This window comes from Aeromonas sp. MdU4, assembly GCF_041929505.1.
In the GTDB taxonomy this organism is placed as follows: Bacteria; Pseudomonadota; Gammaproteobacteria; order Enterobacterales; family Aeromonadaceae; genus Aeromonas.
In genome coordinates, this window is sequence record NZ_JBHFMW010000006.1 from 55,809 (window position 1) to 111,935 (window position 56,127).

59 protein-coding genes (2 of these 59 running past the window's edge) are annotated in these 56,127 nt (G+C 56.4%); 11 read left to right on the forward strand and 48 right to left on the reverse strand.

All coding sequences use genetic code 11. The features are described 5' to 3' along the window. Positions 1 to 716 carry the final stretch of a PilZ domain-containing protein gene (locus tag ACE1BR_RS03905; RefSeq protein ID WP_374867790.1) on the forward strand. Its footprint begins 1,663 nt before the window's first position, so the window shows 716 of its 2,379 coding nt (coding positions 1,664–2,379); its start codon lies off the left edge, out of view; its stop codon occupies positions 714 to 716. A 46-nt stretch (positions 717 to 762) separates the two neighbouring features. On the opposite strand, the gene ACE1BR_RS03910 is transcribed toward ACE1BR_RS03905, so the two are convergent. After that, the gene (locus tag ACE1BR_RS03910; protein WP_374867792.1) at positions 763 to 1,668 is read right to left on the reverse strand and encodes an alpha/beta fold hydrolase; all 906 of its coding nucleotides are present in this window, start codon (positions 1,666 to 1,668) and stop codon (positions 763 to 765) included. 28 nt (positions 1,669 to 1,696) lie between these two features. Beyond that, positions 1,697 to 2,707, reverse strand: a complete 1,011-nt coding sequence (serB, locus tag ACE1BR_RS03915; protein WP_374867794.1) for a phosphoserine phosphatase SerB — start codon at positions 2,705 to 2,707, stop codon at positions 1,697 to 1,699. A gap of 120 nt (positions 2,708 to 2,827) precedes the next feature. On the opposite strand from serB, the gene ACE1BR_RS03920 reads away from it, so the two are divergent. Beyond that, positions 2,828 to 3,439 carry an AhpA/YtjB family protein gene (locus ACE1BR_RS03920; protein ID WP_374867796.1) on the forward strand — a complete coding sequence of 204 codons (612 nt, stop codon included), beginning with the start codon at positions 2,828 to 2,830 and terminating at the stop codon, positions 3,437 to 3,439. A gap of 241 nt (positions 3,440 to 3,680) precedes the next feature. On the opposite strand, the gene deoD is transcribed toward ACE1BR_RS03920, so the two are convergent. From deoD to ACE1BR_RS03955, 7 genes are all read right to left on the reverse strand, one after another. Further along, positions 3,681 to 4,397, reverse strand: a complete 717-nt coding sequence (gene deoD, locus ACE1BR_RS03925; protein WP_374867800.1) for a purine-nucleoside phosphorylase — start codon at positions 4,395 to 4,397, stop codon at positions 3,681 to 3,683. Between the two features lie 76 nt (positions 4,398 to 4,473). Next, a complete protein-coding gene (locus ACE1BR_RS03930; protein ID WP_374867802.1) occupies positions 4,474 to 5,682 on the reverse strand; it encodes a phosphopentomutase in 1,209 nt (402 codons plus the stop codon). Between the two features lie 14 nt (positions 5,683 to 5,696). After that, positions 5,697 to 7,028 (reverse strand): thymidine phosphorylase, encoded by a 1,332-nt coding sequence (deoA, locus tag ACE1BR_RS03935; protein ID WP_374867804.1) that lies wholly within the window; start codon positions 7,026 to 7,028, stop codon positions 5,697 to 5,699. 115 nt (positions 7,029 to 7,143) lie between these two features. After that, entirely contained in the window at positions 7,144 to 7,917 is a 774-nt protein-coding gene (gene deoC / locus ACE1BR_RS03940; protein ID WP_374867806.1) for a deoxyribose-phosphate aldolase, read from the reverse strand. 426 nt (positions 7,918 to 8,343) lie between these two features. Then, positions 8,344 to 8,514 (reverse strand): XapX domain-containing protein, encoded by a 171-nt coding sequence (locus ACE1BR_RS03945; RefSeq protein ID WP_374867808.1) that lies wholly within the window; start codon positions 8,512 to 8,514, stop codon positions 8,344 to 8,346. 125 nt (positions 8,515 to 8,639) lie between these two features. Beyond that, positions 8,640 to 9,914 carry a NupC/NupG family nucleoside CNT transporter gene (locus ACE1BR_RS03950; protein WP_374867810.1) on the reverse strand — a complete coding sequence of 425 codons (1,275 nt, stop codon included), beginning with the start codon at positions 9,912 to 9,914 and terminating at the stop codon, positions 8,640 to 8,642. 226 nt (positions 9,915 to 10,140) lie between these two features. Continuing rightward, entirely contained in the window at positions 10,141 to 10,914 is a 774-nt protein-coding gene (locus ACE1BR_RS03955) for a TatD family hydrolase (RefSeq protein WP_374867812.1), read from the reverse strand. A gap of 41 nt (positions 10,915 to 10,955) precedes the next feature. Between ACE1BR_RS03955 and ACE1BR_RS03960 the strand changes: the two genes are divergently transcribed. Beyond that, positions 10,956 to 11,576, forward strand: a complete 621-nt coding sequence (locus ACE1BR_RS03960) for a type II secretion system protein (protein WP_374867814.1) — start codon at positions 10,956 to 10,958, stop codon at positions 11,574 to 11,576. A gap of 313 nt (positions 11,577 to 11,889) precedes the next feature. On the opposite strand, the gene luxS is transcribed toward ACE1BR_RS03960, so the two are convergent. The 4 genes from luxS to ACE1BR_RS03980 are packed head-to-tail and all read right to left on the reverse strand — an operon-like array spanning position 11,890 to position 15,041. After that, positions 11,890 to 12,399, reverse strand: coding sequence for an S-ribosylhomocysteine lyase (luxS, locus tag ACE1BR_RS03965; protein WP_033112946.1), 510 nt, complete (start codon positions 12,397 to 12,399; stop codon positions 11,890 to 11,892). An 18-nt stretch (positions 12,400 to 12,417) separates the two neighbouring features. Then, positions 12,418 to 13,020: a transglycosylase SLT domain-containing protein gene (locus ACE1BR_RS03970; protein ID WP_069554436.1), complete on the reverse strand. Its 603-nt coding sequence runs from the start codon at positions 13,018 to 13,020 to the stop codon at positions 12,418 to 12,420. A gap of 50 nt (positions 13,021 to 13,070) precedes the next feature. Then, complete coding sequence (gene glnB / locus ACE1BR_RS03975; RefSeq protein WP_005308848.1) at positions 13,071 to 13,409, reverse strand: nitrogen regulatory protein P-II; 339 nt, start codon at positions 13,407 to 13,409, stop codon at positions 13,071 to 13,073. Positions 13,410 to 13,418: 9 nt separating this feature from the next. After that, the gene (locus tag ACE1BR_RS03980; protein WP_374867816.1) at positions 13,419 to 15,041 is read right to left on the reverse strand and encodes an NAD+ synthase; all 1,623 of its coding nucleotides are present in this window, start codon (positions 15,039 to 15,041) and stop codon (positions 13,419 to 13,421) included. 147 nt (positions 15,042 to 15,188) lie between these two features. Here ACE1BR_RS03980 and ACE1BR_RS03985 point away from each other — a divergent pair, with 147 nt between their 5' ends. Next, the gene (locus ACE1BR_RS03985) at positions 15,189 to 15,686 is read left to right on the forward strand and encodes a GspH/FimT family pseudopilin (protein WP_374867818.1); all 498 of its coding nucleotides are present in this window, start codon (positions 15,189 to 15,191) and stop codon (positions 15,684 to 15,686) included. A gap of 21 nt (positions 15,687 to 15,707) precedes the next feature. Here ACE1BR_RS03985 and tapY2 read toward each other — a convergent pair whose 3' ends face one another. The 12 genes from tapY2 to murJ form a co-directional block, all read right to left on the reverse strand. Next, positions 15,708 to 15,968, reverse strand: a complete 261-nt coding sequence (tapY2, locus tag ACE1BR_RS03990) for a type IVa secretion system protein TapY2 (protein ID WP_374867820.1) — start codon at positions 15,966 to 15,968, stop codon at positions 15,708 to 15,710. 8 nt (positions 15,969 to 15,976) lie between these two features. Beyond that, on the reverse strand, positions 15,977 to 19,582 hold the full coding sequence (locus tag ACE1BR_RS03995; protein ID WP_374867822.1) for a pilus assembly protein: 3,606 nt from the start codon (positions 19,580 to 19,582) through the stop codon (positions 15,977 to 15,979). 11 nt (positions 19,583 to 19,593) lie between these two features. Then, positions 19,594 to 20,016 carry a PilX N-terminal domain-containing pilus assembly protein gene (locus tag ACE1BR_RS04000; RefSeq protein ID WP_374867824.1) on the reverse strand — a complete coding sequence of 141 codons (423 nt, stop codon included), beginning with the start codon at positions 20,014 to 20,016 and terminating at the stop codon, positions 19,594 to 19,596. After that, positions 20,013 to 21,011, reverse strand: a complete 999-nt coding sequence (locus tag ACE1BR_RS04005) for a PilW family protein (protein ID WP_374867826.1) — start codon at positions 21,009 to 21,011, stop codon at positions 20,013 to 20,015. Before ACE1BR_RS04005 ends, ACE1BR_RS04000 begins: the two co-directional genes overlap by 4 nt. Continuing rightward, positions 21,008 to 21,577, reverse strand: a complete 570-nt coding sequence (gene pilV, locus ACE1BR_RS04010) for a type IV pilus modification protein PilV (protein WP_374867828.1) — start codon at positions 21,575 to 21,577, stop codon at positions 21,008 to 21,010. Before pilV ends, ACE1BR_RS04005 begins: the two co-directional genes overlap by 4 nt. A 3-nt stretch (positions 21,578 to 21,580) precedes the next feature. Beyond that, positions 21,581 to 21,988, reverse strand: coding sequence for a type IVa pilus pseudopilin TppA (gene tppA, locus ACE1BR_RS04015; protein ID WP_374867830.1), 408 nt, complete (start codon positions 21,986 to 21,988; stop codon positions 21,581 to 21,583). 110 nt (positions 21,989 to 22,098) lie between these two features. Further along, positions 22,099 to 23,034: a 4-hydroxy-3-methylbut-2-enyl diphosphate reductase gene (ispH, locus tag ACE1BR_RS04020; protein WP_374867832.1), complete on the reverse strand. Its 936-nt coding sequence runs from the start codon at positions 23,032 to 23,034 to the stop codon at positions 22,099 to 22,101. Continuing rightward, complete coding sequence (gene fkpB, locus ACE1BR_RS04025) at positions 23,034 to 23,486, reverse strand: FKBP-type peptidyl-prolyl cis-trans isomerase (protein ID WP_139707732.1); 453 nt, start codon at positions 23,484 to 23,486, stop codon at positions 23,034 to 23,036. The genes ispH and fkpB overlap by 1 nt, the downstream gene beginning before the upstream one ends. After that, positions 23,483 to 23,980 carry a signal peptidase II gene (gene lspA / locus ACE1BR_RS04030; protein ID WP_042059689.1) on the reverse strand — a complete coding sequence of 166 codons (498 nt, stop codon included), beginning with the start codon at positions 23,978 to 23,980 and terminating at the stop codon, positions 23,483 to 23,485. Before lspA ends, fkpB begins: the two co-directional genes overlap by 4 nt. After that, positions 23,980 to 26,841, reverse strand: a complete 2,862-nt coding sequence (gene ileS / locus ACE1BR_RS04035) for an isoleucine--tRNA ligase (RefSeq protein ID WP_374867834.1) — start codon at positions 26,839 to 26,841, stop codon at positions 23,980 to 23,982. The genes lspA and ileS overlap by 1 nt, the downstream gene beginning before the upstream one ends. Next, positions 26,841 to 27,815 carry a bifunctional riboflavin kinase/FAD synthetase gene (ribF, locus tag ACE1BR_RS04040; RefSeq protein WP_374868061.1) on the reverse strand — a complete coding sequence of 325 codons (975 nt, stop codon included), beginning with the start codon at positions 27,813 to 27,815 and terminating at the stop codon, positions 26,841 to 26,843. The genes ileS and ribF overlap by 1 nt, the downstream gene beginning before the upstream one ends. 143 nt (positions 27,816 to 27,958) lie before the next feature. Continuing rightward, complete coding sequence (gene murJ, locus ACE1BR_RS04045) at positions 27,959 to 29,524, reverse strand: murein biosynthesis integral membrane protein MurJ (protein WP_374867836.1); 1,566 nt, start codon at positions 29,522 to 29,524, stop codon at positions 27,959 to 27,961. 191 nt (positions 29,525 to 29,715) lie between these two features. On the opposite strand from murJ, the gene rpsT reads away from it, so the two are divergent. Further along, positions 29,716 to 29,979, forward strand: a complete 264-nt coding sequence (gene rpsT / locus ACE1BR_RS04050; RefSeq protein ID WP_005308808.1) for a 30S ribosomal protein S20 — start codon at positions 29,716 to 29,718, stop codon at positions 29,977 to 29,979. Between the two features lie 49 nt (positions 29,980 to 30,028). Here the strand turns inward: rpsT and ACE1BR_RS04055 are convergent, their stop codons facing one another. The 8 genes from ACE1BR_RS04055 to rppH form a co-directional block, all read right to left on the reverse strand. Continuing rightward, a complete protein-coding gene (locus ACE1BR_RS04055) occupies positions 30,029 to 30,331 on the reverse strand; it encodes an ArsR/SmtB family transcription factor (protein WP_374867838.1) in 303 nt (100 codons plus the stop codon). 50 nt (positions 30,332 to 30,381) lie between these two features. After that, positions 30,382 to 31,314, reverse strand: a complete 933-nt coding sequence (gene nhaR / locus ACE1BR_RS04060; RefSeq protein WP_374867840.1) for a transcriptional activator NhaR — start codon at positions 31,312 to 31,314, stop codon at positions 30,382 to 30,384. After that, positions 31,301 to 31,708 carry a hypothetical protein gene (locus tag ACE1BR_RS04065; RefSeq protein ID WP_374867842.1) on the reverse strand — a complete coding sequence of 136 codons (408 nt, stop codon included), beginning with the start codon at positions 31,706 to 31,708 and terminating at the stop codon, positions 31,301 to 31,303. The genes nhaR and ACE1BR_RS04065 overlap by 14 nt, the downstream gene beginning before the upstream one ends. Continuing rightward, positions 31,705 to 32,895 (reverse strand): Na+/H+ antiporter NhaA, encoded by a 1,191-nt coding sequence (gene nhaA, locus ACE1BR_RS04070; RefSeq protein ID WP_374867844.1) that lies wholly within the window; start codon positions 32,893 to 32,895, stop codon positions 31,705 to 31,707. Before nhaA ends, ACE1BR_RS04065 begins: the two co-directional genes overlap by 4 nt. A gap of 224 nt (positions 32,896 to 33,119) precedes the next feature. Then, positions 33,120 to 33,914, reverse strand: coding sequence for a thymidylate synthase (gene thyA, locus ACE1BR_RS04075; protein WP_374867846.1), 795 nt, complete (start codon positions 33,912 to 33,914; stop codon positions 33,120 to 33,122). Beyond that, positions 33,914 to 34,738, reverse strand: a complete 825-nt coding sequence (lgt, locus tag ACE1BR_RS04080) for a prolipoprotein diacylglyceryl transferase (protein ID WP_374867848.1) — start codon at positions 34,736 to 34,738, stop codon at positions 33,914 to 33,916. Before lgt ends, thyA begins: the two co-directional genes overlap by 1 nt. 67 nt (positions 34,739 to 34,805) lie before the next feature. Beyond that, a complete protein-coding gene (gene ptsP, locus ACE1BR_RS04085) occupies positions 34,806 to 37,085 on the reverse strand; it encodes a phosphoenolpyruvate--protein phosphotransferase (protein WP_374867850.1) in 2,280 nt (759 codons plus the stop codon). Between the two features lie 14 nt (positions 37,086 to 37,099). Further along, a complete protein-coding gene (rppH, locus tag ACE1BR_RS04090) occupies positions 37,100 to 37,627 on the reverse strand; it encodes an RNA pyrophosphohydrolase (RefSeq protein WP_033135511.1) in 528 nt (175 codons plus the stop codon). 733 nt (positions 37,628 to 38,360) lie between these two features. Here rppH and mutH point away from each other — a divergent pair. Beyond that, positions 38,361 to 39,035: a DNA mismatch repair endonuclease MutH gene (gene mutH, locus ACE1BR_RS04095; RefSeq protein WP_374867852.1), complete on the forward strand. Its 675-nt coding sequence runs from the start codon at positions 38,361 to 38,363 to the stop codon at positions 39,033 to 39,035. Positions 39,036 to 39,115: 80 nt separating this feature from the next. Beyond that, positions 39,116 to 39,439, forward strand: coding sequence for an isoamylase early set domain-containing protein (locus ACE1BR_RS04100; protein WP_374867854.1), 324 nt, complete (start codon positions 39,116 to 39,118; stop codon positions 39,437 to 39,439). Positions 39,440 to 39,545: 106 nt separating this feature from the next. On the opposite strand, the gene rplS is transcribed toward ACE1BR_RS04100, so the two are convergent. From rplS to ffh, 5 genes are all read right to left on the reverse strand, one after another. Next, positions 39,546 to 39,893, reverse strand: a complete 348-nt coding sequence (gene rplS, locus ACE1BR_RS04105; protein ID WP_005313505.1) for a 50S ribosomal protein L19 — start codon at positions 39,891 to 39,893, stop codon at positions 39,546 to 39,548. 32 nt (positions 39,894 to 39,925) lie between these two features. Further along, positions 39,926 to 40,675: a tRNA (guanosine(37)-N1)-methyltransferase TrmD gene (gene trmD / locus ACE1BR_RS04110; protein WP_374867856.1), complete on the reverse strand. Its 750-nt coding sequence runs from the start codon at positions 40,673 to 40,675 to the stop codon at positions 39,926 to 39,928. 34 nt (positions 40,676 to 40,709) lie between these two features. Beyond that, positions 40,710 to 41,231: a ribosome maturation factor RimM gene (rimM, locus tag ACE1BR_RS04115; RefSeq protein WP_042059665.1), complete on the reverse strand. Its 522-nt coding sequence runs from the start codon at positions 41,229 to 41,231 to the stop codon at positions 40,710 to 40,712. A 24-nt stretch (positions 41,232 to 41,255) separates the two neighbouring features. Continuing rightward, positions 41,256 to 41,504: a 30S ribosomal protein S16 gene (gene rpsP / locus ACE1BR_RS04120; protein WP_042059663.1), complete on the reverse strand. Its 249-nt coding sequence runs from the start codon at positions 41,502 to 41,504 to the stop codon at positions 41,256 to 41,258. Positions 41,505 to 41,681: 177 nt separating this feature from the next. After that, the gene (gene ffh, locus ACE1BR_RS04125; RefSeq protein WP_236365011.1) at positions 41,682 to 43,058 is read right to left on the reverse strand and encodes a signal recognition particle protein; all 1,377 of its coding nucleotides are present in this window, start codon (positions 43,056 to 43,058) and stop codon (positions 41,682 to 41,684) included. A gap of 202 nt (positions 43,059 to 43,260) precedes the next feature. On the opposite strand from ffh, the gene ACE1BR_RS04130 reads away from it, so the two are divergent. Further along, complete coding sequence (locus ACE1BR_RS04130) at positions 43,261 to 44,049, forward strand: inner membrane protein YpjD (protein ID WP_374867858.1); 789 nt, start codon at positions 43,261 to 43,263, stop codon at positions 44,047 to 44,049. Positions 44,050 to 44,089: 40 nt separating this feature from the next. Further along, positions 44,090 to 45,370 (forward strand): HlyC/CorC family transporter, encoded by a 1,281-nt coding sequence (locus tag ACE1BR_RS04135; protein ID WP_374867860.1) that lies wholly within the window; start codon positions 44,090 to 44,092, stop codon positions 45,368 to 45,370. 31 nt (positions 45,371 to 45,401) lie between these two features. On the opposite strand, the gene ACE1BR_RS04140 is transcribed toward ACE1BR_RS04135, so the two are convergent. Continuing rightward, entirely contained in the window at positions 45,402 to 45,869 is a 468-nt protein-coding gene (locus tag ACE1BR_RS04140) for an Rrf2 family transcriptional regulator (protein WP_374867862.1), read from the reverse strand. Between the two features lie 110 nt (positions 45,870 to 45,979). On the opposite strand from ACE1BR_RS04140, the gene hmpA reads away from it, so the two are divergent. Continuing rightward, on the forward strand, positions 45,980 to 47,173 hold the full coding sequence (gene hmpA, locus ACE1BR_RS04145; RefSeq protein ID WP_374867864.1) for an NO-inducible flavohemoprotein: 1,194 nt from the start codon (positions 45,980 to 45,982) through the stop codon (positions 47,171 to 47,173). A gap of 99 nt (positions 47,174 to 47,272) precedes the next feature. Here hmpA and ACE1BR_RS04150 read toward each other — a convergent pair whose 3' ends face one another. From ACE1BR_RS04150 to ACE1BR_RS04175, 6 genes are all read right to left on the reverse strand, one after another. Next, a complete protein-coding gene (locus ACE1BR_RS04150; RefSeq protein ID WP_374868063.1) occupies positions 47,273 to 47,920 on the reverse strand; it encodes a tetratricopeptide repeat protein in 648 nt (215 codons plus the stop codon). A gap of 337 nt (positions 47,921 to 48,257) precedes the next feature. Further along, positions 48,258 to 49,193, reverse strand: coding sequence for a malate dehydrogenase (mdh, locus tag ACE1BR_RS04155; RefSeq protein ID WP_374867866.1), 936 nt, complete (start codon positions 49,191 to 49,193; stop codon positions 48,258 to 48,260). Positions 49,194 to 49,414: 221 nt separating this feature from the next. Then, positions 49,415 to 50,077 (reverse strand): arginine ABC transporter permease ArtM, encoded by a 663-nt coding sequence (gene artM, locus ACE1BR_RS04160; protein ID WP_374867868.1) that lies wholly within the window; start codon positions 50,075 to 50,077, stop codon positions 49,415 to 49,417. A 3-nt stretch (positions 50,078 to 50,080) separates the two neighbouring features. Then, positions 50,081 to 50,731, reverse strand: a complete 651-nt coding sequence (artQ, locus tag ACE1BR_RS04165; protein ID WP_374867870.1) for an arginine ABC transporter permease ArtQ — start codon at positions 50,729 to 50,731, stop codon at positions 50,081 to 50,083. A 3-nt stretch (positions 50,732 to 50,734) separates the two neighbouring features. Next, positions 50,735 to 51,472, reverse strand: coding sequence for a transporter substrate-binding domain-containing protein (locus tag ACE1BR_RS04170; protein ID WP_374867872.1), 738 nt, complete (start codon positions 51,470 to 51,472; stop codon positions 50,735 to 50,737). A 24-nt stretch (positions 51,473 to 51,496) separates the two neighbouring features. Further along, the gene (locus ACE1BR_RS04175; RefSeq protein ID WP_033135523.1) at positions 51,497 to 52,237 is read right to left on the reverse strand and encodes an ATP-binding cassette domain-containing protein; all 741 of its coding nucleotides are present in this window, start codon (positions 52,235 to 52,237) and stop codon (positions 51,497 to 51,499) included. 201 nt (positions 52,238 to 52,438) lie between these two features. Here ACE1BR_RS04175 and argR point away from each other — a divergent pair, with 201 nt between their 5' ends. Continuing rightward, positions 52,439 to 52,909, forward strand: coding sequence for a transcriptional regulator ArgR (gene argR, locus ACE1BR_RS04180; RefSeq protein ID WP_005340378.1), 471 nt, complete (start codon positions 52,439 to 52,441; stop codon positions 52,907 to 52,909). Between the two features lie 320 nt (positions 52,910 to 53,229). Here the strand turns inward: argR and ACE1BR_RS04185 are convergent, their stop codons facing one another. The 3 genes from ACE1BR_RS04185 to ACE1BR_RS04195 form a co-directional block, all read right to left on the reverse strand. Further along, positions 53,230 to 54,135 (reverse strand): Dyp-type peroxidase, encoded by a 906-nt coding sequence (locus tag ACE1BR_RS04185; protein WP_374867874.1) that lies wholly within the window; start codon positions 54,133 to 54,135, stop codon positions 53,230 to 53,232. A 103-nt stretch (positions 54,136 to 54,238) separates the two neighbouring features. Continuing rightward, on the reverse strand, positions 54,239 to 55,273 hold the full coding sequence (locus ACE1BR_RS04190; RefSeq protein ID WP_374867876.1) for an ABC transporter ATP-binding protein: 1,035 nt from the start codon (positions 55,271 to 55,273) through the stop codon (positions 54,239 to 54,241). 82 nt (positions 55,274 to 55,355) lie between these two features. Next, positions 55,356 to 56,127, reverse strand: the 3' end of a protein-coding gene (locus ACE1BR_RS04195) for an ABC transporter permease (protein ID WP_374867878.1). 854 nt of this gene lie beyond the right edge of the window; the window shows 772 of its 1,626 coding nt (coding positions 855–1,626); its start codon lies off the right edge, out of view; it ends in the stop codon at positions 55,356 to 55,358.

The following is a 56,127-nucleotide window of genomic DNA, read 5'->3' on the forward strand; positions in this document are numbered from 1 at the left end:
CCGTGCTGCATCTCTGTATCGAGGGGGATTCGGATCGCCACACTGGCCGTCAGTTCTTCAGCCTGCTGATCGAGAGCAACCAGAACAAGCTCAAGGCGGCGCAGGAGCAGCGTCGCTATCGCGGGCTGGCACGGGCGCTGCGCAACATCTACACCCATCACCTGTTCAACTCGCCGGTCTATATCAACAAACTGAAAGGGGCGCCCAAACCGGCCTCTATTGGTAAATCGCTCAAACCGCGCAGCCTGCAACGGCTGCTCACCGCCTGCGCCGAACAGCCAGAGCAGGAGAATCTCTACCCGCTGTTTCAGGGGGAGTTGCTCAAAGAGCTGCTGATGACACCGCTGCGGGCCATCGAACGGGAGGACAAGCCGAAGGAGGAGGAGGTCTACATCGCCAGCATCCAGACCAAGGCTGGCTTGCCGATCTTCACCAGCCGCCTTGCCAGCAGCTTCAGCAACGTGAAGGAGAAGCGCCAGTTCATCGAGCTGGCACAGCAGCAGGGCGAGTTTCACTCGGTACTGGTCGGCATCTCCCGCACCGGGCGACCCGACACCAACTTCATCGCCAACGAGCTGGACTACATCGCCAAGTTTGCCATTCACAAAGCCAAGAAGCTGGAGGAGGAGCTGTGGAGCGTAGTGGGGGTCGGCGAGCTGACCGACACCACCCAGGCGACCCTGTTCCGCCTCGGCATCACGCCGCCGCTCAACTGATCCTTGCCATAGCAAAACAGGGCGCATCATGCGCCCTGTTCCTTTATCACGCCGCCTGTGGATCCAGCAACCAGTCGAGGATCCTGGGGAAGTGATCCTCCTGCGCCTGCGGGGCGGTCAGCATGTTGATATGGTCGTAATCGAGCCGGTTGCCGTTATCCCGGCCAAGACGGGTGTGACGGGTCATCGAACCCATCTCGTCACTGAAACGACGCACATCGATGGGGTGACCCAGCACCTTGTCCGCCTTGGCCGAGATCATCCAGAGCGGCGGCCAGTTGACTCGAGCAGCAGCTTCGTCATAGGCAAAACCGTCGTGGGGATCTCGCCAGGGGCCGCACTTGACCCAGGGGATAGTCTCCTGCAGATAGCGCAACGGCTCATCGTCGGCACCGATCTTCAAGTTGCGGGCGGCCAGAAAACCGCGGCGGCGAGCCAACCAGGGGGCCAGCCGGTTCCAGATCAGATCCACCTTCAGCCAGCGCTCCGGATTCTGCACCGAGACCCCGCGCTTGGTTCCAAAGAAGAGCAGACTGGCCACCTGATCCGCCAACTCGGGAAAGCGCACCAACGTCGAGGCCATGATGACCCCCCCCCATGAGTGGGCCACCCAGTGCACCTTGAAATCACTATGCCGCTCGGCAATCCAGCGCTGCAGGGCAGGCAGATCCTCGGTGATGAGTTCGTGCTGGCCATGTTCGGCCTGCTCGGCAATGGCTGGGGTACTGAGCCCGCGTCCCCGCAGATCGGCGACATAAACCTGAAAACCGTGGCGGGCCAGAAAACAGGCCAGCCCTTTGCCCGATTCGGTGTAGAAGATCCGGCCATTCTCAATGGCGCCATGCACCATCAGGATCGGCTCGCCATGCACGGCGACCCCCGGCTTGATATGACGAACATGCAGTTGATGCTCGCCACAAGGGACAAAGAGGGATTGTTGCAACAATTCCATTTCGATTAGTCTCCTCCATGAAACAATCTTAGGGGCGATCCCAACGCCTTTCGCTACAGGCACCTGCTGAAAGCAGGCAAAGTACCCCCTCCAGATCGTGATGATTGAGGGTTGCTGCCGCCTGCGCCCGTACCAACGGTTTGGCATGAATGGCGATGCCAAGGCCCGCCACCGCCATCATTTTGAGGTCGTTGGCACCATCACCGACAGCGACGGTCTGGGCTGGCGCGATGGCATACTCAGCCGCCAGCAGCTGCAACACCTCAGCCTTGACGCTGGCATCGACGATGCGCCCGCTCACCTTGCCGGTCAGCCGCCCCCCCTCTACCGCCAGCTCGTTGGCGAAGATGGCGTCTAGCCCCAATGCCTGCTGCAACGGGCCAGCAAAACGGGTAAATCCCCCTGAGGCGATGGCTACCTTCCAACCCGCCTGCTTGAGGGTATCAACCATCAACTGCAAACCCGGCATCCAGGGCATGTTGGCCACCACCTCATCGAGAATGGTGACAGGCGCCCCCTCAAGCAGCGCCACCCGGTTACGCAGACTGGTAGAAAATTCCAGCTTGCCCTGCATGGCGGCAGCAGTCACCGCCGCCACCTGCTCGCCCACACCTGCGAGCCGGGCAATCTCGTCGATACACTCGATACGGATCGCGGTGGAGTCCATATCCATCACCAGCAATCCCGGTTCGCTCAGAGTGGGCAGCGCGGGCAGATGGCAGAGATCAAACGCCCACTCCTCTGCCTTGAGTTCGGCGACCAGCTCGGGGGAAAAGCGGTCGGTGCCAAGCAGCAGCAGCGGTATACCCACCACCTCGGTCGCCGGATAGAGGGTCGCCGCCACGCCATGCCCGGCTAGCCGGGAGGCCAACACCGTCAGCGAGGCAGGCTCCAGCGCCTTGCCAAACAGTACCAGCCAACCAGCCAGTAGCGGGGTGTCGGTCGGCTGCAGGGCATCCGTGGTTAGCTGCCACCAGGGGGCACCAGAGAGATGTGTAGGCCAATCGGATATCAACGGGGGGAGCCGGGACAACAACATAGGGGATACGCCTTCCTTGGTGATCAGGGGGTTAACAATGCTGGCCCAGAGTAGCGTATTGCTTTTTGTACAGGCAAGCGCCAAGATCCCGCCACACCTTGTCACCATGAGGCCTCGCGTTTGCAGCGTCATCTTCCCATTAAACGTCTTCTCAGTCTGGCAGCCGGTATTCTGCTGGGCTGCTGGGTTCTCGGTCTGCTGCTCCATATGCAGAGTGAAAGCCAGGCAGCACTGCACAGTGAGGCGCGCAGCCGTGCCCAGGCGCTGGTGGCTTATGCCGCCCGCGACATGAAGCGCTGGATCAAGGAAGACAAGGGCAGCGAGCTGGAGCGACTGGCACGGGATCTGGCGGCAGAGCCGGAGATCCTCGATGTCACGCTCTACGACGGGCGCGGCATTCCCCTCGCCCAGTCAGATGGTGCCGTCCCGCTGGAGAGCCTGCTCCCCATTGGCAGCGACAACAAATCGATTCCTGAGCAGGGCAAGGGACGGATCCAGTTCGTGCAAGAAATTCAGGATGGCACTCAGGCAATCGGCTACCTGCGCATCACCCTGGAGGAGCGGCAGATGCTGGCAGACAAGGACACCGGGCTCAAGGTGACACAGGAGAAGCAACGCCTGATGCTGCTGGTCGCGCTACTGGCTGGCGTCCTGCTCTCCTACGGCATCCGCCGTAACTACATGCGGGTACGCAAGCACAAGAAAAAGAGCAAACCGACTGATCAGCCATAATTCGGGGTTGCCCCCTGCCACCTTGTGTCTCAGGGTGATGAAACAACCAGCAGGAGCGCAGCATGACTGTCCCCCGATGCTTGTTAACTAAGAGGATCGGTTGACGCGGCTATGGAGCCTTGGACTGCACGTCCGCGAACCGCGCGAACATCTGGCTCGGCAGCTCCACCTCATCCGCAATCATCTCTGAAATGCAAAACGGCGGCCCGCAGGCCGCCGTTTTCATTCAAATACCGGGAGATTACTTGTCGCCCAGCAGGACGGAGTCCAGCGCGATCTCGATCATGTCGTTGAAGGTCAGCTGACGCTCTTCGGCAGTGGTCTGCTCACCGGTACGGATATGGTCGGAAACGGTGCAGATAGTCAGTGCCTTGGCACCGTACTCTGCAGCCACGCCGTAGATACCGGCGGCTTCCATCTCGACACCCAGGATGCCGTATTTTTCCATGACGTCGAACATGGAGGGGTCCGGGGTGTAGAACAGGTCGGCGGAGAAGATGTTACCGACGCGGACAGCAACGCCCTTGTTCTTGGCAGCCTGCACAGCATTGGCAACCAGGTCAAAGTCGGCGATGGCGGAGAAGTCGTGATCCTTGAAGCGCAGACGGTTTACTTTGGAATCGGTGCAAGCACCCATACCGATCACCACGTCACGCAGTTTCACGTCTTCACGCACGGCGCCACAGGAGCCCACGCGGATCAGAGTCTTCACACCGTAATCGGTGATCAGCTCTTTTGCGTAGATGGAGCAGGAGGGGATACCCATGCCGTGGCCCATGACGGAGATACGACGGCCCTTGTAGGTGCCGGTAAAACCGAACATGTTGCGCACGTCGCAGATCTGCTCGACGTTCTCCAGGAAAGTCTCGGCGATGTACTTGGCGCGCAGGGGGTCGCCCGGCATCAGCACGGTATCAGCAAAGGCGCCATCTTTCGCATTGATATGAGGAGTTGCCATTCTCTTGATTCCTTCACACTAGGTTGAGTTTTATTGTTTTATAAATTGCCCGCCGCCGAAGTGGCGGGCGGGTAAATTACAGGAAGCTGGTACCGTATGCCAGTTTGGGCAGACCGTGGTACGCCGCAATGCTCTGGCCGATATCGGCAAAGGTCTCGCGACGACCGACGGAGCCAGCCTTGACCGGCTTGCCGTAGAACAGCACCGGGATGTACTCGCGGGTATGGTCGGTACCGCTCCAGGTCGGATCGCAACCATGGTCAGCGGTCAGCACCACCACATCGCCATCCTGCAGCAGATCGAACAGCTCCGGCAGGCGGGAGTCGAAATACTCCAGCGCATCGGCGTAGCCCTTCACGTCACGACGGTGACCGTAAGAGGAGTCGAAGTCAACGAAGTTGGTGAAGACGATGGTGTTGTCACCGGCCGCTTGCACCTCTTCCAGGGTGCGATCCCACAGCTCAACCAGACCAGTTCCCTTCACCTTCTTGGTGATGCCCTGCTCGGCATAGATGTCGGCGATCTTGCCGATGGAAACCACCTGGCCACCCGCGTCCTTCATGTAGTCCAGCACGGTCGGTGCTGGCGGCAGCACGGAGTAGTCGTGACGGTTGCCGGTACGCTTGAAGTTGCCCTTGCCGCTGCCCACAAACGGACGCGCGATGACGCGACCAATGTTGTAGGGCTCCAGCAACTCACGCACGATGTGGCACAGCTCATAGAGCTTCTCGAGGCCATAGGTCTCTTCGTGGCAGGCGATCTGGAACACCGAATCGGCAGAGGTGTAGAGGATCGGCTTGCCGGTACGCATGTGCTCTTCGCCCAGATCGTCCAGCACCTGGGTACCGGAGGCGTGGCAGTTGCCCAGATAACCCGGCAGACCCGCCTTCTCGACGATGGCGTCCAGCAGCTCCTGCGGGAAGCTGTTGGTGTGCTCCTTGAAGTAGCCCCACTCGAACAGTACGGGCACCCCGGCGATCTCCCAGTGACCGGACGGAGTATCCTTGCCGGAGGAGAGCTCCTGAGCAAAGCCGTAGGCACCGACGACGTCGATATCTTTGTTCAACCCAGCCGGAAAAGTGCCGGATGCCAGTTCACCGGCATGGCCCAATCCCAGTTTGCTCAGGTTTGGCAAGTTAAGGGCACCGCGGCCCTGTGCTTCACCAGCCGCACACGCCTTGGCGATATGACCAAGGGTGTTGGCCCCCACATCTCCGAACTTGTCAGCATCGGCAGCAGCGCCAATACCGAAAGAGTCCATCATCAGAATAAAGGTACGTTTCATGGGAGTTCCCCTTGTTACAAATCAGCCAGGGTGATACGGCGGTACACTTCAGGCAGTGCTTCCGGCCGCTCGCCACCAATCTGGACCGCCGCCTGCACCATGCTGGCAGCCTGTGCATATTGCTCTTCGGTCTGAGCGTGGATCATGGCGATCGGCTTGTCAGCATCGACGCTCTGACCCAGGCGGATAAAGTCGGTCAGACCAACCGCATAATCAAGTTTGTCACCGGCAGCGCGGCGACCGCCGCCCATGGCGACCACGGCCAAGCCCACTTCACGGGTATTCATGGCGGTCACAAAACCGCTATTGGCCGCGAAGACCGGGCGCACGATGGCAGCCTTCGGCAGGTAGTGATCATAACGTTCCATGAAGTCGGACGGACCACCGAGGCCGGTCACCATACGACCGAAGATCTCGGCCGCCTTGCCGTTGTCCAGTACCGCCTGCAGCTTGGCGCGGGCATCACGCTCATCGCTGGCCAGACCGGCGGAGATCAGCATCTCGCAAGCCAGCGCCATGGTCACAGCGTGGATGCGCGGGTTGCGGTATTCACCGGTCAGGTAGCGCACCGCTTCCCGTACTTCCACCGAGTTACCGGCACTGGATGCCAGCACCTGATTCATGTCGGTCAGCAGGACAGAGGTGCGGCAGCCGGCACCGTTGGCCACGGCCACAATGCTCTTGGCCAGGTCTACGGAGGCCTCGAAGGTCGGCATAAAGGCGCCGGAGCCCACTTTCACGTCCATCACCAATGCTTCCAACCCGGAGGCAAGCTTCTTGGAGAGGATGGAGCCGGTGATCATGGCGACAGATTCGACGGTGGCAGTGATATCACGTACTGCATAGATACGCTTGTCGGCCGGGGCGAGATCGCCGGTCTGACCGATGATGGCGACACCCGCCTCTTTCACCACTTTCAGGAAACGATCGTTGTCGACCGACGTCTGATAGCCGGGAATGGCATCCAGCTTGTCCAGAGTACCGCCAGTGTGGCCCAAGCCACGGCCGGAGATCATCGGCACGAAACCGCCACAGGCGGCGACCATCGGGCCAAGCATCAGGGAGACCACATCACCCACACCACCGGTGGAGTGTTTGTCGACAATCGGGCCACCCAGGTTCAGGTGATCCCAGCTCAGCACCATGCCGGAGTCACGCATGGCGCAGGTCAGGGCAACCCGCTCATCCATGGTCATGTCTTTGAAGTAGACCGCCATCGCCAGCGCTGCGATCTGCGCCTCACCGATGGTGTTGTTGGTAATGCCCTGAACGAAGAATTGAATCTCTTGGGTACTGAGCGCTTCACCGTTGCGCTTCTTGCGAATAATTTCTTGAGGCAAAAACATCTTTCATTCCCTCCGCCATCGCTGGCGTCAAACAAGCCTGGTTCCTTGCCCGCACACCGCATGGTGGGGGCTTAACAGGGCGGGGAATGCCCGCCCTCTCATCAACTTATTGGAATTAGTAACCGCTGGTGTTGGCTGGCTTGTCGCCATGTCCCAGGGTAGCCAGCAGGCTGGCCAGCAGGCTGGAAGCGCCAAAACGGAAAGTGCGAGCAGAGACCCAGCCGTTGCCGAGGATCTCTTCAGCCATAGCCAGGTACTGACCAGCAACGGCGGCATCTTTCACGCCACCGGCAGGCTTGAAGCCGACTTTCGGATTCTTGGCCTTGATCACTTCCATCATGATGCGAGCCGCTTCCGGGGTCGCATTGACCGGCACCTTGCCAGTGGAGGTCTTGATGAAGTCGGCACCGGCATCGATACAGATTTCGGAAGCGCGACGGATCAGCGCCTCTTCTTTCAGTTCACCGGTCTCGATGATCACTTTCAGCAGCACGTTGGCGCCACAGGCTTCCTTACAAGCTTTGACCAGATCAAAACCGATCTGTTCATTGCCCGCCATGAAGGCACGATACGGGAAGACCACGTCCACTTCATCGGCACCATAGGCAACGGCAGCGCGAGTTTCGGCCACGGCGATCTCGATGTCGTCGTTACCGTGAGGGAAGTTGGTTACGGTCGCAATGCGCACATCGGCAGCGCCGATTTCACGCAGGGTTTTGCGAGCGATGGGAATGAAACGGGGGTAGATACAAACGGCGGCAGTCAGGCCAGCCGGTGACTTGGCCTTGCGGCACAGGTCGATCACCTTCTGATCGGTGTCGTCATCGTTCAGGGTGGTCAGGTCCATCAGGTTCAGGGCGCGCTGAGCGGCCACTTTCAGATCAGTCATTCTATTCTCCAAAGTCTCGATTAAATCCAGATAACCGGGCACCACCACAACATCCAGTAAAAAGGATAGATAGGCGAAGATCCCCAGCTATACGGGAATGGAATTACAGTGCGCAGGCAACGGCAATATCCAGATGCGATTGAACGCACCATGCAGGCACTACGACTGTAAATAAGGCAAGAGCCCTGTCACTTTCTTACAAAAGTGCGGACTTGGTTCCATGAAGACTTGAGAAAGGCCGACCACTGCTGACCCAACTTCCCAATCAATTCCATTTGACCGCCAACACCCGATTTCATCGGGCATTAGTCATTGCCAGCACCCTGCTGGCAACGCCTATTTCAGCCGAGATACCCCCTGTTTGCAAGCCGGATTTGCCAATTTCAGAGGTACCTCACATCTGGCAAATCTCTGTATAAAAAAGCCTTACGAAAAGAAGCGAGTCAGGATCCAGGAGTAAGCCAGCCCCCCAAGATAGACGCCAATGACCCCCATCACCCCGGACAAAACCGGAGGCGCCGGGATCGGCAACTTGAGGAAAGAAAACAACAAACCGACTATAAAGCCGGCCACCATCGCCAGTACCACTTCATTCATATAACCTCCGATTTGACTCCTTTTATTATTAGTTTAGATAGGAAAACGGTTGTAACCGCCCCATACACAAACGCCACGGCAGATGCCGTGGCGTTTGTCTTTATACCCTGTCAGTCAGGCAGCTATTACATGCCGGACAAAGCCAGGAAGAAGCCTGCGATGGTGGCAGACATCAGGTTGGACAGAGAACCAGCCAATACGGCTTTCAGGCCAAAACGGGCGATAGTGCCGCGACGATTTGGCGCCATGGAACCCAGCCCCCCCAACAGGATGGCAACAGAGGAGAGGTTGGCAAAACCACACAAAGCAAAGGAGATGATTGCCTTGGTGTGCTCAGACATGGCCACGCCGTTGATCAGAACCTCATTTTTGATATACGGTGCGAAGTTCATGTACGCAACAAACTCGTTCACCACCACTTTCTGACCAATGAAGGAACCGGCAACAATCGCCTCATTCCATGGTACACCGATCAGGAAGGCCAGCGGGGAGAACATCCAACCCAGGATCAGCTCCAGAGAGAGCTGCGGATAACCGAACCAGCCACCCACACCGGAGAAGATGCCGTTGATCATGGCGATGAGGGCAACGAATGCCAGTAACATTGCGCCAACATTCAATGCTAATTGCATACCTGCAGCAGCACCTGCAGCAGCCGCATCGATCACGTTGGCTGGTTTGTCGTCCAGCTCGCTATCACTGGAACTAATATCATTGTTAGGAATGTCAGTCTCAGGAACCAACAACTTGGCAAACAGCAGACCACCCGGTGCTGCCATAAAGGAGGCTGCAATCAGGTACTCCATCTTGACACCCATGCCAGCGTAGCCAACCATTACCGCACCAGCAACAGACGCCAAACCACCACACATAACAGCAAACAATTCTGAATCTGTCATCGTGGCGATATAGGGACGAACCACCAACGGCGCTTCTGTCTGACCAACAAAAATATTTGCAGTGGCTGAGAGAGACTCGGTACGAGAAGTACCTAGCATCTTCTGCATCGCGCCACCCAGCAAATTAATGATAAACTGCATAATGCCAAGGTAGTAGAGTACAGCAATCACAGAAGAGAAAAAGACGATGGTTGGCAGAATTCTGATGGCAAAGACCATTCCGCCGCCACCAAAAATTTCAAACATCTTATCACTGGCCAAGCCACCAAATAAGAAGTCAATACCAAACTTACCATACGAAAATACTTCAGACACACCACTGGATATTGCATATAAAATGTCACGGCCAACCGGCACATACAATACAAATGCCCCCAGACCAAGCTGAAGAACAAACGCACCAATAACGGTACGTAGATTTATTGCCTTACGGTTGTTGGAGAACAGTACGGCGATAAGGAGGAGCGTGACCATCCCTACCAGACTCATTATTATACTCATTATTATCTTATCCTCTTATGTAGCACCTATGCCTGTTAGCGAAATGTAAACAGAGACCGCTAATCAAGGGTGCGCATTATACTAATTAAAGGCCGATAAAATAGAATACTGGTCACACTTTATCGTCATCAAAATGTCCAAGTGTCACAAAATTAGACAGCAAACGATTTTTACGCTCATTTTTTTTCCTGACAACCCAACAGTATGTTATCTAAATGTTTAATCGTCATGTTCCGTGATGGAAAAGATTACGCGCATTGCAAAGCAACATGTCGGCAACAAGGCGAGCCGGTTCGTCCCGTAAATCCATCAAGATAGCTGCTATTTTTGGCAAAGATTCCGGGGTATTTCTTGCCCCTTGTTCACTCTGCAACGGCATGTCAGGGGAATCCGTTTCCAGCACCAACGCCTCCAGTGGCATTACCTTAAATACATCGCGAGTTTTATTCGCTCGCTCAAAGCTGATCACCCCGCCAACACCGAGCCGAAAACCCAGTTGCCAGAATGCCTCCGCCTGCTGAAGTGAGCCGCTGAAAGCGTGGATCACTCCGCCACGTGGCGGCTTGAAGCGGCGCAAGACCTTGGCCACTGTGTCATTGGCTCGCACCGAGTGCACCATCAGCGGAAGATCAGCATCAGATGCCAGCCGGATTTGCGCCTCAAAGAGCGCAAGCTGCCCCTCCTGCGGCACATGAGAGCGCAGGTCCAACCCACACTCGCCGATTGCCACCAGCCCGGCAGGCTGACTCATCACCAGCGCCCTCAGCCGATCCATCACCCCCTCACGCTGCTCACCGGCATACCAGGGGTGAACTCCCAGGCCATAAAAAAAGTCAATATGCTGATCTGCCAGTGCTATCACACGAGTCCAGTTATTCTCGGCGATGGCAGGAATGATATACTCCGTCACCCCCAATGCCCGGCAACGGTCCAGCAACGCCTCCCGGTCCTGGTCGAACACCGGAAAGTCGAGATGGCAATGGGTATCTATCAGCTGCATATCACTCACACCTGTTTGCGGTATTTAATGGGTCATGGAACATGATGAACAACAGAAACAACGGCTTTACCCTGATTGAACTGGTACTGGTGATCATAGTGCTGGGGATCCTGGCCGTCACCGCGCTACCCCGCTTTATCAATATCAAGGATGATGCCCTGCAAAGTACGGTCTCGGCGACCGCTGGCAGTTTTGCCAGTGCGGTACAGCTGGCTCATGCGGGCTGGGCAGTGAAAGTTCAGGGGCAAGACCTCGCACTGTATAACTTCAGTGGGATGGGTAACAAAGACCTTGATATCAACCACTATGGCTGGCCTGTGGGCACGGAAGAAGGTGGTCAAGGAATAGATGAACCCTCAACTGGTGGAGGCAACGACGAGATATCTGTGAATAGTAGGGATGACTGCTCTCTTCTTTTCGCCGCAATACTTGATACTGATCAGTCTGTGGCTGATGAGGACAAGAAAGATAAAAACACAGTTTATATCTCAAAGCTAATTCCTGCAGATGACCAAACCGAACCAAGTGGCCTGGAACACTCTAATTGCCGTTATATTCTGCAAAAATCAGTGGGCCGCTTCCAGACAGGTTCAGAGTATGAAAACGGCCTGGGCTTTGAATACAACAGCGTTACCGGTGCCGTGACCCGCAATTTTGATTGAGTTCTGCCTCTTCTGCGCAAGCTCGCTCTTTGGTTGAATCGGCATCATAACGAACCGGCGTACAGCAGCGCCGGTTCTCCTGAGTGAGCCCCCACTCCTCGCACCACGCGTCGTAACGGGCCAGCCAACGTAGCAATACGCCTTTCATCGTCACACCTCCGCCAACAGGTTCAGGTCAAGAAACCATCCTAATCAGTGTCGACAAGGTGAGCAAGTCATCCCCATTATTGCCATCGGACGAGATAAAAAAGAGCCGGTCAGCATGGCTGACCGGCTCTTTTATGATGACTCGCAGAGCACAATGCTCATCGTCTCACAGGCTTTTCAGCTTCTCTTCCGGCAGCGCCAGCTCGTCGTTGTGGTTGACGCCGATGCCGCGCTCCAGCACGTGACGAGCGATGGCATGAGCCTCTTCCAGCGAGTGCATGCTGTAAGTTCCGCACTGGTATTCGTTCAATTCGGGGATCTTGCCTTGCTCCTGCACGGTCAGCACGTCGCTCATGGCGGCCTGCCAGGCGGCGCCGACCCGGGCTTCATCTGGTGCACCGATCAGGCTCATGTAGAAACCGGTACGGCAACCCATGGGAGAGATATCGATGATCTCCACCCCGTTGCCGTTCAGGTGGTCACGCATGAACCCAGCGAACAGGTGCTCCAGCGTATGGATGCCGCGCTCGGAGAGGATCTCTTTGTTCGGTACGCAGAAACGCAGGTCGAACACGGTAATGGTATCTTTGTTCGGGGTCTGCATGGTTTTGGCCACACGCACCGCTGGCGCTTCCATACGGGTGTGGTCAACGGTAAAACTGTCCAATAACGGCATTTCTGACTCCTGATTGGGTTACCAGAACCAGCCCCCGCGGGAGAGCTGATCCTTGCATTGTCGATACTGGGCGCCGTAGCGCTGGGCACGAGCCTCTACCTTGCGGGATGTCTTCATCAGCCATCCCTTGCTACGGTAGCTGCCACGCCGGTAGCCACCCCACCCTTCGTGATAATTGAGATACTGGCCATAGGCATCCCACTTGGAGGTACCATTGAGCCGCTGAGCCTTGTTAGTGTACCAGCCCATAAAATCGATGGCGTCGGCAAAGTCATCGCGATCGCTCCAGCTATTGCCGGTCTCTCGCTGGTAATCAGCCCAGGTCTCGTCTTTCACCTGGGCATAGCCATAAGCCGAACTGGCCCGCCCGGTCGGAATAAAGAGGAAATACTCCATCGGCGGCTGGGCGTCGTGTACGAAGGAGGACTCCTGATACATCATGGCCATCACCACATGGATCGGCGTCCCCCACTTCTCGTTCATCTTGAGCGCCGCCTTGTGCCACTCCGGTTTCTCGCGAAAGATCTGGCACAGGTTTTCCGGCTCGGCCGGTGGACGGGTACTACAGGCGGTAAGAAGAGTCAGCAGACCAGCTGCCGCCACGAGGCGTTTCCGGGACATCAGAGCAGAATTTGTTTTGCTCTCCTGAACATAACGAGGCAAAAACAACATCAGATAGCGTCTTCGTTCTCTTCGCCAGTACGGATACGAATAACACGCTCCACCTCGCAAACGAAGATCTTGCCGTCACCAATCTTGCCGGTGCGGGCGGTGTTCTGGATCGCTTCCAGACAGGCATCGAGATCCTCGTCCTGCACCACCAGCTCCACTTTCACTTTCGGCAGAAAGTCGACCATGTACTCGGCGCCGCGATAGAGCTCGGTGTGACCTTTCTGACGACCGAAGCCTTTGACTTCGGAGACGGTCATGCCGTTGATGCCGATCTCGGCCAGGGCCTCGCGCACATCGTCCAGCTTGAACGGTTTGATGATGGCTTCAATCTTCTTCATGGTGACTCCTTACCAGTTCTGTTTGCCGAACCCGGATGTAATGGGGTAACGGCGATCCTTACCAAAGTTGCGAGCCGTAATACGGGGCCCGACCGCCGCCTGACGGCGCTTGTATTCGTTGAGATCCACCAGGCGGATCACCTTGCGCACCACCGTTTCCTCGAAGCCCTCCGCCACCATATCAGCTACAGACGCATCCTCCTCGACGTAGCGCTTGAGGATGGCATCGAGGATGTCGTACGGCGGCAGACTGTCCTGATCCACTTGATCCGGCGCCAATTCTGCCGAAGGCGGGCGGTCGATAACCCGTTGCGGGATCACGTAGTCGACTGAGTTGCGATATTCGCACAGCTTGAAGACCAGCGTCTTGGGCACATCTTTCAGCACATCGAAGCCACCGGCCATATCGCCATAAAGAGTGGCATAGCCAACCGCCATCTCGCTCTTGTTGCCGGTGGTCAGCACGATGCGACGACGCTTGTTGGAAAGTGCCATCAGCAGCACGCCGCGGCAACGTGCCTGCAGGTTCTCTTCGGTGGTGTCGCGGGCGGTGCCTTCAAACAGCGGCGCAAGTTGGGCCATAAACCCTTCAAACATCGGCTCGATGGAGATGATGTTGAACTCCACCCCCATCCGCTCGGCCTGCTCCTTGGCATCTTCCACGCTCATCTGGGCGGTGTAACGGAACGGCATCATCACCGCCTGTACCTTGTCAGCGCCGATGGCATCGGCCGCGATAGCCAGCGTAAGCGCCGAATCGATGCCGCCGGACAGCCCCAGCACCGCGCCCTGGAAACCGTTCTTGGTGACGTAGTCGCGTACCGCTAACACCAGGGCCTGATAGGTCTCGGCCAACGGCTCCAGTGGAGCAGCGGGTTCCAGCTCTTTAACTGGCTGGCCATCAGCAAAGCGCACCAGCGCCAGCTCTTCGGCAAACGGAGCCAACTTGTGGGTTAGCTCGCCCTGGCTGTTGAACACCTTGGAGCAGCCATCGAAAATCAGCTCATCCTGACCGCACACCTGATTGAGGTAGACCAGCGGCAAGCCGGTCTGATCGCAGCGCTCCACCATCAACTCACGGCGGATCCAAGGTTTTTCCTGATCGTAAGGCGAGGCATTAATAGTAAGCAGCAACTCGGCTCCCGCAGCCTTAGCAGCCAGTGCAGGCCCCGGCTGCCAGAGGTCTTCGCAGATGAGCAGCCCCAGCTGATAGCCACGGAACGGCACCACGCAGGTCCCTGTGGCCGCAGTGAAGTAACGCTTTTCGTCAAACACACCGTAGTTGGGCAAGTCCTGCTTGAAGTAGCGTGCGACCAGTTTCCCCTGTTCATAGAGAGAGGCGGCGTTGTAGAGCTCCTTACCATCGCGCCAGGGGTGACCCACCAGGATCGCGCAAGCCCCCTGCCATGCTGCGATGCGGGCCAGAGCAGTCTCCACCCGGATCATCAGGTCCGCGCGCAGCAGCAGGTCTTCCGGTGGATAACCGGTCAGGGCCAACTCGGAACAGACCAGTAGATCGGCACCTTGCTGTTCGGCTTGAGCAGCCGCAGCGAGCACCTTGTCACAGTTTTCTTCGATGGCGCCTACCGTAAGATTCATCTGGGCAAGCATCAGAGAGAGGGCTTTTGCCATGGCAATGGGTCTTAAAATCAGAAATGATGGGGAATAATAAAGAAAAGGTGGGCAATCTGCCAGTTCAAGACTGGCTTAACCATGTGACAGCAATCAGTGGGAGGGATAAGCTGTAAGTAGTCACGGAACGACACACCTCAGGCCACCATGAAACAACACGGATTTACCTTGCTGGAGCTGATGATAGCCATTGCATTGGGGGTCATACTGCTCGCCATTGGCATCCCAGCCCTCAGCGATCTGCTCAAAGAAAACACAGCTAACTATGAAAGTGAGCGGCTGATAAAGCACTTGCGCTTCGCTCGTAACGAGGCAATCAGCGAGCAACAAACCGTATCTGCATGTCTCATCAACAACGCAAGCCAGTGCGTTTCCAGTAATTCAACACAGTTATTGGTATTTGTTGATACCAACAACAACTCACAACTTGATAATGGTGAAACCGAGTTGGCACGTACGCCAACCTTCTCATCCAGCGCCACGATCACTTCGACAAGAACACGAATCCTCTTTGCTCCTGACGGCACCAGTCTGGGCACCAATATGACGATCAAAGTGTGTGTGAGCCAAGAACCGGAGATTGATCTGGTTATTGCTGTCTCCGGCCGCAGCAGCAGGACAGATACAACCACAATCTGTCCTTGAGTCAACCATATTGCACTACTGCTATCTTGGCTGTTCTTTCTCTTGTTTACGTGCAGATTCAAGAGTGAATGGTCGGTCAACAGGCTGACATTCCAGTACTTTGCTAACCATCAATACCTGCCCATCCACCTCAAAACCTTTCTCTTTAAAAACAATTTCAGGCTTTTGGTTATCCGGGATCGCCCCCTGCAGCACAACATTTACACCATTTTCCAGCTCGACATAACACTTCCGGTCTACCGCGGCATAGGCGCAACCCATGCCCAGCAGAGTCAATAACATAATTACTCTCATTGGGGTTCATCCTCGTAGAGGTATATTTTCTTAGGAGTCATATCCATTTCTGCCTCATCGGCCCCCTCGGAACATTCCCCCGCCCCGGTACAACGAGTTGGCTGATTATTCCCATCATTTTTCAGGATAACCTCCTCACCCGGAGCCCCACCGATAATACGGATCTTGGCATCATCACCAGCATGTACAACAAGATCATCGGCAACTTTATTATTTACCTCAACATATCGTTCCGGGGACTGATTACCCGCCTGATCGACCGTATAGCGGAATGAGGTGCCATAGTGCATATCGACCATGTATTGACGCATGGCCCCTATCGATTGGATGGTACACTCCTGGAAAGACTGTACTTGTGGCAAGAACGAGGTGAAATAGAGCTTACCCTGCAGCACAACCCCTGCTCCCATCGACTTCTCTCCTGTTGCATCCAACCAATATTTCCACCCCATCTTGCTGGTTAGTGTTTTCTTGAACGTCAATATCTCCGTATCAGTTTTACCAAGGAAGGGGTCTGTTGTTACATCGTAGAGTTGATCAATAGTGATCGCCGATGGCGGGGTAACTGCGCGATAAGATTTGGGAACAACCTGATAGTCCCGCAGCATAAAGTAGGCATTATTGACTGTCGATTCTGATGATGGACGGTTACGGTCTCCAGAGCCAATCAAGAGCGCATCAAAGGGGCGCTCGCTATAAACATACTGGCTATTTTTTACCTCCCATCCCTTATTGATTGTTCTTACCAATACGGGTTGAGTGAAGAAACGCCGATCCTCACTTTGTTGTGTATCTGAACCCAGGCTGGCAAATTTGAATACACTCCAATCTGTTTTAGTGGCATTCGGCAAATCCATTCGCCATATATTCCCGCCGGTATCCCCTGCATAAATGCGATCTATCTTACCATCGCCATCACTATCCAGTGTTGCCACTGAGCCTGGCATGCTGTCCAGCATAGTACTGACTTGTAAATTAGTCGGACTATTAGCTGCAGGCGTTGCACTGTAGACAAGGGCCCCTGTATTGGCATTCACTATGTAAATACCTGCTCCGCTACTATCAGAACTGCCCAGTCCGAGGGGGCTTTTATTCAAATCATAACCCCCGGCAAAAATCACCACCGGTTCGGTAACCCCAGGAACAAAAGCTACCTCAGGAACTGACCAGGTCTGCCCCAGCTGGGAAAAACCACTCGAATCAGGGGTAATCGACCATTTCAGGGTTGGAGCATTAGGATTTGTGATATCAAAGGCATAATAGTTTTTACCGCCACCACGCAACCCGACAAACATCCAGACATAATCGCTCTCTGATGCTTTTATTACACCATTCTGGTTGGCATCCTTGATGAGTGCAACGGGAGATGAGTCCACACCAAATACGTGAGCAGATGACTCATCATTTTGTCGTAACGCTTTTTGAGTGGCTAAAAGTGGATAAGGCATCATGGCCCAGGTTTCATCAACAGATGATCCAAGATCCTTGAACATATGCAGAAAACCGGCATTGGTTCCCATGACAATACGCAAGTCAGGAGTACAACTAGTCTGTCCTTGTCCAACAGTACAACCGTAGTTGATGACCAAAGGTCTGGAGTGCAGGGGATCACCTAATATATATTTCCTGATTGTAGTGCTGCTGTCGTTATCTTCATTGTCGACATCACTACCAGTGATCCAACTGAACATATTATCCAGTTCAGATACGTCAGATAGCTGCATCAGGGAGCGTAGCACCTCGGCACTGCCAGCCATTGTTTGGGCATTGCTGCGGGTAAAACTATCCAGACGTTTTGGTGATGCCTTGTCATTAATTAGATAAATATTGCGGTTGCTTTTATCTGCAAGCATCTCCTGCACACCACCTTTTGCAACCTGATTACCGTCGTCTTCTGATGACCAAAAAGTTCTGGCATTCTCCAGAATTGTGCCATCACTTTTTATCGCAGGTAACGTTGTTGTATCAACAACATATCCTTTATCTGATAGAATCAGCTTTTTAAGATTGCCTTTCCATCGCGGGCCAGTATCAGGCTCAAACATTGCGTAGTATATATTATTCAAGCTTCGCGTACGGTCAAAATTATTTGTTGCGATGGCGGGAGAGACCAGAGATGTATTTATGCGAAGTATGGCAAGTAAAGATGACTTTAGTGCCTGACTGAGTGCTTCGGCACTGGTCGCAGGATAATAGAGCCCTCCCCCACGGCGAGCAGTTTCAGCTAACAAGTTGCCCGCACCAGTAACTGCATCATCACCAAATCCAACAGTAAATGTCGTAACGGTCTGTACTCCGGGTGATCCGGGATTTATATCCTTGTTTTTCATATAACCAGCCAAAGCAGCAATATAACTGGTGCTGCCGCTGCTACCATATCCAACGGTTGTACCATATGCAGCCTTTTCAGTTGCATTAAGATTACTTAACAATCCCTGCACTAATGTGTTTGCGTTGGTATCCTGAGTTGGCTCACCATCGGTTATATAGATAACATAGCCATTATTTGAGCATTTATCATAAGGGGCTTTATATGTACCGACAGGATTTTCCGCCAGAGTATCTCGAGTCGGTGTGCGTGAACTGTCGTCATCTCCATAATATATCGAAAGGCCGCCAAATAGACGATATGCTTCATATAGTGTTTCACATAGCGGCGTATTGGTTTCTGCCCCCAAGCTATCTATAGTTGACAATATATTTTTCTCTGCAGTAACACCGTTCCCCATATCAGTATCATTGCTGAGAATACGGCGAACGATACGCCCACCATTTTTTGTTCCATTACTATCATTGTAATTATAAACTGCTAATCCAAAATCAACTCCCGGTGTTGAAGAGATAAGCCCCTTTACCGCATCTTTGGCGACCTGAAGTCGTGATGGAGTACTATGCCCGGTTGGGCCATAATACCATCTGATGTAGTTTGCACTATACAATGTAACAGCAGTATTGCTCCCCGCAGCAGCATTGCTAATATTTGTTGTGTAATACCATAAGCCACTACTATTTGATGTTTTATTAACAGGATAACCATTAGATATACTACCAACAACCAAGCTCGGCCCTGAATAAGGATTGCTGTTATTACTAGCAAGAATATCTTGCTTGCAATCAACCAATACAATATTAGATTCGGTACGGCCAGAGACAGTACCCCATGTCCCCTGTCTCGGTGTACTACCTGAATAGCTGGAGTAATTGTAACTCCATACTTGAGACTGAAAATAACCGACTGTAGACAATGGTGCTTTGGAGGATGCGCAGGCATTTATACTATCTTTAAATCGCTGGGTGTTGGTGATTGAGGGAACTGTGCCATCCGTGGAAAAGTAGATGTATTTTTTACTATTTCCAGTGTCTGGATCATTGCTGAGCGCTGGATATACAGTGTTTGGGTCATAAGCCTCTCTAACCACATCCATGGTAGAGCTCATACTCCCCGAATTATCGAAAATAATCAGTATTTTTGGTCTGAAGTCGCCAGCTTTGGAAAAATCGTAGATGAACAGCTCCGTATCATCAGAATAACTACTGCTTGCCAAGACCGGCATGGCCGCCATTACCGTGCAAAGCAGCAAGGCTCGTCCATATTCGCGCATATCCTATGCTCCTATTCCGCCTTTAGCAGGGGCTGCTCTACCCCAGCTGTCCAATTCATTGCACGACTATTCTTGCCATAGGTCGCCGCTGCCTGTAGCTCAACATAACGACAAGAGGGAATAACATTCTGGCTACTGGCATCCACTTTTCGCTTGCAGACACTTTCACCACGGCGCTCCATATTCATGGTGTTGCCATTAACCGAGATTGCAGAGCTGACTCCCATAGTCGCAATCTTGCTCGACAAGCCAGCTTGCGATAATGCACTCTCTATCATCCCTTCAATCCGATGCTCAGCTTGCTGCAAACTGGCCGCAGCCCCCGCCATTTTGAGATCAACGCCACTGGACTGCATCATCACAACAGCAATCAAAGTAAGTGGCACCAGAATGACCAAGGCTACAATCAACGCAACACCTCTGGTTCGTCTCATTTGCCACCTCCTGCAATCGCTGCCGGGTTTCGCAGTGCGATGGATGTCTCCAGAAGCAATCGTCTAAAACCATCACCGCTACCCGCCACCTGAATATTGCCAACCTGATATGTATTGTTATTTATATATTTTGATGATGCTTGCAGAGAGCGAACAAGAATAAATAGACGGGCAGCTATGACACGTCCTTCATTCCACTCGTCACTCGCTACAGTGTTAATATCAACATATTTGTCTATTCGTCCATCTGGAACAGCACTGGTATCTATACCGTATAGCAATGTTATTCTTTCTATACCTTGCGCAAGCGCACCGGAAATATCCCATGAACCATCATTGGCAGTAAGCATTCGCTTATGCAGCTCAGGGACGCCACTATTATCAACAATATGGTAGATATAGTGCTGATACTCCCATAACTGCCTGTTTGGCATAGCTGTACTGTCAGGTGGGGCTTCATTTCCGCGAAATATAACAGCCGACTGGGGAGTCGTTGCCATATAGAATCTGTTTGCAGAGAGTGCGCTGTCTGCCAAGGGGAAACCGATCAATCGTTTAATACTAATGATATCTGAATTCGCAACCCTGTTGACCGATGTAATACAGCCGAATGCATTGCCTGTGGTCAACTTGTTAGCATCAATATGTGTCGCCCATATACTACGTACAGGAGCTGATGCTGAGGGGAAACTTCCTTCACTACGCTCATCCAAACAATCTTTGCTAGAGGTAACAGCTGCCCCTGAAGTGATGGTTACCCCGGAGTTCAACTGCATCGGCATACCGGTATAATCACCCCAGAAACCTGCCCACTTAAGGTCTTGGGCTATCAGACGCATCGCCAGACGGCCATTTTCCTGTAACTCGCTCTGATCAAATGCGTCTTCGGAGGTCGTACGGGAAGCAACAAACACACTAAGCACACCACCCAGCAGAAACACGCCGATCACCATAGCAATCAGCCATTCAACCAAGGTAAAACCGCGGCTGTTCATAAGGTGGTCGTCAATACGTATTGACGCCTCGTCAAGTCGACCCCGGATATGCCGCATGCATTGGTCGTGGCTAATGCGAGAGCACTCGAGCCATCATGGGAGGCCTTGCGCCCCGCCCAAAAAATGGCAACAGTCAGTGAATTGCTCGCCCCTTTAATGATGCAGCCAACAGGATTATTCAGCGTAGACCCGGCCCCCGATGCGGCACTGCCTATTAGTGACTGACGCCAATAGTAGAGGTCGAGCGCCAGCATATTTGCATCGCTGCAGTTGCTCATGGTGCCATTGGCATTGGCACAGGATGGCAGCGACGATGTACTCGAGCTGACGATCCAGGTATTACTGGCCTGTACCTCCCAGATAGCCCGATTGACCTTGATCCGCTCAACCATGTCGTTTGCCAGCCAACTGGCAATGGTGCGTTGTCTCGCCTCGTATCCTGAGAATTTGGATTGTGCCTGCATGGCGACCAGTCCCAGCAAGCCAAAAGAGAGCACGACGGCAGCAATCATCACTTCAAGCAGGCTGAAACCGGTGGGAATACCATCAAAACCGCTGTGTTTCATGGCCTAGTTCCAACAACTATTGTTGGTTGCATTGCTGATATTTTTTGCGCTTTTGGTGCCATTTTGATCGACGGAGAAAATGATGCAGTCTTGGTCAGAGCCCTGCGCACCAGAAGCCGTCGCTGTCAGCGTATAAGTGCTAGCAGCAGCAGAAATAACCAGATGGTAAAAGCCGGAGTCTGAATTTTCGGAGATATTGAGTGCCGCTGCCGATGACGCGTACTGATTGAAGTCCATAAAATAGCTCTCTTGCCGATTGGCAGCATCAAGTAGCATCTTTTTGGCATCAACACGATGACTGGTCAGCAGGTATTGCTGATAAGAGGGGTAAGCGATGGTGCCAAGAATCGCCACAATGGCGACGACAATCATCAGCTCAATAAGGGAAAAGCCACGAAAGTATCCAATCATATCCCATCCTTGGTGACAGACTGCTTCATAAGTTTAACGCCGAGCCTGTCACTAGAACAAACCCGGCGTCAATATCATTGCACTTTATTCTTAAGCCTTGCTGGCATCACTCAAATGATTCTAAGTTCGGGAGGAACCTCAAAGACGACGTTCTCTTCGCGGCCAGGGTGCTCAGCAACCACCTTGCCACCCAGCTCGCGCAGACGAGTGATGACGGATTGCACCAGTACCTCGGGGGCGGAGGCGCCAGCAGTCACGCCGATCGCCGTTACCCCTTCCAACCAGCTGGCATCAATCATGGAGGCATCGTCGATGAGGTAGGCCTTGGCGCCCACCTTCTCGGCCAGCTCCCGCAGGCGGTTGGAGTTGGAGGAGTTGCGCGACCCCACCACCAGCATGGCCTGCACCAGCCCCGCCATCTCCCGTACCGCATCCTGACGGTTCTGGGTGGCGTAGCAGATGTCATCCTTGCGCGGCCCCTGGATCTTGGGGAAGTGCTTGCGCAGCGCATCGATCACGTCAGAAGTCTCGTCCACGCTCAGGGTGGTCTGGGTGACGAAGCAGAGATCATCCGGATTCTTCACCTTGAGCCTGGCCACATCTTCCGGTGTCTCCACCAGATACATGCCGCCTTCGCGATTCTCGTACTGCCCCATGGTCCCGATCACTTCGGGGTGGCCAGCGTGACCGATCAGCACAGCTTCAGAGCCCTTGCGGCTGGCACGATGAACCTCCATGTGCACCTTGGTCACCAGCGGACAGGTGGCATCGAATACCTTGAGGGCGCGGGACTTGGCCATCTCGCGCACCGTCTTGGCCACGCCGTGGGCGGAGAAGATGACGATGCTGTCATCCGGCACCTCATCAAGCTCCTCGACGAATACAGCGCCCGCCTCTTTCAGCTTGTTTACCACATAGCGGTTATGCACCACCTCGTGGCGGACATAGATCGGGGCCCCGAACTTCTCCAGCGCGCTCTCGACAATGCTGATGGCGCGATCAACACCGGCGCAAAAACCGCGAGGGTTAGCGAGCAGAATATCCATTAGTGCACCTTCTCCTCATCATCAACGCCCAGGATCTCCACCTCGAAGGTGACGGTATGACCGGCCAGCGGATGGTTGAAATCGACCGTCACCGACATCCCGGCCACTGCCCGGATGATGCCCGGCAACTCGCTGCCATTGGGCTGATCGAACAGGATGATGGTGCCGACTTTTGGCTCCACATCGGCGCCAAACTTGGCACGGTCGAGATGGTAGATGTTGTCGGGATTGGAGAGGCCAAATGCCTGCTCCGGCGCCAGCGTGAAGCTCTTGCTCTCCCCTTCGCACAGGCCCAGCAGGCACTGCTCGAAGGTCGGGGTCAGGCTGCCATCGCCCATCCGCAGGCGAGCCGGTTTGCCGTGCAGCGTAGTGCTGTCGGCAACCGAACCATCTTCCAGCTTGATGGAGAAGTGGAACAACACGCTGCTGTTAGCGGTGATCTGCTGGCTCATGCCTGCTCCTTTTTCTCACCACGGAAACCGTCCAGCACAATCATGGCGGCCCCGATAAAGATAAAGCTGTCAGCCAGGTTAAATGCCGGCCAGTGCGCACGCTGCCAGTAGAAGTCGAGGAAGTCGACCACATGGCCCAACACCAGTCGATCAAAGACGTTGCCAAGGGCACCACCGATGATGAGTGAATAGGCGATACCGCTCCAACGCTGGGTCACCGACTGCTTGCGCAGCCAGTGGATCAGCAATCCACAAATGGCAAAGGCGAGCAGTGCGAAGAACCAGCGCTGCCAGCCCCCCTGATCAGCCAGAAAGCTGAACGCAGCACCCTTGTTGTAGACGTGAACCAGATTGAAGAAGGGGGTGATCTCCACCCCCGGGTAACCAAATGGCAGCAACTTGACCACGGCGAGCTTGCTCGCCTGGTCCAGTACAAAGGCCAGTACTGCCAGCCACAGCCAACGCAGGCCACTTTTATGTTGAGTCATGTTCATCAGGCAAATTGACGCGTTTCGCCGTCACCCTCAACGTTGGTCACACAGCGACCACAGATCTCTTCATGACCCGCGATGGTGCCCACGTCTTCCACATGGTGCCAGCAGCGGTCGCACTTGGCGGCAGCAGACTGGGCCACGCTCAGCCACAGGTCATCACGTTCGGTCGCCACAGAACCTTCCGGTGCAGTGTCAGCCACCACCACCTTGGCTTTGGAAGTGAGCAGCACGAAGCGCAGCTCATCGGCCAGGGCATTCAGGCGCGCAGCCAGTTCCGGCTTGGCGAACAGGGTCAGCTCAGCCTGCAGGGAACCGCCGATGCGCTTCTCGCCACGGGCTACTTCCAGCGCCTTGTTCACTTCACCGCGCACGGTGAGGATCTCGGCCCAGAAGTTGTCGTTGAGGGTTTCACCGGCTTCCAGCCCGAACAGGCCGTCGTACCACTCTTCGGTGAACACGAACTCACCGCGCTCACCCGGCAGCAGAGCCCAGATTTCATCGGCGGTGAAGCTCATGATCGGCGCCATCCAGCGCACCATGGCCTCGGCGATGTGATAGAGGGCGGTCTGGCAGGAGCGACGGGCCAGGCTGTCGGCCTTGGCGGTGTACTGACGATCCTTGATGACATCCAGATAGAAGGAGCCCATCTCGATGGAGCAGAACTGCATCAGCTTCTGAGTCACACCGTGGAAGTTGTACTCGTCAAATGCCGCCATGATCTCGGCCTGTACCGCTTTGGCACGACCCACCGCCCAGCGATCTACCACCACCATGTCGGCAGGCGCAACCATGTCGGTCGCCGGGTTGAAGCCGTTCAGGTTGGCCAGCAGGAAGCGAGCGGTGTTGCGAATACGGCGATAGGCATCGGCAGAGCGCTTGAGGATCTCGTCGGAGACAGTCATCTCGCCGGTGTAGTCAGTACTCGCTACCCAGAGACGCAGAATGTCGGCGCCCAGCTTGTTCATTACGTCCTGCGGGCTGACCACATTACCGATGGACTTGGACATCTTGCGACCCTGACCATCCACGGTGAAGCCGTGAGTCAGCACCTGGTTGTACGGGGCCTTGTCTTTCATCGCCACGCCGATCATCAGGGAGGACATGAACCAGCCGCGATGCTGGTCAGAGCCTTCCAGATACATGTCGGCCGGGTTGCCGTTGAACTCGGGACGGGCATCGACCACGGAGGAGTGGGTTGAACCGGAGTCAAACCAGACGTCCAGGGTGTCAGGCACCTTGTCGTACATGTCGGCGTCGCTGCCCAGCAGCTCGGCCTTGTCCAGATCCCACCATGCCTGGATGCCGGACTGTTCAACCCGCTTGGCCACTTCGTGCATCAGGCGCACGGATTCCGGGTGCAGCGCCTGAGTCTCTTTGTGGACGAACAGGGAGATAGGCACACCCCAGGTACGCTGACGGGAGATACACCAGTCAGGGCGGTTCTCGACCATCGCCTGAATGCGGTTTTTACCCCAGGCCGGAACCCAGCCGCTCTGGCCGTGCTGTTTGATACCGTCTTGCTCGATACGCTCGATCTCTTCCAGCGCGCGCTTGCGCAGACCCTTCTGCTCCATGCTGATGAACCACTGCGGAGTGGCACGGAAGATGATCGGGGTCTTGTGACGCCAGCAGTGCGGGTAGGAGTGATTGAACACCTTGTGATGCAGCAGCGCGCCACGCTCGGTCAGAACTTCGACCACAGAGGCGTTGGCCTTGAACACATGCTGGCCAGCAAACAGTTCGGTATCCGGCAAGTAAACGCCGTTGCTGCCAACCGGGTTGGCCACTTCCAGACCGTACTTCTGACCGACCACAAAGTCTTCCTGACCGTGGCCAGGGGCGGTGTGTACCGCGCCGGTACCGGCATCCAGAGTGACGTGGTCACCCAGTACCACCGGCACGTCGAAGCTGTAGAAGGGGTGGTTGAAGCGCAGCAGCTCGAGCGCGGCGCCCTTGGCATAGCCCAGATTGTGGAACTTCTCGATACCGGCGCGATCCATGACGTCCTTAACCAGCTCAGCGGCCAAGATCAGACGCTCGGGGTGCTCCCCTTCCACCTGCACCAGTGCGTAATCCAGATCGGCGTGCATGGCGATGGCGCGGTTGGCAGGCAGAGTCCACGGAGTGGTGGTCCAGATCACCGCAGAGAGCGGGCCCTTGCCGGTGTGACCTTCGGCGCAATCAAACTTGGCAGCAACGGTTTCCTCATCGACGGCCTTGAAACGCACATCGATGGATGGAGAGTTCTTGTCGTAGTACTCCACTTCGGCTTCAGCCAGCGCGGAGCCACAATCGGTACACCAGTGCACCGGCTTGGAGCCTTTGTGCAGGTGGCCGTTTTCAACGATCTTGGCCATGGAACGGATGATGTTGGCTTCAGTGCCAAAATCCATGGTCAGGTAGGGATGTTCCCAGTCGCCCAGCACACCCAGACGGATGAAGTCAGTCTTCTGCGCTTCGATCTGGGTCTTGGCGTATTTGCGGCACTCGGCGCGGAATTCGGCAGCGGAGACCTTCTCACCCGGCTTGCCAACCATGCCTTCCACTTTCAATTCGATGGGCAGACCGTGGCAATCCCAACCCGGCACATAGGGGGAATCAAAACCGGAGAGGCCCTTGGACTTGATGATGATGTCTTTGAGGATCTTGTTGACCGAGTGACCGATGTGAATGTTGCCGTTCGCATAGGGGGGGCCATCATGCAGAATGAAAGAAGGCTTGCCCGCTTTGGCGCGGCGAATAGCGCCGTAGAGATCCTGATCGTACCAACGCTTGAGCATGTTGGGTTCGCGCTTGGCCAAATCGCCACGCATCGGAAACTCGGTTTCCGGAAGATTCAGGGTGTGTTTATAGTCGCTCATCAGTCCTGGGTTCCCTTCTTTGCTAAAAGAGTGCTGGGTAAATTGAATTGTGGCAGCCCGAACCAGGCTCGGGCCGCCAGGGCATCTTGTTCGATCTGCTCTTTCAAGGCAGTGAAAGAGGCAAACTTCTGCTCTTCGCGCAGCTTGTGGCGAAGCAGCACCTTGACCTGTTGACCATATAGATCGCCAGAAAAATCAAAAAGATGTACTTCCAATCTGGCTTGTGTACCGCTCAAGGTCGGCCGTACACCCACATTGGCTACACCGGGGAAGGTCTTGCCGGAACATATCACTTCCACCGCAAACACGCCACCAACCGGGATCACCTGGCGCTTGAGGGCCAGATTGGCGGTAGGAAATCCTATGGTGCGGCCCAGCTTGTCGCCGTGAGCCACTCGGCCGCTAATGGTGTAAGGGCGGCCGAGCATCAGTTCCACCTCCGCCATCCGGCCCGCTTTGAGCGCCTCGCGCACCAAGGTGCTGCTGACCCGCTGCCGCTCGAGCTGGAAGCTCTGGGTGCTGATCACCTCAAAACCGAAGCGGCGGCCCGCCTCCTCCAGCAGGTGGAAGTCACCTGCCCGCCCCTTGCCGAAGCGAAAATCGTCGCCGACCACCAGATAACGCACGCCAAGTTTCTCCACCAGCAACTGCTCGATAAAGGTCGCAGCGGCTTGCTCGGCAAAACGGTGGCTGAAGCGCACACAGAGCATTCGGTCGATCTGCAGCCCCTTGAGCGCTTCATATTTCTCCCGCAACCGGCTCAGACGCGCTGGCGCCTCGCTACCGGCAAACAGCTCAAGCGGCTGTGGCTCAAACAACATGACACAGGCGGGCAACCCCAAATGGGCCGCTTTCTCCCTGAGACGAGCCAATACCGCATGATGACCCTGATGAACCCCATCAAAGTTGCCAATGGTCAATACACATCCCCGGTGACGGGGCTTGAGATTGTGAATGCCGCGAATAAGCTCCATCAGTGCCTTGTGCGTTGCTGCCATGGAAATCGGCGGATTATATATCAGGCAGCAGGCAGGGTCAGCCCTGTTGCGGCTCCGATTTCAGCTATCCCGGCCAGAATGCTGGCTCAGCCGACACTATCCGGCACCGCCAAAGCAGATTAATCCTCACGACCCGCTCTCAGATCTCTTGGCCGGATCCCCAGTGCCAGCAACACACCGGCATAGATGGCAACGCCCAGTGTCAGCAGCATGGTCAGCTGCATGCTCGCCTTACCCATGTGCCAGGCGCCCCACTGGGCCAGGTCTGGTGAGAGATAGCCAAGCACGCCACCCATCAGCAGACTGGCGGCCAGCAGTTTGAGGCAGAATATACCGGTATGGCGCGAGGGTCGGTAAACGCTCTGCTGATAGAGCCCTTTGAACAACAAGAGTGCATTCAAGGTGCCTGAACAGGCGGTCGAAAGCGCCAGCCCCACATAACCGAGCGGATAGATGAAGACCAGGTTACAGGCCATATTGGCAGCCATCGACATCATCCCGATCCGCACCGGCGTCCTGGTGTCCTGGCGGGCGTAGTAACCCGGTGCCAACACCTTAATCAGCATCAAGGACAACAGTCCGGTCGTGGAGGCAAGCAAACTGGCGCTCGACATGCTTACCTCATGCATACCGAACTCGCCGCGCATGAACAGCACCCGCAGGATGGGCTCACGCAGTACAGCGATACCCACCATGGCAGGCATGCCAAGCAGCATCACCATCCGCACTCCCCAATCCATGGTGCGGGAGAAGTCGGCCGGGTCGGCATCCACGTGTTTCTTGGCCAGCGCCGGCAGAATGACGGTACTGATGGCAACGCCAAACATGCCGAGCGGAAACTCCAGCAACCGATCCGAGTAGTAAAGATGACTGATGGCACCGGTCGCCAGGAACGATGCAAGCATGGTGTTAAGCAGCAGGTTGATCTGGCTGACCGATACCCCGAACAGCGCCGGGATCATCAGGGTACGGATCTTCACGACCCCCGGATGGTGCCAACCCCACTTGGGCCGCACCAGCATGTTGATCTGGCGCAGGAACGGGAACTGGAACAGGAACTGCACCAGACCACCGAGAAAAACACCGATAGCCAATGCCAGCTCGGGGTTATCGAGCCAGGGCGAGATCCACCAGGCGGCGGCGATCATGGTGATGTTGAGGAAGATCGGCGTAAAGGAGGAGACCCCGAAACGCCCAAAGGTATTGAGAATAGCTCCCGCCATGGCGGTGAAGGTGATAAACCAGAGATAGGGGAAGGTGATCTTGAGCATCAGGCTCGCCATCTCGAACTTCTCGGCGGCAGGCCCCCCGTGCAACCAATCCCAAAACCAGCCCCAGCCAAACAGGGCAGTCAGCACGCCAGAGCCCAGCACACCGAGCAGGGTGACCACGGTCACGATCCCCCCGAGAGTCCCCGCCACGGCAGCCAGCAGCTCACGCACTTCGCTCTCGTCACCTTTTTTTCGGTACTCGGTCATCACAGGGACAAATGCCTGATTGAAAGCACCTTCGGCGAATAACCGACGCAAGAAGTTGGGAATGCGATTGGCAAAGAAGAAGACGTCGGCAGCGACCCCGGCACCGAGCAGATTGGCGATAACCACATCGCGAACCAAGCCCATTACACGGGATGCCAGCGTCATTCCGGACACTATCATGCCGGATTTGATCAATTTCTTACTCAAGACAAGGCCTCTGGAACTGTCAGAATGAAAAGAATGCTGCTAGAATCGGCCGACAGTTTAACCGTCTCCCTACCGACACACCACCGGGAGGCGGTGTTTATTTGCACAAATCATTTGACATTATGTGGTTGGAAGGGCATATTTCCGGGCCTTTTCAATACACTCGCTAAGACAGTTTTAGGAGTTTTACCTTGGCTAACATCAAATCTGCTAAGAAGCGCGCTCTTCAGTCAGAAAAACGCCGTCAGCACAACGCCAGCCGTCGTTCCATGACCCGTACTTACCTGAAGAAAGTCATCGCTGCTATCGCCTCTGGCGACAAAGCTGCCGCGACTGCCGCTTTCGCTGTTGCTCAGCCGATCATGGATCGTATGGCGACCAAAGGCCTGATCCACAAGAACAAAGCTGCTCGTCACAAGAGCCGCCTGTCTGCCCAGATCAAAGCTATGGCTTAATCAGCATTCGCTGATCAAAGCTGAAAAAACCGGCCTTAGTGCCGGTTTTTTATTTATCTGCGCTGCAGTAAAGTCGATGTAGCAAACTGATCATTTCGCGCACCTCATGGCTGCGCAGCGAATAGTAGACCGTTTGCGCTTCTTTGCGCGTCGTCACCAGCTCATCCCGCCGCAACAGTGCCAAATGCTGTGACAAGGCCGACTGACTCAATCCCAATCGCTCGTTGAGCTCCCCCACCGACAGTTCCCGCTCCAGCAGATGGCACAGGATAAAGAGCCGCCGTTCGTTGGCTAGCGCCTTGAGCAGGGCGACCGCCCGACTGGCACTGGCTTCCATCTCTTCAAGTTGCATCACATTCTCCTCTGCCGCCCATTGTCGATGATACGTGGTGACGCGCCATTTTAAAACGACAGGGTAGCGGGCTGGATGGCAGAGAAGTTCTCCTGGCCGGAAAAGAGGAAGGTAAAATCGCTCTCGCAGACCCGCTTCACCGCCGGATGCTGGATCATCCGCTCGGCGAAAATGACGTAATACTCCTCCATCAGATCCTGGGTCTCCCCGATCAGCATCACCCCCTCCCCTTCAAGGATCTCATCACGATAGATGGTGGGGGCCATGAAAATCCCCTGATTGAAGAAACCAAACGCCTTCATCAAGGCCGCATCATCGAACTCGCCAAGAATGCTGGGGGAGACCCCCTGCTGCTCAAACCACTGGGTCAACTGGCGTCCCATGGCGGTACGACGACCGGGGATAAGCAACTTGCGCTCTTCCAGACAGGCGGGAAAGGGCTTCTCGGGCAACGGCGCCTTGCAGAAGAAGCTGACGCCACAGCCGCCCAGCCGTTTGGAGAGCAGCCCCGCATGCTGACTGGAGTCCACCGGACAGTCTGAGAGGATCATGTCGAGCTTGTGCTCACTCAGCTGCTCCAGCAGCAATTCATGGGTCGATTCGAAGCAGCGCAGATGGATGGAGCCATCATTGGGGATAACGGAGAGCAGCACGCGGCTGGCAAGACGCTTGGAGAGGGCATCGGCGATGCCGACGTCAAACAGGATCTGGCTCTCCTTGCGGTAGTTGACGATATCGAGCATCTCGTAGGAGAGGCTGAACATCTTGTCGGCATAACGAAACACCAGCTGGCCCAGCTCGGTCGCCTCGAGCGAGCGCCCCTTGCGTTTGAGCAGCTTGCCACCGAGGCGCTGCTCCAACAGCTTGATCTGACCGGTGACAGTTTGCGGGGTCAAAAAAAGGGCTTCCGCTGCCTGGGTAACGGAGCCCTTCTTCTGAGTCATCCAGAAATAATAGAGATGGTTGTAGTTAAGGTGTGACATCCGATGGGGTTCCCGCTTGACGCGGACTCCGGTAGCAGCTGAGTTCAACCGCCAGAATGTCATACATGTCGCTGACCGAGTCAACCTTGTTCGCGCCAAACTGCTCCATCAGACTGGCCTTGAGACGGGCCTTGTCCGGCATTCGCTCGCTACAATATCGCCTGTTTGACTGTTTGACCCGTTCGCCAGCCCGGCTGCTCAGTGCCCGCTCGGAGAAGGTCTCACCAAAGCGCGCCTTGGCCTGCTTGTCTCCCAGCAGCAGGGCGCTGTCTACCACCCCGTTGAGATAGGCCGAGCAGTTCACCGACGCAGCATCCTGCTTGCAATCCTCCAGCCCGCCAGCCCATGCCATTGGGCTCAGCAACAGTATCAACAACCCTGTATGTAGCTTCATAGTCCCTCCGTACTCTGTTCCCCTTCACCCTTGGGAAGGGCCATGCGCAAGGCCAGATAGCCGACCACTGCCGCCATGGTGGAGCCCACCAGGATCCCGAGGCGAGAGTAGCTGCCGTAATCCAGCCCACCGTGCTCGAAGGCGAGCGATGCGATAAACATCGACATGGTGAACCCGATGCCACAGAGGATGCTGACCGCAAAAATCTGCTTGAAGTTGACCCCTGGCGGCAACTGGGCGATGCCCAGCTTGACCGACAGCCAGCTGATGGTGAACACCCCTAGCGGCTTGCCGATAAACAGCCCCAGCATGATGCCCACTGGCACCGGACTCAGCAGGGAGGAGAGACCGATCCCCTCCAGCGAGACCCCGGCGTTGGCAAAGGCAAACAGCGGCAGGATCAGATAGGCACTCCATGGATGCAACTTGTGCTCCAGATACTTGAGCGGCGAGGCGTAACGCTTGCCGTTAAGCGGAACCATAAAGCCAACCACCACACCCGCCAGGGTCGCATGGACACCAGACTTGAGCACCGCTACCCAGAGCACCAGGCCGACCAGCATATAGAGGCTGATCCTGTCCTCACCGCGGCGGTTCATCCACAGCAGCGTCAGGGTCGCCAGAATACCAACCGTCAACGCAGCCAGCGACAGCTGCTGGGTGTAGAACAGCGCGATGATGATGATAACGCCCAGGTCATCCATGATGGCCAGTGCCAGCAGGAATACCTTGAGGCTCACCGGCACCCGCTTGCCGAGCAGCGCCATCACCCCGAGGGCAAAGGCGATATCGGTCGCAGCCGGGATCGCCCAACCAGCGCGCGCCACTTCATCCGAGTAGTTGAAAAAGGCGTAGATCAATGCCGGTGCCAGCATGCCACCCACCGCCGCAATGGCCGGAAAGGTCGCCTGAACCCGGGTAGAGAGCGCCCCTTCCAGCATTTCACGCTTCACTTCCAAGCCAACCAGCAGGAAGAAGATCGCCATGAAGCCATCGTTGATCCAGAGCAGCAACGGCTTGTTAATATCCAGTGCCGCAATACGCACCTGCACCGGTGTATCCAGGAATGCCTGATACCCACCCGCCAGCGCGCTATTGGCCAAAATCATTGCCAGCATGGCCGCCATGATCAGAATAATTCCGGAGGCGGCCTCCAGCTTCAGGAACTTTTTGATTACGTCACTCATGATTAAATTTTCCACCGTATTGCTTTGATTTGAGTCTATATCCTGCAACAACCAATGAAAAATCGTTTCTTACTGCTAGATTCAACGGAAAAACCGAAAGCAAAACAAAACACACCTGCTATAAGCATGTTTTCCATCTGCCTCTAACCACCAAAAAAATAATCAATAAAGTGCATTTTCAACTACTTGCATGCATAAAAAAGGCGCCCTGAGGCGCCTTGCAATCAGATGGCGACGGGCGCCTTGATCCCCGGGTGGGGGTCATAACCCTCGATCTCGAAATCCTCGAACTTGTAGTCGAAGATAGAATCGGGCTTGCGCTTGATCACCAGGGTCGGCAGCGGACGTGGCTCACGGGAGAGCTGCAGCGCAGTCTGCTCCATGTGGTTGGAGTAGAGGTGCACATCACCACCAGTCCAGACGAAGTCACCCACTTCCAGATCGCACTGCTGGGCCATCATATGGGTCAACAGAGCGTAGCTGGCGATGTTGAACGGCAGGCCGAGGAACACATCACAGCTGCGCTGATAGAGCTGGCAGGAGAGCTTGCCATCCGCCACATAGAACTGGAAGAAGGCGTGGCATGGGGCCAGCGCCATCTTGTCCAGCTCGCCCACGTTCCAGGCAGAGACGATGATGCGGCGCGAATCCGGGTTGTGCTTGATGTCATCCACCGCTTTTTGAATCTGGTCGATGACAGACCCGTCAGCCGCAGGCCAAGAGCGCCACTGGGCGCCATACACCGGCCCCAGATCGCCATTCTCGTCTGCCCACTCATCCCAGATGCTGACGCCATTTTCCTTCAGATAGGCGGTATTGGTATCGCCATTGAGGAACCAGAGCAGCTCGTGAATGATCGAGCGCAGGTGGCACTTCTTAGTGGTCACCAGCGGGAAACCTTGCGCCAGATTGAAGCGCATCTGATGGCCGAACAGGGAGACGGTACCGGTGCCGGTACGGTCGGACTTGACGGTACCCTCATCGAGGATCTTCTGCATCAGGTCGAGATAAGCTCGCATTATTTCGCCTCCTTCACGGCATTACCAAACAACTGTGGGCGCTTGTAGGCTGCCCAGATCATCAGGGCACCGGCGATAATCATCGGGGTGGAGAGAATCTGGCCCATGCTGATCTCCTGGAAGTAGAGACCCAGCTGGCTGTCCGGCTGGCGCACAAACTCGACCAGGAAGCGGAACAGACCATAGAACAGCAGGAACATACCGGAGATGGCACCACGGGGCGGATTCTTGCGCCAGAACAGGTTGAGGATGATAAACAGCACTACCCCTTCCAGGGCGAACTGATAGAGCTGGGAGGGGTGACGCGGCTCTGGACCGGCCTCCGGGAAGATGATGGCCCAGGGCACATCGGTGACCCGGCCCCACAGTTCGCCGTTGAGGAAGTTGCCGATCCGGCCAACACCGAGACCAAACGGAATGAGCGGAGCCACAAAGTCAGCCACGGTGAAGAAGTGGCGCTTGGTCTTGTGGGCAAACCAGATCATCGCGGTGATAACCCCGATCAGGCCGCCGTGGAACGACATGCCACCGGTCCAGATCTTGAACAGGTAGGTCGGATCCGCGAGGAAGAGATCGAAGTTATAGAACAGTACGTAACCAATTCGGCCTCCGAGGATCACCCCGAGAAAACCGTAGAACAGCAGGTCGGACACCTCGTCGCGGGTCCAGCCGCTGTTCGGCGCATCGGCGCGACGGCCGGCAAGCCACATGGCAAAAGCGAAACCAAACAGGTACATGAGCCCATACCAGCGTACCGATAGTGGTCCCAAACTGAATGCTACGGGATCAATCTGCGAGAAAACCCAATATCCATCGTGCTGCATAAGCGGCCCCAGTCATAAGAAAAGCCGCATTTTCCGATCATTCGTCAGCAGGGACAAGGCATGATTATCAATCACTCTGTTTCGATTTATGACCGGCTCGCAGTAAACCGCCCAAACCATGCTCCTCCAGATAGCGGGCAAACAGGCCGCGCAGCACATGGGGATTGTCATGTTTGAGGCCATCGGCCATCAGCTCGGTCAACTCGCTCAGGGTGGATTGACGCAGCACGTACTTGATCCGGGCGATGTTGTGGGTGTTCATACTGAAGCGGCGATAGCCCATGGCCAGCAGCAGCAGCACACCGACCGGATCACCGGCCAGCTCGCCACAGACCGAGACCGGCTTCTGGTAGCGATGGGAGGCATCAACCAGCTGTTGCAGGGCGCGGATCACTGCAGGATGGAAGGCATCGTAGATATTGGCGACCCGGGAGTTGTTGCGATCCACCGCCAGCAAGTACTGGGTCAGGTCATTGCTGCCCACCGACCAGAAGTCGATGAGCGGTGCCATCTCCGGCAAGATAAAGAGGGCTGAAGGCACCTCGATCATCACCCCGAGGCTGGGGTAGCGGATCACCGCATCACGGCTGGCTGCCTCTTCCGACACTTCCCGCCACGCCTGATCCAGCAGGCGACGGGAGGCTTTGATTTCGCTGACGCTGCTGATCATCGGCAGCATGATGGCCAGGTTGTCGAGCCCTTCGCTAGCCCGCAGCATCGCCTTGAGCTGCACCAGAAACAGCTCCGGGTGATCCAGGGTGATCCGGATCCCCCGCCAGCCAAGGAAGGGGTTCTCCTCGACGATGGGGAAATAGGGTAACGGCTTGTCGCCGCCCACATCCAGCGTCCGCATGCAGACCGGCCGGTTGCGATAGGTCTCCAGAATGCCGCGATAGCGAGCGGTCTGCTCCCACTCGGAGGGGAAGCTCTCCTGCAGCATAAAGGGGATCTCGGTGCGATAGAGGCCCACCCCGTCCGCCAGCTGGTTAAGAGATATTTCTGTATCAGCACTGAGACCGGCGTTGAGCAGCAGGGAAACCTTGGTGCCATCAGCAGTTTCAGATGGCAGATTGTCGACTGTGCGCACCAAGGTATCGAGCGCCCGCTCTTCATTAAGCAGCTGACGATACTCGGTCAGGATCACCTGATTGGGTTCGATGAAGAGATCGCCGCTGTAGCCATCGACGACCAGCATGCGACCACCAATGTCGCCAAGGGGCAGATCCACCCCCATGATGGCGGCCACCCCCATGGCGCGGGCCAGAATGGCCGCGTGGGAGTTGGTGCCCCCCTTGAGCGATACCACCCCGGTCAGATATTCGCGGGGCACTTCTGCCAATATGGTGGCGGTCACCTCATCGGCAACCAGTACCACCGGCTCGCCGATGGAGATATGTTCCGGTTCGTTCTGCACCAGTCGGCTGATCAGCCGCTGGGCAATATCCTTCACGTCGGTAGAGCGCTCCTGCAGGTAGGGATCCTTCATCCCCTTGAACTGCTCGATCAAGCGATCGCTGATCAGCTTGACCGCCGAGACGGCAGTCCAGTGCTCCTTGCTCACCTTGTTACGAATGGGCTTGATGTAGCCGGGATCGTTCAGCAGATGCAGGTAGATATCGAAGATCGCCACCGAGTCCTGGCTGTAGCTCTCGCGAAAACGCAGTGCCAGACTCTCCAGATCGTGGCGCACCTCCTCCACGGCCAGCTCCAGCCGCTCCAGCTGGCTGGCATGGTCTTCATCCTTGCGCGGGGTAATGGACGAGAGCGCCTTGCGCGGCCGCCACACCCAGGCCTTGGCCATGGCGATGCCGCTGGCCCCGGCAATACCGCGCAGCGGCTTACTCCAGTCGGTCTTCTGCAACCACCCCTTGGCCTGCGCCTGGGCGATACGCGCCGCCAGCTGAGCCGCCAGGGTGACCATGAAGGACTCCTCCCCTTCATCGAAGCGGCGGCTCTCCTTCTGCTGCACCACCAGAATGCCGACCACCTGACGCTGGTGCATGATGGGGGCGCCCAGGAAGGAGCGGAACGCCTCTTCGGCAACATCGGGCAGGAATTTGAAACTGGGGTGCGCGGGGGCATCAGCCAGGTTGATCAGCTCTTCCCGCTGACCCACCAGACCGACGATCCCCTGCTCGTAGGGCAAGGTCACCTTGCCAACTGCGGAAGGGGCCAAGCCGTCGGTAGCCGCCAGTCGATAGCGGCGCACCTCGGGTTCCGAGACATAGACGGAGCAGCAGTCCACTGCCATGGCGTGCCGGGTCTGGCTCACCAATGCCTGCAAGGCCTGCTCGAGGGTATTGGCCTCGGCCATGCTCTCGACGATACGTCTCAGTTCCGTTAACAACTAATCTGTGCTCCTTAACGGGCGCGGTTGCGTCGCCCATCCTTCTTGTTGACCTGCACTGCCGGCACTGGCATCGCCAGCGGGGCAAACTCTTTCATGACCCGGCGGTAAACCTCCCGCTTGAACGAGACAACCTGACGCACCGGGTACCAGAAGCTGACCCAACGCCAGTCGTCAAATTCGGGATGGCCATGACAGCCAAACTGGATCCGCGATTCCCTGCCCGGACCAAGTTGTAACAGGAACCATTTTTGCTTTTGGCCAATACAGACCGGTGAACTGTCCCAGCGGACAAGACGTTTGGGTAAACGGTACTTTAGCCAGTTACGACTGGTGGCCATGATGGTCACATCTTCGGGCTTGAGGCCAATCTCCTCATACAGCTCTCGATACATGGCCTGCTCCGGCGTTTCACCATCATCAACCCCCCCCTGCGGAAACTGCCAGGAGTGCTGCCCATAGCGTTTAGCCCACAACACTTGTCCTTCACGGTTACAGATCACGATACCGACATTGGGACGAAATCCGTCGCCATCAATCACGTGATCACCTTATAAAGGCTGAATCTATAAGGAGATTGTTCCACATTCACTCCGTGGCAGCAAACAAGGAGTGAATCCCCTGTTTCATGAATAACTTTCAATTTCAAACATACTTATAAACAAATCCAAAGATCCGCTCCCCCAAGTTGCCCACCCAGCCTGTGCATAAAGCTGTTAGCAAACGGGTATACACAGTACTTTTTAACTGTATGCGAAAAGCAGCGGCTCACACCACCACTCAATGATAAATAAATAAATGCATTAATATACAATAAATTACAGGCAAACAACTGGATCTAGATCCATGTCGCTACGCGCACAAGATCCATGATCCGGATTGTGAACAAGTCCAACTGTTCAAAGATCCACCACGGCCAAATTATCCACAGGAGTGGCACAATATCTGCCCCGTTTCCCCTGTAAAAATGGGGTGGCATTCACAATTTTTTGTAACATCTCACCGAGTCTCCCCACTTTCATCCACTTATCCAAGATTTCTGTGGATAACTGTGTGTAACATCATGCACAAACCCTTGGACAACTATTTCGAGGTCAAACCAGGCCAGGATCACTGCTCGATAAAACAGACAAAACGCTTTAAAATCATAATGATGAGCTGATAGTCGCCAAACTCTTTGCATTTGATCGTATCCACTCAGGATCGGTTATAAAAACAGCGATCCTTCTCGGGATCCTCCCCTGTTAGAATATGGCAAGCAAGATGGAGCCAACTATGCCAAGCAATCCCCAATCCGAGCAGGAGTTATTGAGCCGCGCCTATGCCATGGCCGGCTTCACGCTGGCGCAACTGGCAGCCGAGGCTGGCGTCGCTGTGCCCAACGATCTGCGCCGTGACAAGGGATGGGTCGGCCAGTTGATCGAGCTGCAACTGGGAGCCAGCGCAGGGAGCAAGCCGGAACAGGACTTCCCGGAGCTGGGGATAGAACTCAAGACGATCCCCGTGGATCCTCAGGGCAAACCGCTGGAGACCACCTTCGTCTGCGTTGCACCGCTGATCGGTGTCAGTGGCCAGCGCTGGGAGGAGTCAAACGTGCGCAACAAGCTCTCCCGGGTGCTCTGGATCCCGGTGGAAGGCAGTCGGGAGATCCCGGTTGGCGAACGGCGAGTCGGCATGCCACTGATGTGGAGCCCGAATGAAGAGGAAGATCAGCTGCTACGTCAGGACTGGGAGGAACTGATGGATATGATAGTTCTGGGGGAAGTGGAGCAGATCAGTGCTCGCCACGGCCAGGTGATGCAACTGCGGCCCAAAGCTGCCAACAACAAGGCGCTGACTCGCGCCATCGGCCGCGATGGTCAACCCATCATGACCCTGCCGCGCGGCTTTTATCTCAAGATCGACTTCACCCACAGCCTGCTACAACGTTATTTTGCCTTGCCAGCTTGATCTGCCTTATCAACATCTTTGTCATATGATGGTATAAAAATGGGCAGGAGCCATTTTTAACTCACAGACAAGGAGGCGTCATGCCGCTGACCAAACAGTTTCTGAAGTCCAAGCCCGAGGTCAAGGTGACCTTTGCCGTAGAAAAAGAGGCCGCCGCAAACGCGGAACAGGTGATGCTGATCGGCGAGTTCACCCAGTGGCAACCGGTCGAACTGAAACGCATGAAGAGCGGAGAATTCAAGACCACCCTCAATCTGCCGACCGACGGGCCGGAGAGTTTCGAGTATTGCTACCAGTTCATCACCCCGGAGGGAAATACTCGCTACGAGAATGACTGGCAAGCTGATGCCTATGTACCCAGCCCCTACGGGCGCGACAACTCGGTGGTGCGAGTGATCCAGTAACGGCAACCAGATAGCCAATAGACGGATACAAAAAAGCTCGCCATTGGCGAGCCTTTTCACTACCTGTCGAGCTTTCGCCGACATATCGACACCAATTCGAATCGAATTAGTTGAGCTTCTCTTTGATACGAGCAGCTTTACCGGACAGGTTGCGCAGGTAGTACAGTTTGGCGCGGCGAACATCACCACGACGCTTCAGTTCTACACTGTGGATCAGCGGAGAGTGAGTCTGGAATACACGCTCAACACCTTCGCCGTTGGAGATCTTGCGAACGGTGAAAGCAGAGTGCAGACCGCGGTTACGCTTGGCAATAACGATGCCTTCGAAAGCCTGCAGACGCTCTTTACCACCTTCTTTAACACGAACTTGAACACGTACAGTGTCGCCCTGGGCAAAAGCCGGGATGTCGGTACGCAGTTGCTCTTGTTCAAGCTGCTGAATAATCTTGCTCATTGTCTTTCCTTACCTAGGATAAACTGAAAACTCTACTTAACGCTGTCACGCACTTCGCGGACATACTCGGCAAGAAGTGATTCTTGCTCGTCAGTCAGAGCTAGGTTGTTAATAAGTTCCGGCCTTCTTTGCCAGGTTCGTCCGAGCGACTGTTTGAGACGCCAGCGTCGAATCACTTCGTGATTGCCGCTTGTCAGCTCCTCGGGCACCGCCAACCCATCCAACACCTCCGGCCGAGTATAGTGGGGATGATCCAGCAAGCCATCCGTAAAGGAGTCTTGCTCGGCACTGGCCTGATCGCCCAAAACCCCGGGGACCAGACGCGAAACCGCATCGATCAGGGTCATGGCAGGCAACTCGCCACCACTTAACACGTAATCCCCGATAGACCACTCTTCGTCGACTTCGGTTTGTATCACGCGTTCATCGATACCTTCGTATCGACCGGCTACCAGAATCAGTTTCTGATTCGTCGCCAACTCGGTTACGCCCGCTTGAGTCAGCTTGCGCCCCTGAGGAGAGAGATAGATGACTTTCGCCCCGTCTCCCGCCGCTTGCTTGGCTGCATGAATCGCGTCACGCAGCGGCTGAACCATCATTAACATGCCGGGCCCACCACCATAAGGACGATCATCGACCGTACGGTGTTTATCGTGGGTAAACTCCCGGGGGTTCCAGCACTCAATCTGCAGCAGGCCACTCTTGACGGCCCGACCCGTTACCCCGTGCTCGGTAATGGCTCGGAACATTTCAGGAAAGAGGCTAATGACCCCAATCCACATAAGAAACCTCCGGCACCCGTGTTAGCGCGGGAAACTAGAAACCAGGATCCCAATCAACTTCGATTGTTCGAGCAGTCAGATCAATATTCTTGATCACCTGCTCTTCCAGGAACGGAATCAACCGCTCCTTTGCGCCAAAGGCATCTTTTACATTGGCCTCAACCACCAACACATCGTTGGAGCCGGTTTCCATCAATTCGGTCACCTTGCCCAGGTCGTATCCCTTGGTGGTCACCACAGAGCAACCAATCAGGTCACGCCAGTAGAACTCACCTTCAGGCAACGCAGGCAACAGATCGGCGGGTACGCCAATCTCGACATTGGTCAATGCCAGGGCATCTTCGCGCACATCGATACCATCGAGTTTGCAGATCAGACCCTTATTGTGACGTTTCCAGGATGAAACCCGAATTTCACGCCACGCCCCGTTCTGATTAATCAGCCAGGGGTTGTAATCGAAAATCGCTTCGGCAACATCGGTGAAGGAGTTCACTTTAAGCCAGCCCTTGATGCCATAAACGGTACCCAGGGTGCCCAGAACTATAGGTTTTTCCACCTTAACTCCTTACCGTTTAGCTGATTAAGCAGCTTTTTTAGCGTCTTTGATCAGCTTGGCAACGCGGTCAGAAACAGCGGCACCAGTAGCAACCCAATGCTCGATACGAGCCAGGTCCAGGTTCAGCTTTTCGGCAGAACCAGCAGCAACCGGGTTGAAGAAACCAACGCGCTCGATGAAGCGACCGTCACGGGCGCAACGGCTGTCAGAAACTACTACCTGGTAGAACGGACGCTTTTTCGCGCCACCACGTTGTAAACGAATGGTTACCATATCGTCCTCATTAACATCTAATGAACAAGGCCCGCAAACACGCGGACCCTAGCTTAAAATAAGCCGCGTAATTCTACTTGGATTCGTAATAATTGCAACCAAGCCAGCCATTTTTTGCGCAGAACAGCAATGAAAAGGGGCCTGCCGCTGCAGACCCCTATCAACACGCAGGCCGGATCAGAACGGACCGCGACCGCCACCGAAACCGGGGGGCATCATGTTCTTCATCTGGCTCATCATCTTGCGCATGCCGCCCTTGCCGGACATTTTCTTCATCATGCGCTGCATCTCGGTGAACTGCTTGAGCAGCTTGTTCACGTCCTGCACCTGCATGCCGGAGCCTGCGGCGATACGGCGTTTGCGGGAACCCTTGATGAGATCGGGATGGGCACGCTCCTTGGGCGTCATGGAGCTGATGATCGCCTCCATCCGTACGGTGAGCTTGTCATCCATCTGATCTTTCACGTTATCCGGCAAGCCGGACATACCTGGCAGCTTGTCGAGCATCCCCATCATGCCGCCCATGTTGCGCATCTGGGCCAGTTGCTCGCGGAAGTCCTCCAGATCGAAGCCTTTACCGCTCTTGACCTTGCTGGCCAGCTTGGCCGCTTTCTCTTTGTCGACGTTGCGCTCGACTTCCTCGATCAGCGACAGCACATCGCCCATGCCGAGGATGCGGGAAGCGAGACGATCCGGGTGGAACGGCTCCAGCGCATCGGTCTTTTCACCCATACCGATAAATTTGACCGGTTTGCCAGTGATGTGACGCACCGACAGGGCGGCACCACCGCGGGCGTCGCCATCCGCCTTGGTGAGGATCACACCGGTAAGCGGCAACGCTTCGTTGAACGCCTTGGCGGTGTTGGCGGCATCCTGACCAGTCATGGCATCGACCACGAACAGGGTTTCGACCGGCTTGATGGTAGCGTGCAGATGCTGGATCTCGGCCATCATCTCGCTGTCTACGTGCAGACGACCGGCGGTATCGACGATCACCACGTCATAGAACTTCTTGCGCGCCTGATCGATGGCGGCGGTGGCTATGTCGACCGGCTTCTGGCTGGCGTCGCTCGGGAAGAAGTCAACCCCGATGTCGCTAGCCAGGGTCTCCAGCTGCTTGATCGCCGCAGGGCGGTAAACGTCGGCACTGACCACCAGCACCTTCTTCTTGCTGCGCTCTTTGAGCAGCTTGGCCAGTTTGCCAACCGTGGTGGTCTTACCGGCACCCTGCAGACCCGCCATCAGGATGATCGCAGGCGGCTGGGCAGCCAGATTGAGCTGTTCGTTGGCCTCCCCCATCACGGTGACCAGTTCACCGTGCACAATCTTGATAAATGCCTGGCCCGGGCTCAGGGATTTGGCCACTTCCTGCCCAACCGCGCGCTCTTTGACGCGCGCTACGAAATCACGCACTACCGGCAGGGCGACATCCGCCTCGAGCAGCGCCATGCGGACTTCGCGCAGGGTTTCCTTGATATTGTCTTCGGTCAGGCGACCACGGCCACTGACATTGCGCAAGGTGCGCGAGAGTCGTTCAGTCAAATTCTCAAACATGACGGATTCCGGTTCTTGGCGTAATAAATTGGGGGCATTATAACCCAGAGCGGGCGCGAGGACGATTATTCACCGCACCGCAACCATAGGGATCTTCTCCCTATATATGGGCAGATCGGCCGTTGCACAACTGGCGAGCACTTCTCGTGCAAGGTATACTGCCCCTCTTACCCTCAAAAGCTTGTGCAACAACGACCTGGTTATGATCGTAATCTCTGTTCTGGCCCTGGCGTTTTATCTGCTGGCCATCATCGCCTCCCTGCATCTGTTACTGAGCGCCAAGCCGGTAGGACAGCGCTCGATGTTCGCCTGTATCGGACTGGCTCTGGTTGTTCACGCCTCTGCCCTTGGCATGGAGGTGCTGCAAGGCTCCGGTCAGAACCTGAGCATGCTCAATGTGGCCTCGCTGGTAAGCCTGCTCATCAGTGGTTTCATGACCTGCATCGCTCGCCGTTTCAATGGCTGGATCCTGCTACCTGTCGTTTACAGCTTCTCCGCCCTGATCATTGCGGGTAGCGCCTTGACCCCGGGGCGATACACCATCCATCTGGAGGCTCATCCCCAGTTGCTGCTGCACATTGGCCTCGCCCTGATGGCCTACTCGGTATTGATGATCGCCTGCCTCTTTGCGCTGCAACTCGCCTGTCTGGACAAGCAGCTCAAATCGAGAAAAATCAGCCAGTTGCCAGCAATGCCCCCCTTGATGACCGTCGAGAAGCGGCTGTTCCAGCTGATCTCCACTGGTGTGCTGCTCCTGACGCTCTCTATCGCTTCGGGACTTTTTTTCCTCGAAGACATGTTTGCGCAGGGTAAATCCCACAAGGCCGTGCTCTCCATCCTTGCCTGGTGTGTCTATGTAGTGCTGCTGTGGGGCCATCACACTTATGGCTGGCGCGGGCGCAAGGTGATCACCCTGAGCCTGATCGGCAGTTTTATCCTGACCCTTGCCTATTTTGGCAGTCGCTTCGTCAAAGAAGTGCTGCTGAGCTGACCCTTACCCTCTTCGTCTTACCACCCAACAGGAGCCCTTTTTGGACAGTATCTCAACGAGCACATTACTCATTGTCCTCGTTATCTTGATCCTTCTTTCCGCCTTCTTCTCCAGTTCCGAAACCGGTCTGATGTCCATCAACCGCTACAAGCTGCGGCATCTGGCACAAACCAAACACAAGGCGGCCCGTCGGGTAGAGAAACTGCTGTCCCGCCCGGATCGACTACTGGGGCTGATCCTGATCGGCAACAATCTGGTCAATATCCTCGCATCGGCCATCGCCACCATTGTCTGTATCCGGCTGTTTGGCGATCTCGGGGTCGCTGTCGCAACCTTCGGCCTGACCCTGGTGGTACTGGTATTCGGTGAAGTGACTCCCAAAACCCTGGCCGCCATGTTCCCGGAGAAAATAGCCTACCCGGCTTCCTGGATCCTCAAAGGGCTGATGGTGCCGCTCTCGCCGCTGGTCTGGTTGATCAACGGCATCACCAGCGGCCTGCTCAAGATGCTGAAGATCAATCCCAACAAGGATGACTCCCTCAACACCGAGGAGCTGCGCACCATAGTCAACGAAGCGGGCAACCTCATTCCCCAGCGCCATCAGGAGATGCTGCTGAGCATCCTGGATCTCGACAAGATGCTGGTCGAAGACATCATGGTGCCGCGCAGCGATATCTACGCCATCGACATCAACGATGACTGGAAGACCATCTTGCGCCAGCTGGCACACTGCGCCCACACCAAGATCCTGCTCTATCGCGACAACATCGACGATGTCGTGGGTTTTTTACACGCACGCGATGCACTACGACTGATAGCCAGAGATCAGTTCAACAAATCGAGTCTGTTGCGGGAAGTGGACGAGATCTACTTTATTCCGGAAGGCACTCCGCTCAACGTGCAGCTGGCCAAGTTCCAGCGCAACAAGGAGCGAATTGGTCTGATTGTCGATGAATATGGTGATATTCAAGGGCTTATCACCCTGGACGATATTCTGGAAGAGATCGTGGGCGACTTCACCACCTCCATGACACCGGCCCCGAGTGACGAGATCCATCCACAGCCGGATGGCACGTTTCTGGTCGAGGGCTCAGCCAGTGTGCGTGAGCTGAACAAGGAGATGAACTGGCACCTGCCCATCGACGGCCCGCGCACCCTCAATGGTCTGATCCTCGAGTATCTGGAGGAGATCCCCCAGCCCAACATCGGGATCCGGCTGGCGGGCTATCCTATCGAGATCCTTGATGTGGAGAACAACATGGTAAAGATGGCGCGGATCATGCCAGCCGCTTACCGGGCTGAAGCAGAGTCACAACATTAAAAAAGGGCTGCCGATGGCAGCCCTCTTCATATCACTCATCCTCTTCATCCGGCTCCAGCACCAGAGTCGGGATCAACTCGCCAAAGACCCGTTGCAACTCGTCACGGTTGGCCAGCAAGTCTTGCAGCGTATAGCTGTCCATCACCGCCAAAAACGCATCCATCGCCTCTCGCAGCGCACTCTTGAGCAGGCAGACCGAGACGATATGGCAAACGGGCGAGCCGCAGTCGATCCCGTCCAGATTGCCTTCCAGCGCCCGGATAACCTGCCCGATATTGATGGTGGCGGGATCACAAGCCATGCGGATACCGCCATTCTTGCCCCGCTGGGATTGCAGATAGCCCAGCTTCACCAACTGATTGACCACCTTCACCATGTGATTGCGGGAGACGCCATACAGGGCTGATACCTTGGCGACACTCGACAACTCTCCGTCCGGCAGGGTGGCCAGATAGAGCAGGGCTCTCAATCCGAAATCTGTATAACTGGTTAGTCTCATAAAGCCTGATTAGCGTAATGCGAAAAGTGGAGTATTGATTCAAATCAAATAAACATCTAGGATGCCACTTAATAAATGGCATTTTATATGTTTAATTAGAACGAGGCTATATGCTAGACCAAACCACCATTGCCGTCATCAAAAGCACCATTCCCCTGCTCGAATCGGCAGGCCCCGCCCTCACTCAGCATTTCTATCAACGGATGTTCAGCCATAACCCGGAGCTGAAAGATATCTTCAATCTGGCCCATCAGCGCAGTGGCGGCCAGCCGCTGGCGCTATTCAATGCGGTCGCCGCGTATGCCAAAAATATCGACAATCTGGGGGCTCTGGCCGGTGCGGTCGAGCGGATTGCGCACAAACATACCGGATTCCTGATCCAGCCGGAACAATATCACATTGTAGGTAGCCATCTCTTGGCCACGCTCAAAGAATTGGGCGGAAGTGCGGTCACCGATGAAGTGCTGGAGGCGTGGGGCAAGGCGTATGGCGTGCTGGCCGACATCTTCATCGGCCGCGAGCGGGAGATCTATCAGGAGAAAGCCAATCAGGATGGCGGCTGGCAAGGTACCCGCACCTTCGTCATCAAGGAGAAGCGGGCCGAGAGCGCGCTCATCACCTCCTTCCTGCTGGCGCCGGAAGATGGCAAGCCGGTACTGGCCTTCAAGCCGGGCCAATACCTCAGCGTCAAACTGGTACACCCCGAGCTCGAATATCAGGAGATCCGCCAATACTCCCTCTCCGATGCCCCCAACGGACAGGATTACCGTATCAGCGTCAAACGCGAGCCGCAGGGTCAGGTCTCCAACCTACTGCACGATCACCTGCAAGCGGGTGACAAGATAGAGGTAATGCCCCCCACTGGCGATTTCTATCTGAAAGCCGACAGCCAGACCCCGGTAGTGCTGCTCTCGGCCGGAGTCGGTGTGACACCAGTGCTGAGCATGCTCAACCAGCTGCTGGCGAGCGGTCATCAGGCCGACCTCACCTGGCTGCACGCCTGCGAACAGGGCGCGGTGCACGCCTTCCGGGAGGATATTCAGCACAAGTCCCGCCAACATACCAACTTGCTGAGCCGGGTCTGGTATCGGGAGCCGGAGGCCTGTGACGTGTCGGGCGAAGATTACGACTTTGCCGGCACCATGGAGCTGACCGCAGTGAAGGAGCGCATCACGCCAGAGGCCCACTACTACTTCTGCGGCCCTGTCGGTTTCATGCAGGAGGTGAAGCGACAGCTGATTGAGGCAGGGATCCCCGCAACTCAGCTCCATTACGAAGTTTTTGGCCCCCATCAAGATCTCTAAGGCGCGGGCAGCCATATAACAGAGGAAGGTTCCGGCCTGTCATGGCACGGCGGCTGGAACCGGACCCACAGATGCAGATCTGTGGGTCATTTTGTTGGATCAGTGCATCGCCTTGGCACGGGCCACTACGTTGGCAGGCATCCGGTTACCCAGCTTGCTCAGCAGGCTCGCCGCCTTTTGATGCAGCGCCTTATCACCGATAACAGCACCATGGAGCCAGCGGTAGGCATCCTCGTAATCGAGCGGACTGCCCATTCCCTGCAGCAGCATTTCGACCCACTCGATGCGGGCGCGCAGAAAACCCAGGCTGGCCGACTCACGCATCAGGGTCTCGGCGCGAACCAGATCCTTCTGCACCAGCGTCCCTTTCCAGTAGTAACGGCCCAGTTGTTCGAGTGCAGGGGCCAGCCCCTGATTGGCCGCCTCCCACATATATTGCACCCCCAGCTCGGCATTGGGCTTGGTGCAGACTCCCCACGCCAACATATCCCCCCAGAGGAACTGATAGGCAGGGATCTTCATCACCGAGGCCCGTGCTTCAATATCCTGGGTCAGCTGACAGCGGTCCTGCTTCACCTGAATGAGATGACGACCCTGCTCAATCCAGTTGAGCAATTCATCCTGACGGTAGAGCGGCACCGCCTGCAGATCACCGGGTGCCGGGGGAGCGACAGCGGGGGCTGGTTCTACCGGTTGCGGTACGGTAGCTACAGCGGGAGTCTCTGCTTGATTAGCGACGGCTGGCATTGCCGGGTCAGCGGGCAACAGCACGGGTGACTCCTGCGGAGCGACGACGGTCGCCTCGCTTGCAGCAATTGCCGGGGTTGCAACCGCCGCACTGGCCAGCGCAGGATCAGCGGCACTCACCTCAGCAGCATCGCTCGATATGGCAGCCGATACAGCCTCGGCACCATAGAGGGGCGAGGTGAATGCACCGACCAGAACGAGAAGGGTAAGAGGTTTCATCATAAGGATCTCCTGCTGCTCTCTGTTATCGGCAGCCACTCCCATCCCCTTAGCTCGCTGACAGCAGCCATCAATACAAAAGGGAGCCGAAGCTCCCTTGTTGGCACGATTGACCCGCTTACTTGGCGAAATCGACACCCAGCTGGATATCGGCTTTCAGGGTAGCCAGCATGCCTGCCATCGCTTCCTGCTCGAATGCGCTCAGCTTGCCGTAATCCAGTACGGTTTCAACGCCGTTCTTGCCCAGCAGCACCGGCTGTGCGAAGAAGGTGGCATGCTCACCTTTGCCTTCAACATAGGCACACTCGATGATGTTGGCTTCGCCCTGCAGACCCTTGATGAGCGACAGGCCGAAACGGCAAGCAGCTTGACCCATGGAGAGGGTTGCGGAACCGCCACCGGCTTTGGCTTCCACCACTTCGGTACCGGCATTCTGGATGCGCTTGGTCATGGCTGCCACTTCTTCAGCAGTGAAGGAAGCGCCTTCAATCTGGGAGAGCAGCGGCAGGATAGTCACGCCACTGTGACCGCCGATTACGTTGACGCGAACCTTGTCGACGTTCAGCCCTTTGGCGGCAGCCACGAAGGTCTCGGAGCGGATTACGTCCAGAGTGGTGACACCGAACAGACGGCGTTTGTCATACACACCCGCTTTCTTCAGCACTTCAGCGGCGATGGCTACGGTGGTGTTGACCGGGTTGGTGATGATGCCGATCAGTGCTTTCGGGCAGGTAGCCGCGCACTTCTCCACCAGATTCTTGACGATACCGGCGTTGATATTGAACAGGTCGGAACGATCCATCCCCGGCTTGCGTGCCACACCGGCAGAGATCAGCACCACATCGGCACCCACCAGCGCAGGAGTCGGATCTTCACCGCAGAAGCCCTTGATGGCAACGTCGGTAGGAATATGGCTGAGGTCAACGGCCACACCCGGGGTGACCGGAGCGATGTCATACAGGCTCAGTTCGGAACCGGCCGGCAGGCGGTTTTTCAACAGCAGAGCGAGGGCTTGACCGATGCCACCAGCGGCACCCAGAACGGCAACTTTCATGATCAACTCCATGTTTAAGCGTAGGTTTAAGGTTATTTGTTCTTGTGCGCCCAACCTTAATGGATCCCCCCATAAAAAACAATCTGATAACAGTTGCAGTCACGGGTTCTGTGAGCCAAGAAACAAGCAGAAGCAAAAATTGGAGGGAAATACAAAAAGTTGGAGGGGAAGCACAGTTTTTCTGCACTTCCCCCTCCCATAAAGAGGTAGATCAACTGGATTCAGGATTGAAATGCCAGCGCCCGTTTTTCACACCAGCGAAAACCAATTGTTAACAATCCGTTCATGGTCAGATAAAGAGCACCAGCGACACCGAACACCGCCAGGGTATCGTAAGTCTGGGCGTTCAACCCCTGCGCCAACCCCATCACATCCATGATGGTGATGGTACTGGCGAGGGAACTCCCCTTGAGCACCAGGATCACCTCGTTGGAGTAGGCAGGCACCAGACGACGGGCAGCGTGACGCACCTTCATCCAGAGAGTCTGGCCAGAGGAGAAACCCAGCGCACGGCACGCCTCCACTTCACCGGCCGGGATGGCATCAAGCGCCCCCTTGAACAGGCGGGTGGAGTAGGCTGCCGTGTTGAGACCCAGCGCCAGCACGGCGCAGAACCAGGGCTGCTTGAGCAACGGCCAGAGCGGGCTGGCTTTCAGCCACTCGAACTGACCCGGTCCGTAGTAGATGAGGAAGATCTGAATGAGCAGCGGCGTGCCGGTGAAGATCAGCACCCACAGCTGCACCAGCTGGGTCGCCACCGGCAGGCGCAACTCCAGCACCCAGGTCATCAGGGCCGCCAATGCGATTCCCAGCAGCAGGCTGAACAGGGTCAGCTCCAGCGTGGTGACCAGACCGCCCAGCAAAGTGACGAGATACTCTTGCATCAGTTAGCCTCCGTAACGGCGGGTGTAACGGGCAGCCAGCCCGAGGCCGTACTCACTCACCAGACTGATGGCCAGATAGATGAGGGCGGCGGCGGCATACCAAGTGAAAGGTTCATAGGTACTGGCCGAGGCCATCTGGGCCTGACGCATCATCTCGTTGACCCCGATCAGCGACACCAGCGCGGTATCTTTCAGCAATACCAGCCACTGGTTGCCGAGGCCCGGCAGGGCGTGACGCCACGCCTGCGGCAGTACGATACGGAAAAAGATGTGACGCTTGCCAAGACCGAGCGCCAGTGCCGCCAACCGTTGCCCGGCAGGCACCGCATTGAGCGCCGCCCGCAGGGTCTGGGTCGCATAGCTGGCAAACAGCAGGGAGAGCGCCAGCACGCCGCAGGCGAACGGGCTGAACTCTACGTACTCGCCGGTGATGAGGAACAGCACTTGGGTCGAGCCGAAGTAGATGAACAGCACCACCAGCAACTCGGGCAGGCCACGGATCAGCGTGGTCAGGGTGCCCACCGGCCACACCAATGCACGCTGTTTGCTGAGCTCGGCGGCACTGAACGCCAGTGCCAATACCATGCCCCCGACCAGTGATGCCAAGGCCAGCCCGAGGGTCATCCAGGCTGCATCCAACAACAGGCTCAACATGGCTTACTGCGCGAAGTATTTGTCGAAGATTTTCTGATAGGTGCCGTTAGCCTTGATCTCGGCCAGCCCCTTGTTCAGCTGAGTCAGCAGCTCCTGATTACCCTTGGCCACTGCGATGCCAAAGCCGGTACCGAAGTACTTGGCGTCCGTCACCGGCGCACCCACCACCACATACTCCTTGTGCTGCTTCAGCCAGTCAGCAGCGACGGCGGTATCAGCAAACACGCCGTCGGTACGGCCATTCATCATGTCGAGGAAGGCGCTCTGGTAGCTGGCATAAGGCACGGTCAGCAGACCCTTGCTCACCCAGTTATCCACCAGATAGGACTGGTGAGAGGTGCCGTTCTGCACGCCAACCGTCTTGTCTACCATCTCTTCCGGCCCCTTGAAGGCCCCTTTCTTGGCAACGAATACCGCCGAGTTTTCGTAATAGATGTCGGAGAAATCGACCTGCGCAGCACGCTCCGGGGTCACGTCCATGGCGGCGATGGCGGCATCGTAGCGACGGAATTTGAGGCTGGGGATCAGGCTGTCAAAGGCCTGGTTGTGGAAGCTGCACTCCAGCTTGGCCTGCTCACAGACGGCGCGCGCCAGATCGATGTCAAAACCCTGAAACTCGTTCTTGTCGTCCAGGTATTCGAACGGTGCGTAGGTGGCCTCGGTGGCGAACTTGATCTCTTTGGCCATGACGGAGGTACTCAACAGACCCATGGCAGCAACCAGCAACAGACTCTTTTTCATGACAGCTTCCTTATCGATTCAGTATCAATGCATCAAGAATTCGGCAAACCGACTGGTTTGCGGGGATTGGAAAATGGCGGCGGTGCCGGATTCGATGATCCGCCCCTTCTCCAGATAGATCACCTGACTGGCCACCTTGCGGGCAAAGTCGACCTCGTGGGTCACCACCACCTGGGTAATGCCGGTCTGACTCAGGTTGCGGATGATCTCGGCCACCTCTTTGGTGATCTCGGGGTCCAGCGCGGCGGTCGGCTCGTCAAACAGCAGCACTTCCGGGTCCATCATCAGGGTACGGGCAATGGCCACCCGCTGCTGCTGACCGCCGGAGAGACGGGCAGGCCAGGCATCGCGCTTGTCGGCCAGTTGCAGCTGGGCCAGCAGGTAGGCTCCCTTCTCGATGGCGGCCTCCTTGCTCATGCCGAGCACCTTGACCGGCGCTTCAATCAGATTCTCCATCACGGTGAGATGGGGCCACAGATTGTATTGCTGGAACACCATGCCCACCTTGCGACGCAACAGTTGGGACTGGCGGTTGAATTCGGCAGCAGAGAGGGCGCTCGGGAAAGAAAATTCACTTTCGCCAATCCGCAAAACACCCGCATCCGGGGTGTCCAGCAGGTTCATCATCCGTAGCAGGGAACTCTTGCCAGCACCGCTCGGGCCCAGTAACACCAAGGTTTCGCCGGGGGATGTCCGAAAGCTGACCTGTTGCAGAACCGGCACCTTGTGCCAGGACTTCTCGATACCTATTAATTCAATACCCATACAGCCCAATTGAATAAGTTTTCAAAATTTCATCCCGATTCTATCCCTTATGAGGGTTGATGCAAGCCATTTTTGAATCAATATGCAGCACAAGCGCCGCTTCCTTGCAAAAAACGGCATATGAATGCAAAATGGCCTCGCTGTTCGTATCTGCCGTCTGTGCTGCACAGGCCGCCACACCTCCTCATTCGTGAGACCAAGATGAAACATAACGACAAGCAAGAAAAACTGGCCAAGGCCTTTAAAGCCTTGCTGAAAGAAGAGCGCTTTGGCTCCCAGGCAGAGATCGTCACCGCCCTGCAAGAGCTGGGCTTCGAGAACATCAACCAGTCCAAGGTATCGCGCATGCTGAGCCGCTTCGGCGCCGTTCGCACCCGCAACGCCAAGATGGAGATGGTCTACTGCCTGCCGGTGGAACTGGGCGTGCCCACCACCTCCAGCCCGCTCAAGAATCTGGTGCTGGATGTCGACCACAACGGCGCACTGGTGGTGATCCACACCAGCCCGGGTGCAGCCCAGCTGATCGCCCGCCTGCTCGACTCCCTCGGCAAGGCAGAGGGGATCCTCGGTACCATCGCCGGTGATGACACCATCTTCATCACCCCGACCAGCGATACCGATATCGAAGAGCTCTATCTCTCCGCCCTCGAGCTGTTCGAACAGACGCCGTAATGGCTGCCGCCGCGTCATAGCGGTCACGCCAGAACGAAAAATCCCGGCCTTGGCCGGGATTTTTGTTGGGTGAGCCAGCAGATCGGGAGTCTGTTCTGCCCCCCTCTCTCTTCGCCCACCCTCGCGATATCAATCAAGATTGTTGCATTTCTCGCTGGCAAAAATTGATTTGCGTTGCACCAGCGAAACAATCTAGCCAGCAGCGTCAGCAGCTCTCGGATCATGACAAGCCACACCCACCGCCCGATCTATATGGCAACCGGGCACCCTCTTACGCTCTTGGCTGCACGAGGGGGAAGGTGGCGCTGTCACATCCGCTATTACTTGCCCTGCGCCATCAGGAAACCTTCCGACGGGGCGAAGAAGGCGGCGCCAGTCACTGCCTTGGTGAAACGCAGCAGGTGGTCGAAGTGGCTGCCCTCCCCCTTGTACATGCTGGCCAGCATGGCGTTGAAGTGCTGCTGAGTGCGGCAACAGGAGATGAAGTAGAGCCCCTGCTCGCGCATGGTGCCCCAGGGCATGCTCTGACGCAGGATCTCCATGGACTCCCCTTTCGGCGTCTTGAGGTTGACCCGCTTGATGTGGGCGGTCAGCGGCTTGGCAGCAGACTCATACTCGATGTTGTCGGGCTTGGTGCGACCGATAATGTCTTCCTGCTCTTTCTGCGCCAGCTTCTCCCAGTCGCTCATGGCATGCACCCAACGCTGGACGTGGATGTAGGAGCCACCGGCAAACTCGCCATCGGCCAGCAGCGCCACTTCGGCGCGGTGCTCATCCTGCGGGTTCTCGGTGCCGTCGACGAAACCGGTCAGGTCGCGGCAATCCAGATTGCGGAAACCGCGCACCTCTTCAGCCAGCTCTACCACACCAGCCAGCAACGCCATCACGCGGTGGCCGGCGTGGTGCAGCACGTCCACCCGATCGGCACGCAGCTGGACGAAGAGATCAAACGGGGTGTTGGGGGCTTCCTGACCGTTGGCGGATTGCGCCATAAAGCCGCGGAACTGGGGCGGACGGGCGGCCGGGTAGAGACCATCCCAGGCATCGGCGCCGACGGCGACCAGACCGCTGAAACCGGCCTCAGGGAAATCGGCGGCCACCGCCTGCCACAGGGCGGGCAGTTTGGCCAGACGGCCGACCAGTTCGGCGGCATCGCCGGTGCGATTGAACATCAGATAGAGGGCGTGCAGATTCGGCTCTGCGCAGATCCCGGCTTGGGCTTTCATATATCTCTCCCCTGAGTAGGCGTTAGCGTTATGGGCTATTAGCGTTGCGCGATTATAAACCAGAGCAGCTCCAGTTCTTTGATTTCACGACGATATCACGCGTTCAGGGTAAAGGGTCAAACAACACCAGCGTATGAGGCGCCACCCGGATGCGGGCCCGCATCCCCTCAAGGGGCTCGCCAATGCTCGCCTCCAGCTGCAGATCGCCACACTCGAACAGCACCCGGCAGTGATGGCCGAGGAACTGCTGCTCCACCACCTTGAGCTCGCCCTCTGCGGCGCTCTCCAGCAGCAGTTGCTGGGGTCGGAGCATCAGTTGCAACTGCTCGCCCACCGCCCTGCCATGGGGTTCGCTGCCACAGATAACCCCGAGCGCCGTCTGCACGCAGTGGCTGTCCACCACCTCGGCGGCCAGATAGTTGACCCCGCCGAGAAACTCAGCCACGAAGCGGTTTTGCGGGCGGCGATAGAGCTGTTCCGGCTGGCCCACCTGTTCGATATGACCTGCGCGAAACAGCGCCAGTCGGTCGGCGAAGGCGAACGCCTCCTCCTTGCTGTGGCTGACGAAGATGGCGCCGATCCCCTGCTGCTTGAGCAGGGCGCGGATCTCGAGGATCAGCTTCATCCGCACCTGGGTATCGATGTTGGAGAAGGGCTCATCCAGCAGCATCAGCCGAGGCTTGCACACCAGCGCCCGGGCGATGGCCACCCGCTGCTGCTGGCCACCGGAGAGCTGGTGCGGATAGCGATCCCCCAGCCCCTGCAGATTGACCAGCGCCAGCGCCTCGTCCACCTGCTGCTGGCGGGCACGGCGATCGAGTCTGGTCAGACCGAAACCGACGTTGTCGGCCACCGTCAGGTGGGGAAAGAGAGCGTAATCCTGAAAGATCATCCCGATATTGCGCGCCTCGGGCGGCACGCTGGCACCCGGCCCGTCGAGCAGGGTATCGCCGAGGCGAATCGTACCTTCTGCCAGTGGCAGCAGCCCGGCGATGGCCTTGAGCAGCGTGGTTTTGCCGCAACCACTGGCCCCCAGCAGACAGACGATCTCGTTATCTGCCACCGTCAGGGACAGCTGTTCCAGCACATTGCGGCCGTTGTAACGGCAACTGACATTTTCAACCTGCAAACAGGACAAGGCTGACTTCCTCTCGTTTCTGGCGGTGCGCTGCCTTTCGGTTCAGCACACCACATGCAATTTCATTGGCCAACGTGGCGACTCAGTGACCCGGACTATCCAGACTGCGGTTGACCCAGATCAGCGGCAACAACCCCACCAGCACGATGACGATGGCCCCCAGCGCGCCGCGCTCCAGCATCTCGTCCGAGACGAACTGGTAGACGTGGGTCGCCAGGGTGTCGAAGTTGAACGGCCGTAGCAGCAGGGCGGCGGGCAGCTCCTTCATGGATTCGATGAACACCAGCATGGCGCCGGCAAACAGGCCTCGGCGCACCAGCGGCAGATGGACCCGCCGCAGCATGGCGCCATCCCCCTGCCCCAGGGAGCGGGCCGCCATGTCGAGACTGGGGGAGATCTTACCCATGCTGCTCTCCACCGAGCCGATGGCGATGGCCACGAAGCGCACCAGATAGCCGAACACAATGGCGGTGATGGTGCCGGTCAGCAGCAGCCCCAGCCCCTGACGCCCGAGCCACTCGGCCAGATCGTTGATGGCAAAGTCGAGGGCGGTGAGCGGCACCAGCACCCCGATAGCGAGCACAGTGCCCGGCATGGCGTAACCCATGGCGGCGATGCGCAGCGGCAGCAGGCTCTTGATCCCGCCATCGAGGCGGCGGCAGAAGCCGAGCAGCAGGGCAATCCCCATCGCCAGCAGGGCGGTCAGCGCCGAGATGAGCAGACTGTTGCCGGCGAAGCGGACAAACTCCGGCGTCCACGACAACTCGAAGTAGCGCACCCCGTAATCGAGCAGGATGACGAACGGCAGGCCGAAACCGGCCAGCACCAGCCCCCAGCACCAGAGACCGGCCAAC

What these genes read in the sequence shown, in the direction of transcription:
- ACE1BR_RS04000 (WP_374867824.1), bottom strand. Translation starts at nt 20,016, where the DNA reads ATGAGACGAACCAGAGGTGTTGCGTTGATTGTAGCCTTGGTCATTCTG.
- nhaR (WP_374867840.1), bottom strand. Translation starts at nt 31,314, where the DNA reads ATGTCACACCTTAACTACAACCATCTCTATTATTTCTGGATGACTCAG.
- ACE1BR_RS03945 (WP_374867808.1), bottom strand. Translation starts at nt 8,514, where the DNA reads ATGAATGAAGTGGTACTGGCGATGGTGGCCGGCTTTATAGTCGGTTTG.
- thyA (WP_374867846.1), bottom strand. Translation starts at nt 33,914, where the DNA reads ATGCGAGCTTATCTCGACCTGATGCAGAAGATCCTCGATGAGGGTACC.
- ribF (WP_374868061.1), bottom strand. Translation starts at nt 27,815, where the DNA reads ATGGAGCTTATTCGCGGCATTCACAATCTCAAGCCCCGTCACCGGGGA.
- mdh (WP_374867866.1), bottom strand. Translation starts at nt 49,193, where the DNA reads ATGAAAGTTGCCGTTCTGGGTGCCGCTGGTGGCATCGGTCAAGCCCTC.
- lspA (WP_042059689.1), bottom strand. Translation starts at nt 23,980, where the DNA reads ATGAACATGACTCAACATAAAAGTGGCCTGCGTTGGCTGTGGCTGGCA.
- serB (WP_374867794.1), bottom strand. Translation starts at nt 2,707, where the DNA reads ATGTTGTTGTCCCGGCTCCCCCCGTTGATATCCGATTGGCCTACACAT.
- trmD (WP_374867856.1), bottom strand. Translation starts at nt 40,675, where the DNA reads ATGTGGATTGGGGTCATTAGCCTCTTTCCTGAAATGTTCCGAGCCATT.
- fkpB (WP_139707732.1), bottom strand. Translation starts at nt 23,486, where the DNA reads ATGAGCCAGCAGATCACCGCTAACAGCAGCGTGTTGTTCCACTTCTCC.
- nhaA (WP_374867844.1), bottom strand. Translation starts at nt 32,895, where the DNA reads ATGAGTGACGTAATCAAAAAGTTCCTGAAGCTGGAGGCCGCCTCCGGA.
- ACE1BR_RS03980 (WP_374867816.1), bottom strand. Translation starts at nt 15,041, where the DNA reads ATGGCAAAAGCCCTCTCTCTGATGCTTGCCCAGATGAATCTTACGGTA.
- tppA (WP_374867830.1), bottom strand. Translation starts at nt 21,988, where the DNA reads ATGATTGGATACTTTCGTGGCTTTTCCCTTATTGAGCTGATGATTGTC.
- ACE1BR_RS04185 (WP_374867874.1), bottom strand. Translation starts at nt 54,135, where the DNA reads ATGAAAGCCCAAGCCGGGATCTGCGCAGAGCCGAATCTGCACGCCCTC.
- ispH (WP_374867832.1), bottom strand. Translation starts at nt 23,034, where the DNA reads ATGGATATTCTGCTCGCTAACCCTCGCGGTTTTTGCGCCGGTGTTGAT.
- artM (WP_374867868.1), bottom strand. Translation starts at nt 50,077, where the DNA reads ATGCAAGAGTATCTCGTCACTTTGCTGGGCGGTCTGGTCACCACGCTG.
- glnB (WP_005308848.1), bottom strand. Translation starts at nt 13,409, where the DNA reads ATGAAGAAGATTGAAGCCATCATCAAACCGTTCAAGCTGGACGATGTG.
- ACE1BR_RS04055 (WP_374867838.1), bottom strand. Translation starts at nt 30,331, where the DNA reads ATGCAACTTGAAGAGATGGAAGCCAGTGCCAGTCGGGCGGTCGCCCTG.
- ACE1BR_RS04005 (WP_374867826.1), bottom strand. Translation starts at nt 21,011, where the DNA reads ATGAACAGCCGCGGTTTTACCTTGGTTGAATGGCTGATTGCTATGGTG.
- deoD (WP_374867800.1), bottom strand. Translation starts at nt 4,397, where the DNA reads ATGGCAACTCCTCATATCAATGCGAAAGATGGCGCCTTTGCTGATACC.
- ACE1BR_RS03930 (WP_374867802.1), bottom strand. Translation starts at nt 5,682, where the DNA reads ATGAAACGTACCTTTATTCTGATGATGGACTCTTTCGGTATTGGCGCT.
- ACE1BR_RS04065 (WP_374867842.1), bottom strand. Translation starts at nt 31,708, where the DNA reads ATGAAGCTACATACAGGGTTGTTGATACTGTTGCTGAGCCCAATGGCA.
- ACE1BR_RS04140 (WP_374867862.1), bottom strand. Translation starts at nt 45,869, where the DNA reads ATGAGACTAACCAGTTATACAGATTTCGGATTGAGAGCCCTGCTCTAT.
- ACE1BR_RS04170 (WP_374867872.1), bottom strand. Translation starts at nt 51,472, where the DNA reads ATGAAAAAGAGTCTGTTGCTGGTTGCTGCCATGGGTCTGTTGAGTACC.
- ACE1BR_RS04150 (WP_374868063.1), bottom strand. Translation starts at nt 47,920, where the DNA reads ATGCCAGCCGTCGCTAATCAAGCAGAGACTCCCGCTGTAGCTACCGTA.
- ACE1BR_RS03950 (WP_374867810.1), bottom strand. Translation starts at nt 9,914, where the DNA reads ATGAGTATAATAATGAGTCTGGTAGGGATGGTCACGCTCCTCCTTATC.
- ACE1BR_RS04130 (WP_374867858.1), top strand. Translation starts at nt 43,261, where the DNA reads ATGATCGTAATCTCTGTTCTGGCCCTGGCGTTTTATCTGCTGGCCATC.
- hmpA (WP_374867864.1), top strand. Translation starts at nt 45,980, where the DNA reads ATGCTAGACCAAACCACCATTGCCGTCATCAAAAGCACCATTCCCCTG.
- ACE1BR_RS03955 (WP_374867812.1), bottom strand. Translation starts at nt 10,914, where the DNA reads ATGCAGCTGATAGATACCCATTGCCATCTCGACTTTCCGGTGTTCGAC.
- ACE1BR_RS04175 (WP_033135523.1), bottom strand. Translation starts at nt 52,237, where the DNA reads ATGGGTATTGAATTAATAGGTATCGAGAAGTCCTGGCACAAGGTGCCG.
- ffh (WP_236365011.1), bottom strand. Translation starts at nt 43,058, where the DNA reads ATGTTTGAGAATTTGACTGAACGACTCTCGCGCACCTTGCGCAATGTC.
- deoA (WP_374867804.1), bottom strand. Translation starts at nt 7,028, where the DNA reads ATGTTTTTGCCTCAAGAAATTATTCGCAAGAAGCGCAACGGTGAAGCG.
- lgt (WP_374867848.1), bottom strand. Translation starts at nt 34,738, where the DNA reads ATGCAGCACGATGGATATTGGGTTTTCTCGCAGATTGATCCCGTAGCA.
- luxS (WP_033112946.1), bottom strand. Translation starts at nt 12,399, where the DNA reads ATGCCGTTATTGGACAGTTTTACCGTTGACCACACCCGTATGGAAGCG.
- pilV (WP_374867828.1), bottom strand. Translation starts at nt 21,577, where the DNA reads ATGAAACACAGCGGTTTTGATGGTATTCCCACCGGTTTCAGCCTGCTT.
- artQ (WP_374867870.1), bottom strand. Translation starts at nt 50,731, where the DNA reads ATGTTGAGCCTGTTGTTGGATGCAGCCTGGATGACCCTCGGGCTGGCC.
- ACE1BR_RS03910 (WP_374867792.1), bottom strand. Translation starts at nt 1,668, where the DNA reads ATGGAATTGTTGCAACAATCCCTCTTTGTCCCTTGTGGCGAGCATCAA.
- mutH (WP_374867852.1), top strand. Translation starts at nt 38,361, where the DNA reads ATGCCAAGCAATCCCCAATCCGAGCAGGAGTTATTGAGCCGCGCCTAT.
- ACE1BR_RS03995 (WP_374867822.1), bottom strand. Translation starts at nt 19,582, where the DNA reads ATGCGCGAATATGGACGAGCCTTGCTGCTTTGCACGGTAATGGCGGCC.
- ileS (WP_374867834.1), bottom strand. Translation starts at nt 26,841, where the DNA reads ATGAGCGACTATAAACACACCCTGAATCTTCCGGAAACCGAGTTTCCG.
- ACE1BR_RS03970 (WP_069554436.1), bottom strand. Translation starts at nt 13,020, where the DNA reads ATGTCCCGGAAACGCCTCGTGGCGGCAGCTGGTCTGCTGACTCTTCTT.
- tapY2 (WP_374867820.1), bottom strand. Translation starts at nt 15,968, where the DNA reads ATGTTATTGACTCTGCTGGGCATGGGTTGCGCCTATGCCGCGGTAGAC.
- argR (WP_005340378.1), top strand. Translation starts at nt 52,439, where the DNA reads ATGAAACATAACGACAAGCAAGAAAAACTGGCCAAGGCCTTTAAAGCC.
- ACE1BR_RS03985 (WP_374867818.1), top strand. Translation starts at nt 15,189, where the DNA reads ATGAAACAACACGGATTTACCTTGCTGGAGCTGATGATAGCCATTGCA.
- ACE1BR_RS04100 (WP_374867854.1), top strand. Translation starts at nt 39,116, where the DNA reads ATGCCGCTGACCAAACAGTTTCTGAAGTCCAAGCCCGAGGTCAAGGTG.
- deoC (WP_374867806.1), bottom strand. Translation starts at nt 7,917, where the DNA reads ATGACTGATCTGAAAGTGGCCGCTCAGCGCGCCCTGAACCTGATGGAC.
- rplS (WP_005313505.1), bottom strand. Translation starts at nt 39,893, where the DNA reads ATGAGCAAGATTATTCAGCAGCTTGAACAAGAGCAACTGCGTACCGAC.
- ACE1BR_RS03960 (WP_374867814.1), top strand. Translation starts at nt 10,956, where the DNA reads ATGATGAACAACAGAAACAACGGCTTTACCCTGATTGAACTGGTACTG.
- rpsP (WP_042059663.1), bottom strand. Translation starts at nt 41,504, where the DNA reads ATGGTAACCATTCGTTTACAACGTGGTGGCGCGAAAAAGCGTCCGTTC.